This window comes from Lentzea kentuckyensis (assembly GCF_002150765.1).
GTDB classification, from domain to species: domain Bacteria; phylum Actinomycetota; class Actinomycetes; order Mycobacteriales; family Pseudonocardiaceae; genus Lentzea; species Lentzea kentuckyensis.
On record NZ_MUYM01000027.1, the window covers coordinates 1 to 55,551 of the forward strand.

58 protein-coding genes (1 of these 58 only partly in view) are annotated in these 55,551 nt (G+C 69.2%); 33 read left to right on the top strand and 25 right to left on the bottom strand.

The annotated features are described in order from the left end of the window. Window positions 1-83 precede the first annotated feature (83 nt). The 3 genes from B0F77_RS14755 to B0F77_RS14765 all read right to left on the bottom strand — a co-directional run bounded on the left by B0F77_RS14755 (window position 84) and on the right by B0F77_RS14765 (window position 3,703). Window positions 84-947, bottom strand: a complete 864-nt coding sequence (locus B0F77_RS14755; protein WP_086663532.1) for an SDR family NAD(P)-dependent oxidoreductase — start codon at window positions 945-947, stop codon at window positions 84-86. A 29-nt stretch (window positions 948-976) separates the two neighbouring features. Continuing rightward, the gene (locus B0F77_RS14760; RefSeq protein ID WP_086663533.1) at window positions 977-1,720 is read right to left on the bottom strand and encodes an SDR family oxidoreductase; all 744 of its coding nucleotides are present in this window, start codon (window positions 1,718-1,720) and stop codon (window positions 977-979) included. 93 nt (window positions 1,721-1,813) lie between these two features. Beyond that, entirely contained in the window at window positions 1,814-3,703 is a 1,890-nt protein-coding gene (locus B0F77_RS14765; RefSeq protein WP_086663459.1) for a heavy metal translocating P-type ATPase, read from the bottom strand. A gap of 40 nt (window positions 3,704-3,743) precedes the next feature. Between B0F77_RS14765 and B0F77_RS14770 the strand changes: the two genes are divergently transcribed. After that, window positions 3,744-4,106 carry an ArsR/SmtB family transcription factor gene (locus B0F77_RS14770; protein WP_086663460.1) on the top strand — a complete coding sequence of 121 codons (363 nt, stop codon included), beginning with the start codon at window positions 3,744-3,746 and terminating at the stop codon, window positions 4,104-4,106. A 19-nt stretch (window positions 4,107-4,125) separates the two neighbouring features. Here B0F77_RS14770 and B0F77_RS14775 read toward each other — a convergent pair whose 3' ends face one another. Continuing rightward, window positions 4,126-5,076, bottom strand: a complete 951-nt coding sequence (locus B0F77_RS14775) for a GNAT family N-acetyltransferase (protein ID WP_211293796.1) — start codon at window positions 5,074-5,076, stop codon at window positions 4,126-4,128. Between the two features lie 129 nt (window positions 5,077-5,205). On the opposite strand from B0F77_RS14775, the gene B0F77_RS14780 reads away from it, so the two are divergent. Continuing rightward, entirely contained in the window at window positions 5,206-5,544 is a 339-nt protein-coding gene (locus B0F77_RS14780) for a PadR family transcriptional regulator (RefSeq protein WP_211293797.1), read from the top strand. Further along, complete coding sequence (locus B0F77_RS14785) at window positions 5,541-6,665, top strand: HAAS signaling domain-containing protein (protein WP_086663463.1); 1,125 nt, start codon at window positions 5,541-5,543, stop codon at window positions 6,663-6,665. The genes B0F77_RS14780 and B0F77_RS14785 overlap by 4 nt, the downstream gene beginning before the upstream one ends. Window positions 6,666-6,947: 282 nt before the next feature. On the opposite strand, the gene B0F77_RS14790 is transcribed toward B0F77_RS14785, so the two are convergent. After that, entirely contained in the window at window positions 6,948-7,421 is a 474-nt protein-coding gene (locus B0F77_RS14790) for a DUF6326 family protein (protein ID WP_086663534.1), read from the bottom strand. Window positions 7,422-7,583: 162 nt separating this feature from the next. Here B0F77_RS14790 and B0F77_RS14795 point away from each other — a divergent pair, with 162 nt between their 5' ends. From B0F77_RS14795 to B0F77_RS14805, 3 genes are all read left to right on the top strand, one after another. After that, a complete protein-coding gene (locus tag B0F77_RS14795) occupies window positions 7,584-8,723 on the top strand; it encodes a sensor histidine kinase (protein WP_086663464.1) in 1,140 nt (379 codons plus the stop codon). After that, window positions 8,720-9,376: a response regulator gene (locus tag B0F77_RS14800; protein ID WP_086663465.1), complete on the top strand. Its 657-nt coding sequence runs from the start codon at window positions 8,720-8,722 to the stop codon at window positions 9,374-9,376. Before B0F77_RS14795 ends, B0F77_RS14800 begins: the two co-directional genes overlap by 4 nt. Window positions 9,377-9,443: 67 nt before the next feature. Continuing rightward, a complete protein-coding gene (locus B0F77_RS14805) occupies window positions 9,444-10,127 on the top strand; it encodes a M15 family metallopeptidase (RefSeq protein WP_086663466.1) in 684 nt (227 codons plus the stop codon). A gap of 117 nt (window positions 10,128-10,244) precedes the next feature. Here the strand turns inward: B0F77_RS14805 and B0F77_RS14810 are convergent, their stop codons facing one another. The 3 genes from B0F77_RS14810 to B0F77_RS14820 all read right to left on the bottom strand — a co-directional run bounded on the left by B0F77_RS14810 (window position 10,245) and on the right by B0F77_RS14820 (window position 12,069). Beyond that, window positions 10,245-10,811 carry an ATP-binding protein gene (locus B0F77_RS14810; RefSeq protein ID WP_211293798.1) on the bottom strand — a complete coding sequence of 189 codons (567 nt, stop codon included), beginning with the start codon at window positions 10,809-10,811 and terminating at the stop codon, window positions 10,245-10,247. Window positions 10,812-10,958: 147 nt separating this feature from the next. After that, entirely contained in the window at window positions 10,959-11,138 is a 180-nt protein-coding gene (locus B0F77_RS14815) for a hypothetical protein (RefSeq protein ID WP_143466729.1), read from the bottom strand. 121 nt (window positions 11,139-11,259) lie between these two features. Further along, window positions 11,260-12,069, bottom strand: coding sequence for a phosphotransferase family protein (locus tag B0F77_RS14820; RefSeq protein WP_158102692.1), 810 nt, complete (start codon window positions 12,067-12,069; stop codon window positions 11,260-11,262). Window positions 12,070-12,230: 161 nt separating this feature from the next. On the opposite strand from B0F77_RS14820, the gene B0F77_RS14825 reads away from it, so the two are divergent. Continuing rightward, window positions 12,231-13,166, top strand: a complete 936-nt coding sequence (locus B0F77_RS14825) for a CPBP family intramembrane glutamic endopeptidase (protein ID WP_086663470.1) — start codon at window positions 12,231-12,233, stop codon at window positions 13,164-13,166. A gap of 67 nt (window positions 13,167-13,233) precedes the next feature. Here B0F77_RS14825 and B0F77_RS14830 read toward each other — a convergent pair whose 3' ends face one another. From B0F77_RS14830 to B0F77_RS14840, 3 genes are all read right to left on the bottom strand, one after another. Further along, window positions 13,234-14,538 (bottom strand): replication-associated recombination protein A, encoded by a 1,305-nt coding sequence (locus tag B0F77_RS14830; protein ID WP_086663471.1) that lies wholly within the window; start codon window positions 14,536-14,538, stop codon window positions 13,234-13,236. A 101-nt stretch (window positions 14,539-14,639) separates the two neighbouring features. Then, a complete protein-coding gene (locus B0F77_RS14835; RefSeq protein WP_086663472.1) occupies window positions 14,640-15,008 on the bottom strand; it encodes an MmcQ/YjbR family DNA-binding protein in 369 nt (122 codons plus the stop codon). After that, the gene (locus tag B0F77_RS14840; RefSeq protein WP_086663473.1) at window positions 15,005-15,400 is read right to left on the bottom strand and encodes an MmcQ/YjbR family DNA-binding protein; all 396 of its coding nucleotides are present in this window, start codon (window positions 15,398-15,400) and stop codon (window positions 15,005-15,007) included. The genes B0F77_RS14835 and B0F77_RS14840 overlap by 4 nt, the downstream gene beginning before the upstream one ends. 224 nt (window positions 15,401-15,624) lie before the next feature. On the opposite strand from B0F77_RS14840, the gene B0F77_RS14845 reads away from it, so the two are divergent. Beyond that, window positions 15,625-16,470: a helix-turn-helix domain-containing protein gene (locus tag B0F77_RS14845; RefSeq protein WP_143466730.1), complete on the top strand. Its 846-nt coding sequence runs from the start codon at window positions 15,625-15,627 to the stop codon at window positions 16,468-16,470. A 233-nt stretch (window positions 16,471-16,703) separates the two neighbouring features. On the opposite strand, the gene B0F77_RS14850 is transcribed toward B0F77_RS14845, so the two are convergent. Beyond that, window positions 16,704-17,696, bottom strand: a complete 993-nt coding sequence (locus B0F77_RS14850; protein ID WP_086663474.1) for an aldo/keto reductase — start codon at window positions 17,694-17,696, stop codon at window positions 16,704-16,706. 124 nt (window positions 17,697-17,820) lie between these two features. Between B0F77_RS14850 and B0F77_RS14855 the strand changes: the two genes are divergently transcribed. Then, on the top strand, window positions 17,821-18,444 hold the full coding sequence (locus B0F77_RS14855) for a TetR/AcrR family transcriptional regulator (RefSeq protein ID WP_086663475.1): 624 nt from the start codon (window positions 17,821-17,823) through the stop codon (window positions 18,442-18,444). Window positions 18,445-18,708: 264 nt separating this feature from the next. Here the strand turns inward: B0F77_RS14855 and B0F77_RS14865 are convergent, their stop codons facing one another. After that, window positions 18,709-19,761: an alcohol dehydrogenase catalytic domain-containing protein gene (locus tag B0F77_RS14865; protein WP_342746799.1), complete on the bottom strand. Its 1,053-nt coding sequence runs from the start codon at window positions 19,759-19,761 to the stop codon at window positions 18,709-18,711. Window positions 19,762-19,772: 11 nt separating this feature from the next. Next, window positions 19,773-21,209: a carboxylesterase family protein gene (locus B0F77_RS14870; protein WP_086663476.1), complete on the bottom strand. Its 1,437-nt coding sequence runs from the start codon at window positions 21,207-21,209 to the stop codon at window positions 19,773-19,775. A 237-nt stretch (window positions 21,210-21,446) separates the two neighbouring features. Between B0F77_RS14870 and B0F77_RS14875 the strand changes: the two genes are divergently transcribed. After that, window positions 21,447-22,772, top strand: a complete 1,326-nt coding sequence (locus B0F77_RS14875; RefSeq protein WP_086663477.1) for an MATE family efflux transporter — start codon at window positions 21,447-21,449, stop codon at window positions 22,770-22,772. 66 nt (window positions 22,773-22,838) lie between these two features. Here B0F77_RS14875 and B0F77_RS14880 read toward each other — a convergent pair whose 3' ends face one another. Together B0F77_RS14880 and B0F77_RS14885 are read right to left on the bottom strand one after the other, a co-directional pair. Further along, window positions 22,839-23,501 carry a Type 1 glutamine amidotransferase-like domain-containing protein gene (locus B0F77_RS14880; RefSeq protein ID WP_086663478.1) on the bottom strand — a complete coding sequence of 221 codons (663 nt, stop codon included), beginning with the start codon at window positions 23,499-23,501 and terminating at the stop codon, window positions 22,839-22,841. Window positions 23,502-23,580: 79 nt separating this feature from the next. Continuing rightward, on the bottom strand, window positions 23,581-24,444 hold the full coding sequence (locus tag B0F77_RS14885) for a helix-turn-helix transcriptional regulator (RefSeq protein WP_086663479.1): 864 nt from the start codon (window positions 24,442-24,444) through the stop codon (window positions 23,581-23,583). Between the two features lie 102 nt (window positions 24,445-24,546). On the opposite strand from B0F77_RS14885, the gene B0F77_RS14890 reads away from it, so the two are divergent. The 4 genes from B0F77_RS14890 to B0F77_RS14905 all read left to right on the top strand — a co-directional run bounded on the left by B0F77_RS14890 (window position 24,547) and on the right by B0F77_RS14905 (window position 28,001). After that, a complete protein-coding gene (locus tag B0F77_RS14890; protein ID WP_086663480.1) occupies window positions 24,547-25,242 on the top strand; it encodes an SDR family NAD(P)-dependent oxidoreductase in 696 nt (231 codons plus the stop codon). A gap of 127 nt (window positions 25,243-25,369) precedes the next feature. After that, on the top strand, window positions 25,370-26,392 hold the full coding sequence (locus B0F77_RS14895; RefSeq protein WP_086663537.1) for a zinc-dependent alcohol dehydrogenase: 1,023 nt from the start codon (window positions 25,370-25,372) through the stop codon (window positions 26,390-26,392). Between the two features lie 2 nt (window positions 26,393-26,394). Next, complete coding sequence (locus B0F77_RS14900) at window positions 26,395-27,528, top strand: alcohol dehydrogenase catalytic domain-containing protein (protein ID WP_211293799.1); 1,134 nt, start codon at window positions 26,395-26,397, stop codon at window positions 27,526-27,528. Further along, the gene (locus B0F77_RS14905; protein WP_086663481.1) at window positions 27,525-28,001 is read left to right on the top strand and encodes a tautomerase family protein; all 477 of its coding nucleotides are present in this window, start codon (window positions 27,525-27,527) and stop codon (window positions 27,999-28,001) included. Before B0F77_RS14900 ends, B0F77_RS14905 begins: the two co-directional genes overlap by 4 nt. Before the next feature lie 10 nt (window positions 28,002-28,011). On the opposite strand, the gene B0F77_RS47095 is transcribed toward B0F77_RS14905, so the two are convergent. Together B0F77_RS47095 and B0F77_RS14915 are read right to left on the bottom strand one after the other, a co-directional pair. Continuing rightward, entirely contained in the window at window positions 28,012-28,476 is a 465-nt protein-coding gene (locus B0F77_RS47095) for a YdeI/OmpD-associated family protein (protein WP_143466731.1), read from the bottom strand. Window positions 28,477-28,513: 37 nt separating this feature from the next. Beyond that, complete coding sequence (locus tag B0F77_RS14915) at window positions 28,514-29,725, bottom strand: ROK family transcriptional regulator (protein ID WP_086663482.1); 1,212 nt, start codon at window positions 29,723-29,725, stop codon at window positions 28,514-28,516. A gap of 171 nt (window positions 29,726-29,896) precedes the next feature. Between B0F77_RS14915 and B0F77_RS14920 the strand changes: the two genes are divergently transcribed. Then, complete coding sequence (locus B0F77_RS14920; RefSeq protein ID WP_086663540.1) at window positions 29,897-33,538, top strand: glycoside hydrolase family 3 C-terminal domain-containing protein; 3,642 nt, start codon at window positions 29,897-29,899, stop codon at window positions 33,536-33,538. Between the two features lie 18 nt (window positions 33,539-33,556). Further along, a complete protein-coding gene (locus tag B0F77_RS14925) occupies window positions 33,557-34,708 on the top strand; it encodes a cellulose-binding domain-containing protein (RefSeq protein WP_086663483.1) in 1,152 nt (383 codons plus the stop codon). Between the two features lie 60 nt (window positions 34,709-34,768). Here B0F77_RS14925 and B0F77_RS14930 read toward each other — a convergent pair whose 3' ends face one another. Next, window positions 34,769-35,515 (bottom strand): GH12 family glycosyl hydrolase domain-containing protein, encoded by a 747-nt coding sequence (locus B0F77_RS14930; RefSeq protein WP_086663484.1) that lies wholly within the window; start codon window positions 35,513-35,515, stop codon window positions 34,769-34,771. A gap of 181 nt (window positions 35,516-35,696) precedes the next feature. On the opposite strand from B0F77_RS14930, the gene B0F77_RS14935 reads away from it, so the two are divergent. Genes B0F77_RS14935 through B0F77_RS14965 form a run of 7 tightly spaced genes read left to right on the top strand, consistent with a single transcriptional unit; the run spans window position 35,697 to window position 39,403 of the window. Then, complete coding sequence (locus B0F77_RS14935) at window positions 35,697-36,533, top strand: hypothetical protein (RefSeq protein WP_086663485.1); 837 nt, start codon at window positions 35,697-35,699, stop codon at window positions 36,531-36,533. Between the two features lie 47 nt (window positions 36,534-36,580). Continuing rightward, a complete protein-coding gene (locus B0F77_RS14940) occupies window positions 36,581-36,874 on the top strand; it encodes a hypothetical protein (RefSeq protein WP_086663486.1) in 294 nt (97 codons plus the stop codon). Then, complete coding sequence (locus B0F77_RS14945; RefSeq protein ID WP_086663487.1) at window positions 36,871-37,371, top strand: WXG100-like domain-containing protein; 501 nt, start codon at window positions 36,871-36,873, stop codon at window positions 37,369-37,371. Before B0F77_RS14940 ends, B0F77_RS14945 begins: the two co-directional genes overlap by 4 nt. Then, window positions 37,364-37,924, top strand: coding sequence for a hypothetical protein (locus tag B0F77_RS14950; protein ID WP_086663488.1), 561 nt, complete (start codon window positions 37,364-37,366; stop codon window positions 37,922-37,924). Before B0F77_RS14945 ends, B0F77_RS14950 begins: the two co-directional genes overlap by 8 nt. An 18-nt stretch (window positions 37,925-37,942) precedes the next feature. Next, window positions 37,943-38,596: a hypothetical protein gene (locus B0F77_RS14955; RefSeq protein ID WP_143466732.1), complete on the top strand. Its 654-nt coding sequence runs from the start codon at window positions 37,943-37,945 to the stop codon at window positions 38,594-38,596. Window positions 38,597-38,648: 52 nt separating this feature from the next. Beyond that, complete coding sequence (locus B0F77_RS14960) at window positions 38,649-39,083, top strand: hypothetical protein (protein ID WP_086663490.1); 435 nt, start codon at window positions 38,649-38,651, stop codon at window positions 39,081-39,083. Then, the gene (locus B0F77_RS14965; RefSeq protein WP_086663491.1) at window positions 39,080-39,403 is read left to right on the top strand and encodes a hypothetical protein; all 324 of its coding nucleotides are present in this window, start codon (window positions 39,080-39,082) and stop codon (window positions 39,401-39,403) included. The genes B0F77_RS14960 and B0F77_RS14965 overlap by 4 nt, the downstream gene beginning before the upstream one ends. A 15-nt stretch (window positions 39,404-39,418) precedes the next feature. Here B0F77_RS14965 and B0F77_RS14970 read toward each other — a convergent pair whose 3' ends face one another. After that, window positions 39,419-40,021, bottom strand: coding sequence for an O-methyltransferase (locus B0F77_RS14970; RefSeq protein ID WP_086663492.1), 603 nt, complete (start codon window positions 40,019-40,021; stop codon window positions 39,419-39,421). A 143-nt stretch (window positions 40,022-40,164) separates the two neighbouring features. On the opposite strand from B0F77_RS14970, the gene B0F77_RS14975 reads away from it, so the two are divergent. Together B0F77_RS14975 and B0F77_RS14980 are read left to right on the top strand one after the other, a co-directional pair. Continuing rightward, entirely contained in the window at window positions 40,165-42,651 is a 2,487-nt protein-coding gene (locus tag B0F77_RS14975; RefSeq protein WP_158102693.1) for an ATP-binding protein, read from the top strand. A 180-nt stretch (window positions 42,652-42,831) separates the two neighbouring features. Continuing rightward, window positions 42,832-43,263, top strand: a complete 432-nt coding sequence (locus B0F77_RS14980; protein WP_143466733.1) for a hypothetical protein — start codon at window positions 42,832-42,834, stop codon at window positions 43,261-43,263. A gap of 51 nt (window positions 43,264-43,314) precedes the next feature. Here the strand turns inward: B0F77_RS14980 and B0F77_RS14985 are convergent, their stop codons facing one another. Next, window positions 43,315-44,631 (bottom strand): ferredoxin reductase family protein, encoded by a 1,317-nt coding sequence (locus tag B0F77_RS14985; protein WP_086663541.1) that lies wholly within the window; start codon window positions 44,629-44,631, stop codon window positions 43,315-43,317. Between the two features lie 144 nt (window positions 44,632-44,775). Here B0F77_RS14985 and B0F77_RS14990 point away from each other — a divergent pair, with 144 nt between their 5' ends. From B0F77_RS14990 to B0F77_RS15010, 5 genes are all read left to right on the top strand, one after another. Then, window positions 44,776-45,804 (top strand): LacI family DNA-binding transcriptional regulator, encoded by a 1,029-nt coding sequence (locus B0F77_RS14990; RefSeq protein ID WP_086663542.1) that lies wholly within the window; start codon window positions 44,776-44,778, stop codon window positions 45,802-45,804. Window positions 45,805-46,040: 236 nt separating this feature from the next. Then, complete coding sequence (locus tag B0F77_RS14995; protein WP_086663495.1) at window positions 46,041-47,519, top strand: non-reducing end alpha-L-arabinofuranosidase family hydrolase; 1,479 nt, start codon at window positions 46,041-46,043, stop codon at window positions 47,517-47,519. Window positions 47,520-47,876: 357 nt separating this feature from the next. Further along, on the top strand, window positions 47,877-48,446 hold the full coding sequence (locus B0F77_RS15000) for a hypothetical protein (RefSeq protein WP_086663496.1): 570 nt from the start codon (window positions 47,877-47,879) through the stop codon (window positions 48,444-48,446). A 35-nt stretch (window positions 48,447-48,481) separates the two neighbouring features. Further along, entirely contained in the window at window positions 48,482-48,850 is a 369-nt protein-coding gene (locus B0F77_RS15005) for a roadblock/LC7 domain-containing protein (RefSeq protein ID WP_086663543.1), read from the top strand. A 159-nt stretch (window positions 48,851-49,009) separates the two neighbouring features. After that, entirely contained in the window at window positions 49,010-49,381 is a 372-nt protein-coding gene (locus B0F77_RS15010) for a hypothetical protein (protein ID WP_086663497.1), read from the top strand. Window positions 49,382-49,413: 32 nt separating this feature from the next. On the opposite strand, the gene B0F77_RS15015 is transcribed toward B0F77_RS15010, so the two are convergent. Then, window positions 49,414-49,815, bottom strand: a complete 402-nt coding sequence (locus B0F77_RS15015) for a winged helix-turn-helix transcriptional regulator (RefSeq protein ID WP_245848172.1) — start codon at window positions 49,813-49,815, stop codon at window positions 49,414-49,416. Between the two features lie 28 nt (window positions 49,816-49,843). Here B0F77_RS15015 and B0F77_RS15020 point away from each other — a divergent pair, with 28 nt between their 5' ends. Further along, entirely contained in the window at window positions 49,844-50,404 is a 561-nt protein-coding gene (locus B0F77_RS15020) for a hypothetical protein (protein WP_245848174.1), read from the top strand. 10 nt (window positions 50,405-50,414) lie between these two features. On the opposite strand, the gene B0F77_RS15025 is transcribed toward B0F77_RS15020, so the two are convergent. Together B0F77_RS15025 and B0F77_RS15030 are read right to left on the bottom strand one after the other, a co-directional pair. Then, complete coding sequence (locus B0F77_RS15025) at window positions 50,415-50,894, bottom strand: DUF488 domain-containing protein (RefSeq protein ID WP_086663499.1); 480 nt, start codon at window positions 50,892-50,894, stop codon at window positions 50,415-50,417. 29 nt (window positions 50,895-50,923) lie between these two features. Continuing rightward, a complete protein-coding gene (locus tag B0F77_RS15030) occupies window positions 50,924-51,319 on the bottom strand; it encodes a RidA family protein (RefSeq protein WP_086663545.1) in 396 nt (131 codons plus the stop codon). A gap of 97 nt (window positions 51,320-51,416) precedes the next feature. Between B0F77_RS15030 and B0F77_RS15035 the strand changes: the two genes are divergently transcribed. Beyond that, window positions 51,417-52,373, top strand: a complete 957-nt coding sequence (locus tag B0F77_RS15035) for a helix-turn-helix transcriptional regulator (protein WP_086663500.1) — start codon at window positions 51,417-51,419, stop codon at window positions 52,371-52,373. A 14-nt stretch (window positions 52,374-52,387) separates the two neighbouring features. Further along, window positions 52,388-52,840 (top strand): hypothetical protein, encoded by a 453-nt coding sequence (locus B0F77_RS15040; RefSeq protein WP_086663501.1) that lies wholly within the window; start codon window positions 52,388-52,390, stop codon window positions 52,838-52,840. Here the strand turns inward: B0F77_RS15040 and B0F77_RS15045 are convergent, their stop codons facing one another. Continuing rightward, window positions 52,841-55,551: the 3' portion of a hypothetical protein gene (locus B0F77_RS15045; RefSeq protein WP_143466734.1), read on the bottom strand. 124 nt of this gene lie beyond the right edge of the window; only the last 2,711 of its 2,835 coding nucleotides appear in the window; its start codon lies off the right edge, out of view — the gene reads right to left on this strand; the stop codon is at window positions 52,841-52,843.

Here is a 55,551-nt window from a genome sequence, read left to right on the forward strand (position 1 = left end):
CATCGGCTCGTAACTACAACCAACTTGCAGGTGCAGCATCGTGAGAGCGCGACCACCTCACGCAACGGTGCTTGACAGCTTGTTCACCGAGACATGTCACGGGTTGCCGCGGTGGCCTCGCCCTGTGCCTGCGCCGAGAGGTCCTGCCAGTCGTCCCAGAGCTTGAGGCGGTCGGCGTAGGCCTGCTGGACCATGGGGTAGAAGCCCTGGCCGAAGAGGATTCGCAGGGGTGGGTTGTCGAGGTCGACGATCTTGAGAAGTGCCTGGGCCGCGGCTGCGGGGTCGCCGGCGGGCTGCTTGCCCGCCATCGCGCCGAGCTGGTGGCGGAGACCGTCGTAGGCCGGGCTGGTCTTGGCCATGTGGCCGTTGTCGAGCGGGTTCGGGTTCTTGCCCTTCCTGGTGGCGAAGCCGCCGGGCTCGATCACGGTCACCTTGATGCCGAAGCCGGCGACCTCGCCGGCGAGGGCTTCGTTCAGGCCTTCCAGGGCCCACTTGGAGGCGTGGTACGCGCCGCCGAGCGGCATCGCGATGAGCCCGGCCGCCGAGGACAGCTGGATGATGTGCCCCGCGCCCTGCTCACGTAGGTGGGGCAGCACTGCCTGGATGACCCAGACCGCACCGAACAGGTTGGTCTCCAGCTGGTCACGCAGCTCCTGCTCGGTCAACTCCTCGATCGCACCGACCTGTGCGTAACCGGCGTTGTTCACGACGACGTCCAGACGACCGAAGTGCTGCCTGGCCCGCTCCACGCTCTCGGTGACGGCGGCCTTGTCGGTGACGTCCATCGCCAACGGCAGTACCGCGTCGCCGTAGGTGGCGACCAGATCGTCCAGGCCCGCGGTGTTCCTGGCGGTCGCGGCCACCTTGTCGCCACGGGACAGCGCGGCCTCGACGAACTCGCGGCCGAGACCGCGGGACGAACCGGTGACGAACCAGACCTTGCTCATGATGTTGTTCCTTTCCAGGGGGTTGGTGGTCACCAGGCGACAGGGCCGAGGCGGTCGATGAAGGTTCCGGTCGGTCCGTCGGCGTCGAGCGTCGCGAGCTCGATGATCGGGTCGGTGCCCTCGGTGACCGTCAGCTGGCCGGTGTGGTTGTTCATGTCGGTGGCGGTGAACTTGTGGTTCACGACTTCGCCTGGAGTGAGGGCGTTGAACTTGATGTCCGGGAGTGCTTGCGCGTACCGGACGGTGATCATGTTCAGCGCCGCCTTCGACGAGGTGTAGGCGAGTTCGTGCATCGTCGAGACGGCCTGGTCCGGGGCGGTCACCACCGCGAAGGAACCCGCGGCGCTGGACACCATCACCACTCGCGGGTGGTCTGCCTTGCGCAGCAGGGGGAGGAACGCGTGCGTGACCCTGACCGGTCCGTACACGTTGGTGTTGTAGACGGAATGAATCTCGTCGGCCGTCGCGTCCGCGGGCGGGACGATCCTTCCTGCCGCGCCGGCGTTGTTGATCAGCACGTCCAGCCGGTCGGTGTGCTTTCGGACCAGTCGTACGGCGTCGGTCACCGACTCGTCGGAGGTCACGTCCAGCGGGACCACGACCACGTTCACGCCACCGGCGGCCAGCTTGTCGGCGGCTGCCTGTCCTCGCTCTTCGTCGCGCGAGCCGAGGAAGACCGTCCAGCCCTGCTCGCCGAGCCTGCGGGCCGTCTCGAGGCCGAGCCCCTTGTTGCCTCCGGTGATCAACACCGTGCTCTGTTCCATGTTCGTCATGCCCACCAGACGCCTCGACCCACTCGGCTGTGACGTCATGTGAACGGCATCACAGTCAGCTGGTCGAGCGAGTTCGGTGAGGCCCGCGTCCGCTCAGGACCTCCACGTCCGCTTGCTCAGCAGCCGCATGCCGTTGAGCGCGACCAGCACAGTCGATCCCTCGTGCCCGGCGACGCCGAGCGGGAGCGGCAACGTGCCGAAGAGGTCCCACGCGGACAGCACCACGATGAACGTGCCGGCGATCGTCAGGTTGGCGATCACGACCTTCCTCGCCCGGCGGGCCAGCGCCACCAGCGCCAGGACCACGGTCAGGTCGTCGCCCACCACCACGGCGTCGGCGGTGTCCACGGTGAGGGCGGACCCCTTGCGGCCCATGGCGATTCCGCTGTGGGCCGCGGCAAGTGCGGGAGCGTCGTTCACGCCGTCTCCGACGAACAGCACCCTGCCGTCCATCTCCTCGACGGCTCGTACTTTGTCCTGCGGCAGCAGTTCCGCGCGCACGTTGATGATGCCGACCGCGTCCGCGACGCGGTGTGCGGCGAAGTGGTTGTCTCCGGTCAGCAGCACCGGGCTCCGTCCAGTGAGGACGGTGAGACCGCGGACCGCGGGCTCGCTGGACGGGCGCAGCCGGTCAGCCAGTTCGATGACACCGATCTGACGCTGGTCCGCAGTGACCACAACCGCTGTGTTGTCGTTCGGCGCGGAGTCGGCTCGGTGCACCGACACGACCTCGTGAGCAACGCGTGCTGTCACTCCGGTACCGGGGATGGCGCGGAAGTCGGTGGTGCGTCGCAGGACCAGGTTTCGTTGCCGCGCGGCTTCGACGATCGCGCGACCGATCGGGTGTTCGCTGAACTGTTCGGCCGCGGCGGCCAGTGCGAGCACGTGGTCCGGGTCGCCGTCGGTGATGATGCCGATGACCTGCGGCGTGCCTTCGGTGAGCGTGCCGGTCTTGTCGAACGCCACCGCGTCCGCGGTGCCCAGCTGTTCCATGGCCACGGCGGATTTCACCAGTACGCCGCGCTTTCCCGCGTTGGCGATGGCGGCGAGCAACGGCGGCATGGTGGCCAGCACGAGCGCACACGGCGAAGCGACGATCATGAAGGTCATCGCGCGCAGCAGCGTTGGTTCCAGCGCCGCGCCGAACGCCAGCGGCACCGTGAACAACGCGAGCGTCACGGCCACCACACCCACCGAGTAGCGCTGCTCGACCTTCTCGATGAACAGTTGCGTCTTCGCCTTGGTGGCGGATGCCTGCTCGACCATCACCACGATTCGGGCGATCACCGTGTCGTGAGCAGCGCGGGTGATCCGGACGCGGAGTGCGCCGGTGCCGTTGAGCGATCCCGCGAACACCTCCGAGCCGGGTTCCTTCGGCACGGGCAGCGACTCGCCGGTGATCGACGCCTGGTCGGCCTCGCTGCGCCCGTCGACGACCACGCCGTCTCCGCCGATCCGTTCGCCCGGCCGCACGAGGATCTCGTCACCGACCCGCAGCGTCGCCGCGTCCACCTCCCGTTCGCGGCTGTCCCGCAACAACAGGGTGGCGCGTTGCGGCGCGAGGTCGAGCAGCCCGCGCACCGAGTCGGCCGTCCGCTGGGTGAGCACCGCCTCCAGCGCACCCGACGTCGCGAAGATGACGATCAGCAGGCCGCCGTCGACGACCTGACCGATCGCGGCCGCGCCGATCGCGGCGACGATCATCAGCAGGTCGACGTCGAGCGTCCGCTCCCGGAGCGCCTTGAGCCCGGCGAGCGCGGGTTCCCAGCCGCCGGCGAGATAGCAGGCCAGCAGCAACGTCCACCAGCTCCACGGCGGGCCGCCGGTGAACTTGGCCGCGAGTCCGAGCAGGAACAGGGCGGTGGCTGCGACCGCCCAGCGAACTTCGGTGATCGTGAAGACGGAGCGGTGCCGGAGAGAAGGTGTGCGGTGTGGCGCATCCACGGAGAGCGTCGAAGTCACGGCCGCACCATACAGGAACATCTGAAGACCTCTTCATGTGTTCACTGAGTAGGATGCTGTCATGGGTCACGGAGTCGAGGGCAGAGCCACACCGCCTGCGCAGCTGGACGCGGAGTCGGCGGCGACGGTGGCGGCCACCCTTCAGGCGCTCGCGACGCCGAGTCGCCTGCGCATCCTGACTCGCCTGCGCCACGGCGCCTGCCCCGTCGGCGAACTCGCGGAAGCCGTCGAGATGGAGCAGTCCGCGGTCTCACACCAGTTGCGATTGCTGCGCGCACTCGGACTGGTGACAGGTACGCGCCAAGGCCGCAGTGTGGTCTACAGCCTGTACGACAACCACGTCGCGATGCTGCTCGACGAGGCCGTCTATCACATCGAGCACCTCGGGCTCGGCGCCACCGACGACGACATCGGTACCGCCTGAGCCCAAAATGACCGGTTGATCAAGCAAGCGGCTTGCGGTAGCGGACGTACTCGTTCTGCCGCCGGAACCCCACACTCTCGTAAAGATCGTAGGACCGGTGCGGATTTGCCGTGCCCGTGAACAGCCGTGCAGTCGTCGCACCCTGCTCGCGAAGGCTTCGCAGCCCATCCAGCAGCAGGGCCCGGCCGATTCCCAGGCGTCGGTGGTCCGTCCGGACGCTCAACTCTTCGACCTCGCCCACGGTGTGGTGGTGACGGCGGATGGAGCAGAGGGCGACGCCGACCATGTCCTGCTCGTTCCACGCCGCTCTCCAGCATGCCGGGTCAGCGGTGTCGACGAAGTCCTGGAAAGTCCATTTTCGAGTGGGACTGGTATCCGTGTACGAATCGACGACCGTCCTCCAGGCGGCACGGTAGTGGCTTGTCCCGATCGGTCCCGTCCGCATCCCGGCCGGCAGGTCGCTGCCCGGCTCGGGCAACTGCTGGAGATCGCCCAGCTTCAGCTCGACCAGGCTGAAGAGGCGTCGGTAGCCGGCTGCGAGCAGTAGCGCCGTGGCGTCCTGTTCGGAGGCCATGGCGTTCGCGCCGATCACTGCCGTGCGGGCCGTTCCATGCTGTTCGGCGAGCTGGCGGATCCGTGCTTCGGCCCAGCTCAGCATGGCTGAGCCGATGCCCTGATCGCGATGTTCGGGCAAGAGGTGGCCACGGTGCAGGTACAGCCACGTGTCGTCCCGCTCCTGCCACCACCGGATCGTCGAGTAGCCGACCACGCTCCCGTCGTGCACCACCAGGATCTGGTTCTTGGACGGCTCCTCCAGCCTGGCGGAGGCTTCGGCGATCTCGGCCGCTGCCGGGAGCCCTTCCACGACCGAATGGGCGTCGATCCGGTCCCGTTCGGCACACCCCAGCCGCACTGCCGCCATGGGGCCGTGGTCTTCGCCGCCGCGATACGGCCGGAACCCGAAGCCCACCGGAAGGATTTGTCCTGGCGCACCATCCGACATGGTCGGATGCTCTCGAACTTTGCGGAAGGTCCGCCACCGACGCTGGGTGATACCCGGGACTGACTGCTACCTTGCGCCGCAAGGTACCTTGTGTCCGTGACGACAGATGCCCAGTTGCTCGCCCAGCTTCGACGCGGGGTGATCGAGCACTGCGTGCTGGCCTTGCTGGAACGTGGTCCCCGTTACGGCTTCGACCTGGTCCGCGCGCTCGCCGCGGTCGAAGGTCTGGGCACCAGCGAGGGCACGATCTATCCGCTGCTGTCGCGGCTGCGCAAAGACGGGTTGCTGGAGACCAGCTGGCAGCCATCGGACCAGGGCCCGCCGCGCCGCTACTACGAGCTGACCGCGCAGGGCCGAACCGCACTGGAAGTGTTCCACCGCCACTGGCGCAGCTTCCGCACCGCGGTGGACGAGGTTCTTGAGGGAGAGAAATGAACGCCGTGAAGCATTCCGCTGCGGCGGACTGGCTGGCGCGCTTCGACCGCGCCGCTTCCGCCCTGCCGCAGCCCCGCCGGGGAGAACTGCGGCAGGAGCTCGTCGAACACCTGGACGCACTGATCGCCGAAGGCATGTCCGAGGAGGAACTCGCCGCGGCGGTGGCCCGGCTGGGTGACCCGGCCGACACCGTGGCGGCAGAGGGTCTCCCGCTGGTGTCCCCGGCCCGCGCCCGTGCCGCGCTGGGCCTGCTGTTGTTGCCGCTGACCGGTTTGCTCTACCTGACCCCGGCGCTGCCGCCCGGTCTGCCCAGCATGGCCCTGATCGTGCTGGCGTCCCTGGTCGTGCTGGTCTTGGTGCTGCGTGCGGAGGCCGCTGCGGGCACCCGGACGCTGGGCGTGCTGGGCGCGCTCGCCCCGCCGCTGGCCGGGCTGGGCGGCATCCTGGACAAGGTGTTCCAAGCCGGGCACCTGTGGACGAACGAACCCGCCGGGCCTGGCCGCGCACTCCAGTACGTCTGGGCAAGCGACTCCTGGGTGGTGGTGCTCGGCCAGTTGGCGATGCTGCTGCTGGGCCTCGGCCTGCCCGTGCTCGCCGGACTGCGCCTGCGTCGCCCGGAAACGCCGGGGGACACCCGCCTGTTCCTCGGCACGCTCGCCCTGCTGCTCGCGCCTGCCGTGGGCCTGGCCACCGCGCTGCTGCTGTCCGGCGCCCGCCTGGGCACCTCGGTCGGGACCCTGCTCGACGGCCCGCTGCTGGTCACCGCCCTGGTGTGCGTCGCGGCGCTGCTGACCGCCGGCGGACTGCTGCTCCTGCGGCCGGGACTGGTCCTGTTCACCAAGGTTCTCGTCGCGGCCGCGATACTGGCCGCGCCGGTCGGTGTGGTGCTGCTCGCCCAGCACGAGACCCGGCTCGCTGGGGTGGTGTGGGACGCGGGAGCCGAGCCGCCGCGGAACGCCGCAGACGACATGACGCGCGCTCAGGCTGTGCCTGACTCCGTGCTCGCCCCCGCCCCGGCGTGGGTCCCCGCCGATCAGAGCGCCCGCCTGGGGCTGGGCTTGCTGTTCGTGGTCGCGCTGCCGCTGGCAGCGGCCTGGAGGGCCGGCCGCCACGTGCGGTGACCGGGCAGCCGCTCCCAGGACCCCCTCGGCTCCACAATTTGATACAGCACACGAATCGCCCGCTGAACTGTGTGAACAGGTTCGGCGGGCGATCTTGTTTTCTGTCCCGAGTGGACGGTGGTATCGCTGACTGGCACCGCGCGTCTGCGGGCCAGCACGTGTGGCCCTGCCTGTCCTCCCGGTAGTAGATAGGGTCTGCTGCACGGGTTGGTGACATCTTGAGTTGGCTTGCCGTGATGGTGCTCGCAGTTCCGATCAAGAAGATTCGTCCGCGCGCTCGCTCTACACCGGCTGGCCGGTTCCATGGGCCGTGCTGGTCGCCAACGGTGCGGTGCGGGGCCAGGTCCAGGCGTACCGCAGGATGAGGGCGAGAAGGATCAGTTCCAATGCGATGCCAAGGCCGTAGAAGTACAGCCAGGACGCGCCGACCGCGTTGAACGCCGTGACGGGGACGTAGAGCGCGGCCACGGTGAGGTTGGTGATGCGGTTCGCCTTGGCGGGCAGCGTCATCGACAGCACGACCATGAGGATCGGGATGGCCACGAGGGTCAGCGCCGCGGTCGAAAAGGTCTGGGAGAGGTCGAACTCGAAGACCTTGCCGGCAAGGATGTCTTCGACGACGCCGGGCGTGAAGAAGTTGAGAATGTCCACGTAGGCGTACAGGAACATGAAGCTTGTCCACGTAGCGGCGAGCTTGGCTCTCACCGGGATCCGCTCGTCCTCCAGTGTGGCGGTGGCGGGGCGACGTGTTCTCATCATGGGCTCCGTTGTCGTGGTGAAGATCGGTGGGTTCACGATCGTTGAGCCCGGCGGCGGGCGCCCCGGCCCGGAGGCCGGGGTTCTCCTGGCCGATGGCATGGTCTTTCTCCTGTTCTTTCGGCTGGTACGCCGAGGCACGCCGATCCCTAGGCTGGAGCCGTGGTCACCGTCTGGCGCTCCATCTGGCGTGAGCCGCGGCCTGCTGACTCCCCATCCATCGGTCGGCTCGACTGGTTGCTGGTGGGCGTGGTCGCGGCCGCCACCTTGGTCGAGGGCATCGCTCGGCCGGGCTTGGCCTGGCAACCCCTGGTGACGGTGTTCGCCCTGGCGCTGACGCCTGCCCTGCTCTGGCGGCGGGCCCGCCCCCTGATGGCCGCCCTGGTCGGGTGGAGCGTCGCCGGGCTGCTCTCGGTCCTCCAGCTGACTGCGCACGCCGGAGACCTCGGCCTCTACTCCATGATGGCCGTCCTGATCCTGCTGTACTCCCTGGTGCGGTGGGGCTCGGGACGGGAGATGGCCGTGGGGACGGCGTTCGTGACAGTCGTTGTCGCGCTGGGGATGTACGCCTCCTCCGCGGGCTGGGCCGACGTTTTCGGCGGAAGCGTCCTCTTGCTGTTGTTCGTCGCCCTCGCGGCGGTGTTCCGCTACCGCGCGGACCTCTGGCATCGCCAACAGCGGGAGATCCGCAATCAGGAGCGGGTGGCGCTGGCGCGAGAGCTGCACGACACGGTGGCCCACCACGTGTCGGCCATCGCGGTGCAGGCGCAGGCCGGTGGCGTGGTCGTCGGCATCCAGCCCGAGAAGGCTGCCGAGTTCCTGGCCGCGATCGAGTCCGAAGCGTCACGAACCCTGGCGGAGATGAGATCCATGGTGCGGTTGCTGCGGGAGGAGGAAGCCGTCGTCTACTCACCGCAGCTGGGTGTGACGGACCTGCCTGCTCTGGCGCGCGCCGACGCGACGCCCACCGTCGAGGTCTCGCTGCACGGTTCGTTGACCCGGCTGGCCCGACCCGTGGACGCCACGCTGTACCGGCTCGCGCAGGAGTCGCTGACCAACGCCGTACGGCACGCCCGGAGCGCGACCCGTGTCGGGATCGACGTACGCCGGGAGGGCGACGTCGTCAGGCTGCGTGTCAGCGACGATGGACGGACCGAGCCGGGACCGGCCCCGGAGCTCGGGTTCGGGCTGCTGGGCATGGCCGAACGCGCCCAGCTCCTCGGCGGATCGCTCTGCGCGGGACCGGGGCCCGAGGGTGGCTGGGTGGTCGAGGCCGTGCTGCCGGTGGAGGCGGTGGCATGAGCATCCGTGTTGTCGTGGCCGACGACCAGGACCTGGTCCGGACCGGGCTGGTGATGATTCTCGGCGCGCAACCCGACATCGAGGTCGTGGGGGAGGCAGCAGACGGGCTCGCAGCGCTCGATCTGGCGACCAGGCTGCGTCCCGATGTCCTCCTCGTCGACATCCGGATGCCCGGACTCGACGGCGTCGAGGTGACGCGACGCCTGGCCGGGTCAGACGTGACGGACCCGATGGCGGTCGTCGTGATCACCACCTTCGACCTCGATGAGTACGTCCTCGGCGCCCTGCGCGCCGGCGCCCGCGGCTTCCTGCTCAAAGACGCCGGTCCGGCGCTCCTCGTGCAGGCCATCCACGCGGCGGCCAACGGGGACGCCCTGATCGCCCCCACCGTCACCCGCCGGCTGCTGGCGACCTTCGCCGACCAGGCGCCGGTGATACCGGTCCAGCCCGTCGACCCGCTCACCGCGCGCGAGGAGGAGGTGCTCGCGCTGGTGGCAAGGGGCCGGACCAACGCCGAGATCGCCACCGAGCTCTTCGTCGGCCTGAGCACGATCAAGTACCACGTCGCGTCGTTGATGACCAAGCTCGGCGCACGCAACCGCGTCGAGATCGCGATGTGGGCGTACGACACCAGACGCGTGAGAGCCAATTAGTGGTACAGATCGCACGAGTCCGACAACGAATCCCACTCTGTCGCAGCAGAGATCGAGAGGAAGTTCTTTGAAGTTGATAGCCCGAGTCTTCGCGCTCATCATGTTCACCGTGTCCGTGGTCGGTACCGCGCCGGCGTCCGCCACCGCTGCCCAGACCGTGGAACTCGCCGCGCCGGCCGGCAGCGGCCTCCCGCCCTACGTCGCCGTCATCAAGCCGGTCACCGCGAAGCGGCTCGCTTCCAGCTGGCGCGAAGGCTGCCCCGTCGGACCCGATCAGCTACGGCTGATCAGCCTGAACTTCGTCGGCTTCGACGGCGCGGTGCGCCGCGGCGAGCTGGTGGTCAACGTCGATCTCGCCGTCGAGGTCGCCCGCGTCTTCGCCGACCTGTACTTCGGCCGGTTCCCCATCGAGCGGATGGAGACCGTGGAGAAGTACAACTCCGACGACGACGCGTCGATGGCGGCGAACAACACCTCGGCGTTCAACTGCCGGGCGATCACCGGTGGCACCGCCTGGTCCAACCACTCCTACGGGCGCGCCATCGACATCAACCCCGTGCAGAACCCCTACATCTCCCGCAGCGGCACGGTGTACCCGCCCAACGGCGCGCCCTACGTCGATCGCACCCAGAACGTGCCCGGCATGATCCACGCGGGCGACGCCACCGAGCAGGCATTCACCACACGCGGCTGGACCTGGGGTGGCTTCTGGGAAACGCCGATCGACTACCAGCACTTCGAGAAGCCCTGACACCGACCCGAGAGGCTGGCCGACCGGCGTCGTTGAGCGTTACCTCGAACGCATCCACCAGGCCGGCCTGGAGCGACGCCTCGGCACCATCGAGCGGTGGCTTCAGCGCAGGTCGCCTCAGCGCAGGTCGTTGACCTCGACGGACAAATGTGGCGACGACACCGTCCAGTGCAGCAACTCGTCGACCTTCACGGCGCCCATCACTCGAACAACCCCGACCGGACGGAAGTGGACAACCGTTCCGGTAGATCCGTCCGCGACGATCGGGACGAGATCGGTCACCGGCAGCGCGTGCTCATAGCGCTGGGTCCAGGAACCGTTGTCACGTTTGTTGGTGTGCACCAACCACTCGCTCAGCGCGGCCACCACCGACATGCCTCGGCGCGGGTGGCCGTCCGGCAGGCACGGCGCGTCGGGCGCGTCGAAGAACCGAAGATCCTTCGACACCATGACGGGCTTCTTGGCGACCCGTCCCTGCCGGTCGACCACCGTGGCGGTCCCCCTCCCGCCGTCCGACACCGTTACCGACCCGTCGGCGTGCAGCGTGATCGAACAACGTCCGCCGTTGTTGGCCTCGGCCTCCTCCTCGGCGTAAGCGACAAGCTCGAGGATCAGATGTCCCACCCCGCCTGGGGCGAACAGCGCTGGGGCTTCGCGGATGCGAGCCAGGTGGTCGACGTCCACCTGGCTCGCCCAGTCATGTGTCGTCTGTGGTCCCGGAGTCCCTGTCTGGCCCATCAGCCAAGCATTCCAGGCTGGTCCACAGATATGAGCGCACATCCGCCAACTGCCGAAGCCAACACCACTTCTGCGCATTCGCCTGGACCGACATCACCTCGTGCCGCCAGCCGAGATCGCCACCGAGCAGTCGGACTGCTGGGTCAGCTGGCACGATCTGCGGCCGCATCCGGACGCGGTCATCGCGGTCGAGGCGCGTCGTCCTCGGCGGTGATAGCGCCGGATCGGGTTGGCCGGGATGAGATGTTCGCCGGCGGCGTCGGTGAGGATCATCGACAGGACCATCGGTCTCAAGGACAGGCATCACTACGCCCGACTCGCGGCACGAGCGGATGTCGTCGAGTCGTCCCGTTGCCGATCGGGACGCGACGGCGACGCGAGCGGCGCCGACCTGTCAAAGAGGAATCCGTGTCCTGGCGACTTGTTCCACCAGGCCGGAGGTGCGGGCGGGGTCGCCGTGCTCGTGTTCCCATTTGGCTGCCGCGAGCCGTCGCAGCAAGACGTAGAACGGAATCAGCTCGTCGAAAGCGGCCGCTTCCGCCCTGTTCGGCGCGTATCCGTCCAGCGCCGCGGGCAACAGGTCCTCGTCGGTGACCACGAGCACCGCCAGATCCATCGCGGGGTCGCCGGGGCTGACGTCCTCCAGGTCGATCAGACCGGCGATCCGGCCATCACGCACCACGAAGTGGTCGGGGCGGCCGTCCAGCAGCGTCAGAGTGCCGTGTCCGGTCATCAGTGGCTGGAGGCGTCGGCACCAGGCCCGGATCTCGTCGCACCGCTGCGCCGGTACACCCGTGAAGTCCTTGAGCCAGGCCAGGATCCAGGCGGTCCAGTTCGTCATCCACTCGCCGATCGTGTCCGGTCTGCTCTCGGGCTCGGCGTGCACCCGGCGCAGCAGCCGGCCCGCCTCGCGTTGTGCCGACAACGGGCTGGCCGCCGACAGCGGCTCGCCCTCGATCCACCGCCGTACCAGATGGGACGGGGCGTCATCACGACTGGCGTGGACCTCCGGCACCGGCAGGCCGGCCGCGCCGAGGCGGGCGATCGCCGCTCGTTCCCGTGCGAACGCGTCCGGCCGCTCGTCCGCCTTCACCGCGAAGTCGCCGACCCTGGCGACCAGCCGACTGGGACGATCGACATGGATCGTGACCGGCCCGGTCGGCAGACCATGGCTGGCTACAACGGTTTCCGGGGCTACAAGCACACGACCGATTCTGGCGTGAGCGATCGGGTTGGCTCGAACGAATTTCGCTGTTGGTGGGCTGGCCGTGCACAGCGACATCCATGGCGGTAGAGCAGACTCCACCATGAGAACGCCCCTTTGCTGCACTGACTCCCGCAAGATCGATTCCTAGTCTTCCGACCATGACTTCGATCCCTGTCGCGGGCTCCGGCCGCGTCGCTTCCAACCGCTGGCAGGCGCTGGTCCAGCGCTTCCCGCTGATCACGTTCTTCACCCTGGCCAACGGCATCAGCTGGCTGGCCTGGATGCCCTACATCCTGTCGTTGGACGGGTTCGGCGTCCTGCACTTCCGGTACCCGGACCTGTTGATGGGCAACCAGCTCACCGCGATCCTGCCCGGCGCGTACCTCGGCCCGCTGACCGCCGCGTTCACCGTCACCGCCGTCACCGAGGGCCGCGAAGGTCTCCGGCGGTGGCGCAAGCGGCTCTTCCAGTTCCGCGCCGGCGTCATGTGGTACGCGTTCGCTCTGTTCGCCGTCCCCGTGGCGGTCCTGCTCGGCACGCTGGCGGCGACCGACGCCGAAGGCTTCCGGGTGCCCTCGCTGATGGTGCTGGCCGTGTACGTGCCGATGCTGGTGCTCCAGTTCTTCACGACCGGCCTCGCCGAGGAACCCGGCTGGCGCGACTTCGCCCTCAACCGCCTCCAGCAGCGTCACCAGCCGATGATCGCCACGTTCGTCCTCGGCATCCTGTGGATCATCTGGCACCTGCCGCTGTTCCTCACCCCGTGGGCAGGTCCCGATGTCACTCCTGAAACGCTCGTCCGCTTCGCCATCATGGCCATGGAGATGAGCTTCCTGATCACCCTGGTCTACAACAAGGGACGCCAGAGTCTGCCCCTGGTGATGCTGCTGCACTGCTCTATCAACAACTTCCAGTCCGTCGCCTTCTCCGAGTTCTTTCCCGATGCCAGCGAAGAACTGCTCTGGGGGCCTGCGCTCGGCCTCGGCGTGCTGAGCCTCGTCGTCATCGTCGTCACCAAGGGACGGCTCGGCTACACCGGTGGCGTCGACACGAAGATTCAGCCGGCCGCAGCGATTCGCGCTTCAGCAGCTTGAGCATTTCCGTCCGAAGAGGTGCACTTCATGGATGTCCGGGATGGCGACTCGACGACCCTTGCGGTGTTCATCCGCGTTGTCGGCGGGCACGTGAGGCAGCCCAGTGGCGCAGGCGTTCGGTGATCTGGGCCTCGTAGCCGTTCTGGGTGGGCTGGTAGTACGTCTCGCGGTCCATGCCGCCGGGGAAGTAGTCGGCACCGGAGAAGCCGTCGGCGGTGTCGGGGTCGTACTGGTAGTCCTTGCCGTAGCCGAGGTCTTTCATCAGCCGGGTCGGGGCGTTGAGGATGTGGGCGGGCGGCATGAGCGAGCCGGTGCGTCGGGCGGCGCCATGTGCCGCGTTGAAGCCGCGGTAGACGGCGATGGATTTCGGGGCGGTGGCGAGGTAGACGACTGCCTGGGCGATCGCCAGCTCGCCCTCGGGGGAGCCGAGTCGCTCGTACACGTCCCAGGCGGCGAGCGTCTGCTGAACCGCGTGCGGGTCGGCCATGCCGATGTCCTCGCTGGCGAAGCGGACCAGTCGGCGGGCCACGTAGAGCGGGTCCTCGCCACCGTCGAGCATGCGGGCGAGCCAGTACAGCGCCGCGTCCGGGTCGGAGCCGCGCATCGACTTGTGCAGTGCGGAGATCAGGTTGTAGTGGCTCTCCTGCGCCTTGTCGTACAGCGGGGCGCGCTGCTGGATGTGGTGGGCGAGCGCGGTGGTGTCGAGGGGTGTCTCGATGTCCGGGATGGCCTGGAGCTGTTCGGCCATGTTGAGGAGGTAGCGGCCGTCGCCGTCGGCCATGGCGATCAGGGCGCGGCGGGCGTCGTCGTCCAGGGGCAGCCGGTGGCCGGTGAGCTGTTCGACGCGGTTGAGCAGCGTGGACAGCGCGGCTTCGTCGAGGCGTTTGAGGACGAGGACCTGGGTGCGGGAGAGGAGGGCGCCGTTGAGTTCGAAGCTCGGGTTCTCCGTGGTGGCGCCGATCAGGACGATCGTGCCGTCCTCGACGTAGGGAAGGAAGCTGTCCTGCTGGGCGCGGTTGAAGCGGTGGATCTCGTCGACGAACAGCAGGGTGCCCTGGCCGATGTCCCGCCGGTTTCGTGCGGTGGCGAAGACCTTCCGCAGCTCGGCCACGCCGGAGAAGGTGGCCGACACCGATTCGAAGGTCAGGTTGCTGCCGTCCGCGAGGAGCCGGGCGATGGTCGTTTTCCCGACGCCGGGTGGCCCCCACAGGATCGCGGAGCCGAGGCGTTGCTGGGCGACCATGCGGCCCAGCGGGGCGTCCGGGGCCAGGAGGTGGTCCTGCCCGACGACATCGTCCAGCCGCGTGGGGCGCAAGCGGTCGGCGAGTGGCCGGGCGGGCTCCTCGTCGAAGAGCGGCAAAGTCGGTTCCATCGGACTCTCGGGTCGGAGGCGGGACGTGTGCGGGCGTAGTGAGCGTCGCACGGGACACTGACAAGCGAGGGCTCAGCCGCTCGCGGGGACGCTGGCGGCGCTCATCGAGCAGCGGGGCGGTCGCGTCGCGGCAGCCGCTCGACGACCAGGTCGTAGGAATCCACGACCGCGTCAGTGACCAGTCGCCTGGTAATGCCGGTGCCCGGCCCCAACGAGATCCAATGCCGCTTGTCGAGATAGCGTCCCGGTGTGATCGAGGCGTAGCCACGTTCTCGCGCGCGGGCGTAGTCGGGTTCGCACTTGACCGTGATGATCTGGTCATCCGGGTCCTCGGTGACGATCAAGAACACCTTGCCCGCCACCTTGTACACGTCCAGGTGCTCGGTGAACGGGTAACCGTGGTCCGTTCCGGGCAGCGCGAGGGCCGTGGCGCGCGCGGTGTCCTGGAGCCGGTCGCCGGCCGCGCTCACTTGGCCGCCCGCGTGTCGCTGGCGTAGGTGTGCGGGTCGACGGGCTGCTCGGCCTTGGACAGGTGGGAGACCACGAGCAAGTAGGAGTCGGTGACGAGTTCCTCGACCAGTTCGTCGTCGACGCTTTCCCCTTCCTCCAGCGTGATCCAGTGCTTCTTGTTCATGTGGTAGCCGGGGGTGATGTGGCTGTTGTGCTCCCGCAGGGCGAGGGCGTCGCCGGGGTCCGCCTTGAGGATCACGACGGGGCGCCCCGGAACCTCGGTCATCAACATGAACACCTTGCCGCGGACCTTGAAAACCTCCCAGTCAGGGCCGAAGGGATGCTCCAGCTGAGCTCCGGGAAGTTCCTCCGCGCAGTCGGCGGCGGTCTTCTGCAGGGTCGATCCGTTCATGGGTGGTGGACCTCCTCAGGTGGTGACGGGCTGTGGCAGCGAAGGACGCGGAGGTGCGACGCGCGGTCGCGGCGGCACGTCCCATCCTTCCCTCGAAGTCGGCAAACAGAGCAGTAGACTGCGGACACGTGATGGTCGATAAGCGACGTTCCAGGCCGAGTGAACCAGTCGCGGTTCCGTTGTACGGTTTCCAGCCCCGGGTCGGCACTCCGTACGGCCTCGAGGTGAGCACCATCGAGGACTTCTTCGCCCAGCACGACGGCTGGCCGTGGAATCCACCTCGTCCGGTCCGCGTCACCTTCCACTACCTGATCTTGGTCACCGAGGGTGAGTTGCGGCACGACGTCGACCACGTCACGCGGACCGTCGCGCCCGGCCAGTGGCTGTGGGTGCGTCCCGGGCACGCGCTGTGCTTCCATCCGCCCGGCACGGCACGCGGCCCGTTCATCCTGTTCGAACCGGACGTGCTGACGCCCGGCACCGCCCGTCTCCTGGCCTCGCTCACCGCGCACGAGGCCCCTGCCGTGCTCAGCCCGCACCCCGACGACACCGTCTGGCTCCAGCAGACGGCACTCCAGCTCCTGGACGAACACCGGGCACTGGGGCGCCGGCCCCTCGACATCCACCACGCCCTGCGGCGCAGCCTGCTCGAATCGCTGCTGCTGCGCCTGGCCAACTCCCCAGGCATCGCCCACATCGGCACGGCCACGGCCGGCACCGGCCGCGCCGACAGGTACGGGCGCTTCCTGAACGCCTTGGAACTGCACTTTCGGGAACTGCACCAAGCCGCGGACTACGCCGAGTTGCTCGGCTGCTCGGTCCGCACCCTCAGCCGCGCCGCCCAGGACGCCACCGGCAAGGGAGTACGTGAACTCATCGACGAGCGGCGCCTCCTGGAAGCCCGGCGCCTGCTGGGAGATGCCCGGTGGGACGCCAGGGTTGTGGCCGTCCACCTCGGCTTCACCGATCCCGCGAACTTCGGCCGCTTCTTCCGCGACCGCACCGGCCTCACCCCGGCCGCCTTCGCCGCAGACGGGGCCACAACCGTCCCCCCTCCTCCCCCGGGTTGACGATCCCGGTGGTTTCCGGCCGGGTCTCGGCCGATGGCCTCGATGGTGACGTCGACCGTGCCGTCGTACAGCGTCAGCGGAAGCAGCGACGCGAAGTCGCAACGGCTGACAACGCATCTCCTTGAACTCGGCCTACCGACTCTCGCCGCACAGAACACGGCGGTGATCGCCATAGCCCCGCGTGCCGCCTTTGACCGACAGGCCCAGCCTCGCACGCGCGGGTGCCGGCGCGGTCAGTCCGTGGTGAAGCTGGACAGGACCGCAGCCGGGAGGCGGCTGCCTGCCGAGCCGTCGGGAAGGATCTCCGTGATGCGGGCCAGATCGGTGGCGGACAGCTGGACGTCGGTGGCGCCGGCGTTCTCCTCGATACGCTTGGTGCTGCGGGTGCCGGGAATGGGCGCGATGTCCTCGCCCTGGGCGAGCAGCCAGGCCAGCGCGAGTTGGGCGGTGGTGATGCCTTTGGTGTCGGCCAGATTCTTGAGCTGTTCGGTGGCGTGCAGGTTGTAGGTGTAGTTCTCGCCCTGCCAACGTTCGTCCCAGCTGCGCATGTCGTCCGCGGCGTACTCGCCGGCGGGCTTGACCTGGCCGGTGAGGAAGCCGCGGCCGAGCGGAGAGTAGGGCACCAGGCCGATGCCGAGTTCCCGCAGGACGGGAAGGATCTTCTCCTCGACCTCCCGCTCGAAGAGCGAGTACTCGTACTGGAGCACGGAGACCGGGGTGACGGCGTGGGCGCGGCGGATGTACTGGGGGCCGACGTTGCTCAGGCCGAAGTACTTCACCTTGCCTTGGGTGATCAGGTCGCCGACCACGCCGGCGACCTCCTCGACCGGAATGTCGGGGTCGGAGATGTGCTGGTAGAAGAGGTCGATGTGGTCGCTCTGCAGGTAGCGCAGGCTGTTCTCGGCGACCTTGCGAATGTTTTCCGGGCGACTGTCGAAGGCGGGGCTGATCGCCGGGGCGGTCATGTCGAAGCCGAACTTGGTGGCGAGGACCACCTCGTCGCGGAAGTCTTTGACTGCCTTGCCCAGGAGGATCTCGTTGCTGCCGGTACCGGCGCCGTACAGCTCGGCGGTGTCGAAGAAGTCGATCCCGAGTTCGTGGGCGCGGCGGATGGTCGCGATGCCCTCGTCGTCGTTCGAGGCGCCGTAAGCCATGGACATGCCCATGGTCCCCAGACCGAGCGCCGAGACGCGCAGACCCTGAGAACCCAGATTGCGGTGCTGCATGAGTTCACTCCCTGAGTGGTTCGCCGGCTTCACCCGCAGAGGCCAAACCGAACTGTTCAGTTTGACTCTATGCGACAATCGCCCAGCTGCCAAACCAAACGGTTCGGCGCTCTATCCTGGGGCCATGCACCAGTCCCGCGACTCCGGCCAGACCGCAGCGCCCACAGCCGCCGCCGGCGACACCACGCGCGAGCGCATTCTTACCGCTGCCATGGAGGAGTTCGCCCGCCACGGCATCGCCGGCGCCCGTGTGGACCGCATCGCCAAACTCGCCAAGACCAGCAAAGAACGCGTCTACGCCTACTTCCGCAGCAAAGATGCGCTCTATGCCGACGTCGCCGCACGGGAGTACGTCGTCATCGCCGAGGCCACCCAGATGGACCCGTCCGACCTCCCTGGCTACGCGGGCCGTCTGTTCGACTACTTCGTCGCCCGTCCAGACCACCACCGCCTGATCACCTGGGGCCGCCTCGAACTGCCGGGCACCACAGCCGTTGCCGACGATCCCGCCCAGGCAGTGATCGCCCGCAAAATCGACCAGCTCCGCCAAGTGCAACAGGCTGGACAACTCGACCCCGCCTGGGACCCGGCCGACGTCCTCGCCCTGGTGAACCAGATCGCCATGACCTGGGCGTCACAACCCGAACTCAGCGAGGCCGCCGCCGCACACGCCGTGGACCCCACCACCGCCGCCCGCCGTGCCGCAGTGGTGACCGCTGTCGAGCGGCTTTTCCCTCGATCGCGCTGAGGTCCCCCGACCTGCGGCAGCCCTGCCCGAACATCCCCCGTACGGCGCCGACCGCCCTTGCCGCTCGCCAATGGGCCCATCCTGCATTTGACGTCGTACTCGGCGCCGTCCGGTGCCAGCGGGTTGTGCTGGATGTAGTCGGGCGCACCGCGGGCTGAGGTGCTCACTGCGCACGATGTGTGCGATGACCTTGTCACGTCCCACGACCAGTTCCTTGAGGACCGGGTCGAAGTAGCTGACCTCCTCGGCGTAGTTGCCCCGGTCTCAGTCGTCCAGGACGACGACGTGCTTGCCCGGTGTGGTGCCGGACTCGACGTCGGCCTGGGCGTCACGGACCTGCTCCAGGCCTCGGTAGACCTTCGCGACCGGGACGTTGAGACGCCCCGCGGAGATGGCCTGGAGCTGGTGGGCGAAGACGTCGGCCGGCAGGTCCGCGGCCTGACCGCCGTAGGACGTCAGCCGCACCCCGAAGGGGATCATGAACGGGGAGAAATCGCGGATCGTCCACTGTCCCGCCAGGGCTCCGGTGAAGCAGACCGTGCCGTGCCGGCGGACGGTGCGAAGGGTGTCGGCGAGGACCGAGCAGCCCACCAGCTCCAGTACGGCGTCGACACCGTCCGGCACCAACTCCCTCACCTGGTCGGCGATGGTGCCGTTGTCGACGAGGGGATGGTCGACGCCCGCGGCCCGCAGGTCCCCGGCCCTCTCCTGGCTGCGGGTGGTGGACAGCACGGTGGCTCCGAGGTCCTTCGCGATCGTGGCCGCGCTCAGCCCGACCGTGGAAGTGCCGCCGCGGATCAGCAGCGTCTGCCCGGCCTTGAGGTCCAGGCCGGTGGTCAGCGATCCACAGGCGGTCTGGAACATCTCCGGCAGCGCACCGACGACGTCCCACGGCAGGGTGGTCTCGAACGGGATGACCTGCTCCGCGGGGACGGTCACGTACTGGGCGTAGGCGCCGTCGTACGAGCGGCCCATGCCGCCCATCATCGTGGCCACCTGCTGTCCCGGCCGCAGCCCGCTGTCCTCGTCGGCCTCGTCGACCACACCGACGCCCTCGATACCGGGCACGCGCGGGTAGGTGACCTCCGCATCCGACTCACCCTTGCGAGTGGTGACCTCGGACTCGTTGACGCCGAACGCCTTCACCTTGATCCGCACCCAGCCGGGCTTGCGCACCGGCACCGGCACGTCCTGGATCTCCAGTGCGTCCAGGCCGCCGGGCCGGGTGACGACGACGGCCCGCATCGTCGCCCGTGCGGTTGTCGAGTGGCTCATGCCGAACTCCTCGCTCTGTTCGTTCTCTGCGATGTTCCGCATCTCGGCAACCGTCAGGGGCGGTCGATGTTCGCCCAGAGGTCGAGGGCCGCCTGGTAGTGGGCGTCGGCCTCGAAGGGCGGGTTGCCGACGCTTCCCGAGGTGGGCCGGTCGGTGACGGCGGGCCACAGACGGGTCTGCTCGCCGGTGACGAAGTCGAGCACGATGTCGCGGACACTCGTGTCCCGCTCGGCCTGTTCCGGGCTGCGGCCCGGCTGTTCCTGGCCGACCAGGGCGTACATCTCGGTGCCGTGCACGGCGGGCGCTCCCTCGGCGGGCCCGATCATCAGGAGGTGAGCGTTGCCGCCCGCGGCGGCGTGGGCCAGGGCACCGCGGGCCGCCGGGAGCGCGAAGAGGTAGTCCGCCATGACCGCGGCGCGGACCTCGGCCGGGGTGCGGCCGTCCTGGTCGTAGGTGTCGACGATCTTCTTCGCGCGGGAGCGGGGAATGCGCCATCCCGTGACCTCGTCGGTGACGCGGTCGAGCGTGTGCGGGTCGAAGCGGTCGAGGTCGTTCGCCACCCACCAGCCCATGTCGTCGCTGGCCATGCTCAGCAGCACGTCGACATCACTGCGTGCGCCCGAGGCGAGGACGTCCATGGGGTGGGCGTGCACCACTGCGCCGGGCTGTCCGGTGTCCAGGACGACACCGGTGGCCTGGTTGTCGACCCCGCCGCGGACTCCGAGGTCCGTCGGACAGACCTTGCGCAGGGCGGCCACCAGGGAGGCGGTGTCGAGGTCGATCAGCTTGTCGGGGTTGTCCGCGACGCCGAGTTCGGTGACGAACCGGTGCGCGAGCTCCTCCGCCCACCAGGCCGGGACGATACGAGCGGGCCCGCCGGAGAACCCGGCCAGGCGCCGGTACAGGCCGTCGGCGGAGGAGGCGCCGAGCAACCCGAAAGTGGTGTAGGCGCCGCCGCTGTGGCCATAGACCGTGACGTTGCCGGGGTCGCCACCGAAGTGGGCGATGTTGTGCTTGACCCAGGTGAGCGCGGCGATGACGTCCTGCAGGAAGAGGTTGCTGGCCTCGGCGAGCCGCCCGCCGTACTGCGAGAGCGAGACCGCACCCAGTGCGCCGAGCCGGTAGTTGACCGACACGCCCACGACGCGGCCCGTCGCGGCGAGACCGGCGGCGTTCGAGGTGATCTGCGTGTTCGCGCCGAACTCGAATCCGCCGCCGTGGACGTACACGGCCACCGGAAGCGCCTTCCCCGCCGGCTGCTCGGGAGCCCACACGTTCAGGTTCAGGCAGTCCTCGCCCATCCCGCTGTCCGCCTCGAGCCAGTCGCCGGTGTCGGGCTGGATGGAGACGACGCCCTTGCGGTCGTAGCGACGGTACGGATCGAAGCCCGCGACCACGGGACGGCGGTACCGCTCGGCGGTGGCATACGGAATGCCCCACCAGGACCGCACCCCTGGGGTGGTCGGGGCCGTGGGTGCGGTGGCGGTCATGACGTGTCCTTCCGGTGCGGTTCAGGTGTTCGCGCAGCGTGTCGGCGACTGGTTGCTCACGATGACGCTTTCCCATCATTTCCCGGGATTCGACGAATCGCTCTGCGGGAACCGGTCATCTGGTGGTCGCCAGGTGACACTTCTCTGCTCGCCAAGCGATAGCTTGACCAACCGCGGGTGCAGCCGGACAAGAGTCGGGTCGTCGAGCAGGCCTTTGTGCCGGCCGGAAAGGGTCTTATGACGAGTGACGCGGGAGCCGGTCGTTGGCCGGACGTCAAAGAGATCGTTCAGGTCGCCTTGCCGTTGTATCTCTCGATGATCGCGGTGTCGTTGAGCGCACTCGTCAACACGGCGGCGCTGGGACGGTTCGGCACCGCCTCGCTGGCCGGGTTCGCGGTCACCGTGGCGGTCTACTTCCCAGCGATGGCAGCGGTGTCCGGGGCCGTTCGCGGAGTGATGCCGTTCGTCGCCGCACAGAAGGACAACCCGTCCGGGTTGCTGCGCGTCGTGCGCGACGGCACCTGGCTCGCGGTGTTGGTGGGTGTGCTCGGCGCGGCTGCTGTGGCTTGCGTGCCGCTGCTCGCGAACGCCACCGGGGTGCCGGAGACGACCGTCGCGCAGCTCGGCCCGTTCCCCCTGTTGATGGCAGGATGCGTGCTGCTCAACGGGTTCGGGTCGATGGCGACGTCCAGCCTGGTCAGTCTCGGGCGCAGCGAGGTCGTGCTGCACGCCGGGCTGCTCGGTGCCGTGTGCACCGCGGTGTTGTCCCCCTTGCTGGTGACCGTGGCGGGCATGGGCCTCAACGGTGCGGGAATCGCCTTGCTCACCTCGAATCTCGTCAGCAGCGCCCTGACGCTGTACGGGCTGCGCCGCCAGCTCGGTGTCAAGATCGCCGAGATGATCGACACCCGAGTCCACTTCGGACAGGTGATGACTCTTGCCAGGGTGGGCATCCCGATGGCTGGCACGGTCCTGGTCAAGTTCGGCGTTCTCGGTGTGCTCGCGTTCGCCGCGGCGCGGGTGAGCACGACCGCCGCCGCCGTCCACAACATCGCGACGGCACTGGTGAGCCTGACGTTCACCGCCGCGGTGGCGATCGGGCAGGCGGCCGTGCCGATCGTCAGCGTGCGGGCGAGCCGGAACGATCCGCGCGGCGTGCGGCGAGGGGTTTTCGCCGGCCTGCTGACCGCGATGACGACGCTGTCGGTCATCTGTGCGGTCATCGTGGTGCTTCGGACCTTGGTGGTGCCGTTGTTCACGTCAGATCAGGCGGTGGCGAGCGCGGTCACCGCCTTGCTCGCACTGGTGGTGCTGGTGATCCTCGGCGACGGGCTGCAGGCGATCCTGGGCTTCGGCCTCACCGGCCTGAAGCGCTCGACGCCGAGCTTCGTGGTGTTCGCCGTGTGCTACGGCACGCTGGCCCTCGCGGCTGTACCGATCGCCGAGCACGCGGGGCTGACAGGCCTGTGGGTGGCGCTGGCGGTCGCGAACGTGCTCGTCGCGACGGGCCAGGGGCTCGCGTTCGGCAGGGAGAGCGCGCGCCTGCTCCCGGTGGGTGTGTGAACCGATGCCGATCAGGCCGCGCTGGAGTGAGAGAACACCGGCCGACCTCTTTCAGCGCCGCGGTAGCTATGCATCGAACTTCGTCCATTGCCCTTCGGAGATCACCTCGACGGAGCCGTCGACGACCTTGATGGCCGTCTGTTCGTCGATGGCGTACGCGGGGGCACCGAGGTCGGCGGCCCATCGCTCCGCGTCGGCCGGGGTGTTCGTGGGGAAGGCGTTGAGGTGCGGGAAGATCGAGAAGTCGACGACTCCCAGGGTGCGGTCGTCCGGTGCGGACGGCCACTCGACGAAGAGCTCTCCGATCCGGGGCGTCATCACCATGCTGCCGGCGCTCACTCCCACCCAGACCTTGTCGGGCAACGAAGGCAGTAGAGCCGCCAGCCCGGACTCCCGCAGCCAATGGCACAGGTACGTCGCGTCGCCGCCGTCGACCAGGAGCGCGTCCGCCTCCTGGATCCAGGGAACCCATCGCTGCGCGCCGATGGTGGGCAGCGCGGTGAGCTCGAGGACGCCGAGCGATGCCCAGCCCAGTCCGGAGAAATGCCGCCACTTGGACTCGGCGGCCACGAATCCCCGCACCGATGCCGGACCGCACATCGGGTGGCCCCACTGGGCTGTCGGTACGCAGAGGGCGTGGCACTCGGAGATCGGCTTGCCGAGAAGCTGCACGAGGGCCGAGTGGATGCTCGGGTTCGTGACGCCGCCTGAGGTGAGCAGGAGCTTCACCGGTGCCTCCCAATCTTGCGCGGAACGTGGATGTGTCCTGGGAAGACCACAGACGGCGCTGAAACTCATCGCGCGTCCGTCACGGCGTGGAGAACAGGCCGGGTGCTGGGGGTGAGGTGCCGTTGGTGACGCGGAGGAAGTCCAGTTTGTCCGCGTCCGCGGAGCCTGCGGCGACGGTGTAGACCACCAGGCGGATGTCGCACCCCGGGACGGTGAGCACGTCGCAGTCGCAGGTCACCTCGCCGACCTGGGGGTGTTTGATGATCTTGCGCGCCGACACGTGCGGGCCGACCGTGCCCTCGTCCCACAGCCGGGTGAACTCCGCGCTGGTGGAGCGCAGTTCCGCGAGGAGGCTGACCAGACCGCGGTCGTGGGGGTAGTCGACGAGAGCCGTGCGCAGGTCGGCGACCAGGGCGGGCTTCAGGACGTCGCCGTCAGCGAGCACGGGCCAGGCCGCGAGTCCTCTGTGGCCTGTGGTGAAGACCGCGCGCACCAGGTTCCGCTCGACGTGCGTGTGTGCGCTGGGGTCGCCCAGCAGCGCTGCCCAGGGAGGAGTCCAGGACAGCAACGTCCAGTCGGCGCTGAACACGCCCACCGGGAACTCGCCGAGGCGGGCCAGCATCCGCTGAACTCCCGCCGGGACGTGCGTGGAGATCGTTCCGTCCGGCGGCGGCAGGAGCCCGGCCAGCCGGTAGGCGTAGTCGCGCTCCAGGGGCTGCAGTTGCAGTGCCCTGGCCAGGCTTGCGACGACCTGCGCCGACGGGCTCGTGGCACGCCCCTGCTCCAGCCGCACCACGTAGTCGACCGAGAGCCCCGCGAGCTCGGCCAGTTCCTCACGTCGCAGTCCCGTCGCACGTCGTCCGGGGCGCGCGGTCCGGCCGATGTCGACAGGGGACAGCCGGTCACGCCAGCGGCGCAACGCCGTTCCCAGGGTTTCCTCCACCTGGACATTGTGTCCGCTGGGCAGTTGTTCTTCCTGGTACTGGCGGTCCCACCGTCGCGGAGGGCACTGGTTCTGATCCCAGCGGCGATCGAAAGTGATCGCATGACGACAACGTTCATCACCGGAGCCAACAAGTCCCTCGGGTTCGAAACCGCCCGCCGGCTGATCGAGGCCGGACACACGGTTCTCGTCGGTGCTCGCGATCCGGAGCGCGGCCAGGCAGCCGCCGCCGCACTTGGCGCCCGTTTCGTCCAGATCGATGTGACTGACGACGCGTCGGTGGCCGCGGCCGCCGCCGACGTCGCGGCGCGCGAAGGGGCCATCGACGTCCTCATCAACAACGCGGGCGTCCCCGGCCCCAATCACTCCGCCGACCAGATCACGGCCGCTGACGCCAGTGCGGTCTTCGAGGTCAACGTGGTGGGGATCGTCCGGGTGACGCACGCGTTCCTGCCGCTGCTGCGCAAGTCCGCGACCCCGGTCATCGTCAACGTGTCGAGCGGCATGGGGTCGTTCGCGGCGACCCACGACGCCGAACGCGTCGAGTCGAAGCACCTCGCGCCGCTCTACACCGCGTCGAAGGCGGCGGTGACCATGCTGACGACGCAGTACGCGAAGGCGCTGGCGGACGTGAAGGTGAACGCGGCCGACCCCGGCTACACCGCGACCGACTTCAACGGGCACAGCGGCCCGCAGACGGTGACCGAGGGAACCGACGCGATCGTCGAGCTCGCCACCATCGGGGCGGACGGCCCGACCGGGACCTTCCGCGACCGGCACGGCGTGGTGGCCTGGTGATCCACGATCGCGTAGATCCGCGAGCAGGCTTTCGAGCGAACCCCTCCCTGTTTATAACACTCGTCATAGCGTACCGTCGGCGCCGGTTATAACGACCGTTATAACCGGAGTGGACCTGGAGGTGCCGATGCGTGAGCTGACGTACGTCGCCCGGCGCGTCGTCGAATGGCGGGAGGTGCCGGACCCGGCCCTGCGGTCGGACCGTGACGCGATCGTGGCGCCGGTCGCGGCGACCTCGTGCGACGTCGACTCGGCGATCCTGGCCGGGCACGGCCCGATCGCACCGCCGTTCGCCATCGGGCACGAGTGCGTCGCCAGGGTCGTCGAGGTCGGCGATGCGATCAGCCACGTGGCGCCGGGCGATCTGGTCGTCGTGCCGTGGGCGATCTCGTGCGGGGACTGCGAACGGTGCCGCGCGGGACTGCCGACGCACTGCACGTCGGTGCCGCACATAGCGATGTTCGGCGCGCCGATCGGGGGTGGCTGGGGTGGGCTGTTCTCCGATCTGGTCCGGGTTCCGTGGGCCGACGCGATGCTGGTGCCGCTGCCGGCCGGGCTGGACCCGATCGCCATGGCCTCGGCCAGCGACAACTGGTCCCTGGCGTGGCGGCTGGTCGCGCCGCACCTCACGACCCGGCCCGGAGCACGGGTGCTCGTCATCGCCAGGGGCAGCATCGGCCTCTACGTGTGCGACATCGCCCGCGCGCTCGGCGCGGCCGACGTGCTCTACGTCGACCCGGATCCCGCCCACCGGGCGATCGCCGAGACCTACGGTGTCCGCACCGCCGAGGCGATCGAGCCGGTCCACCACGGCTTCGACCTGGCGATCGAGTCCACTGGCCGGGTCGACCAGCTCACCATCGCCCTGCGGTCACTGGTCCCGGAAGGCTTCTGCGAAAGCGCCGGCAACCATTTCCGCCCCGGCGAGCTGCCGTTGCTGGAGATGTACCTCACCGGGGTGACCATGCGCATCGCCAGGGACAACGTACGCGCGCACCTGCCCGCGGCGCTCGACCTCGCCCAGTCCGGGCGGGTGAACCCGCGGCGGGTCGTGTCGGACGTGTTCGGCTGGGAGCAACTGCCCGACGCGCTGCCGGAACGGCACCTGAAACCGGTCTTCGTCCGTGACCTGCCGGCCGGGGTCCGGTAGGCGTGTCCGTGGTGCGTGAGCTGCGGTTCGAACGAAGCGGCCGGCTGGCCTGGCACGAACGTCCCCAGCCGTCACTCGTCGATCCCGGTGATGCGATCGTGCGCCCGTTCGTCGCTGGCCGCTGTGACGGCGACACCCTGCCGATCCACCGGCCGGTGTCCCGGGCACTGCAGGCGGGGATGGCGCTGGGCCTGGTCGACCCGGTGGTCGGCGGCATCTGCGGCGACGTCCCGTTTCGCGGGCCGTTCCCGATCGGCCACGAATGCGTCGCCGAGATCGTGGAGCTCGGGCCGCAGGTGACCCGGCTGCGGGTCGGCCAGCGGGTGATCGTGCCGTGGGCGGTGTCCTGCGGCACGTGCCCCTCCTGCCGACGCGGCCTGACAGCCAAGTGCTCCACCACCGCCGGTGCCGGAGTCCTTGCCGCCTACGGGTTCGGGCCGGCGAGCGGCCCGTGGGGCGGCATGATCACCGACGCCCTCCGCGTTCCGTTCGCGGAGCACATGCTCGTGCCGGTCCCGTCCGGTGTGCCTGTCGAACGGGTCGCCGCGGCCAGCGACAACCTCGCCGACGCCTGGCGTGCGGTCGTTCTGCCACTGGCGGCCAGGGAAGGCGGGTCGGTGCTCGTCCTCGGCGGCGGTGCCAGGAGCATCGGTCTCTACGCGGCCGCACTCGCCGCCGCGCACGGTGCGTCCACTGTGGACTACCTCGACGACGACTCCGGACGGCGCTCGATCGCCGAGTCCTTCGGTGCCAGGGCACACCCGGCAGATCGCAGGCCCAGCAGCTACGACGTGGTCGTGGAAGCCACCTCGCGCCCCGCCGGGCTTCGGCGTGCGCTGCGCGCCCTCGCTCCCGGCGGAGTGTGCACCGCCGTCGGCTACTACCTGGCCACCGGCACCCGCGTGCCGCTGATGCACATGTACGCCACCGACGCGACGCTGCGCGTCGGCGTCTCCCACAGTCGCGCCGTGCTGCCCGAACTGCTGGATTTCGTCCACCGCACCGGTTTCCCCGCCGAACGCGTCACCACCCTGGACGCATCGTGGGACGACGCGCCGGCCGCCTACGCCGCCAGGACCACCAAGGTCGTCCTCCGCCGTGACCCCCTCACCCCGACACCAGGAGACAGAACATGACCGTCATCACCGTGAACACCACGACGGACCGGCTGAGCCGGGAACAGCGCCGCGTCCTCGCCGAGGCGCTGACCGACGCGGTGCTCGTGCCGGAGATCGGTCAGTTCGCGCCGGCCGCACGAGCCGGTTTCCAGGTGCACTTCGTGGAACGCGAGCCGGACATGATGGCCATCGGCGGCAGGCTGCTGGCCGACGCCGGGCCGGAACTCGACGTCATGGTCATCGACGTGGCGGTCATGGACGCGGACTGGCGCCAGGACGTCCGCGCCCAGGTCATCGAGCGCGTGCTCGCCGCGATGGCCGACGCCTGCGGGCTCGACCGGCCGGCACCGGGCTGGTGGGTCAACTTCCGGGTCATCGACGAGGGCAGCTGGGGTGCGAGCGGTGGCGTCCTGTCCGTCCTCTCCCTTCTCGGAAGTGGTGTGTTCACCGAGGAGAAGGCCGAGATGATCCGCGCGGCCATGGAGGTGTGACCGGGTCGGGTCAGGCCTTGGGGCGTTGTTTGATTCCGGCCGCGAGGAGGCCGACCACTTCGGCGATCCGGGCCGCGCGCAGTTCCGGGCGACGGCTGGTGCCGTCGATCCAGCGCAGGTAGGCGCGGCGGTAGAACTGGGCGAGGGAGTCGAAGAACGCGGCGGCCGCCGGCTCGGCGTCGAGCGCGGCCGCTATGTCGTCGGCGAGGTCGGCGCGTTGCGGGCCTTCCGGGGACAGTTCGATCTCGGCGTGGTCGCCGGGTGCCAGGTTGTTGTCGCGCAACCAGGCGTGGGTGAAGACGATCTGGCGGTCGGACGCCTCGATGACACCGCGGAAGCGCACCCCGTTGATCGTGCCGGTGACGTGGTGCCGGGACTTGACGCCCCAGACCTGGTCGGGGTCGAACGGAACGGGCACCACCACGCGGCCACGGTCCTCCGCGCGCGCCGTGCCGGTGAAACGGCGTGCCGTCATGGCAGCGATCGTAACGGCGTGGAGGTCCGGCCGGAGGTCAACCGGCGACCAGGACGGCCAGCCGTTCGGGCGCGTCGGCCAGCACGAGTGCGGCCGCACCACGCACCCCCGCGCTGTCACCCAGCGCGCCCGGCACGACGCGCAGGTCGCTGGTGTGCCAGCTCATGGCGTTGCGCTGCACCGCCCGGCGGATGGGCGTGACCAGGGCGTCGCCGGCCGCGGCCAGTTCGCCGCCGATGACGACCAGCTCGGGGTTGACGATCGTGACCGCCTGGGCCAGCGCGCGACCGACCGCGTCGCCGGCGTCCTCCATCGCGCGGATCGCGCCTCGGTCGCCTGCGCGCACCAAATGGATCAGCTCGGCGGTCGAGGCGGGTTCGGCGGTGCCCGTGGACAGCAGCTTCGCTATCGCGGCCGGGCTGGCGACGGTTTCCAGGCAGCCCCGGTTGCCGCAGCGGCAGATCGCGCCGGACGGTTCGACGATGACGTGGCCCAGTTCGCCTGCCAGGCCGCCCGCGCCGAGCAGCAGCCGGCCGTCCGAGATGACGCCCGCGCCGATGCCGGTGGACAGTCTGATGTAGACGACGTCGCCGCAGTGCTGCGCGACGCCGTGGCGGTGTTCGGCGAGCACGGCGGCGTTGGCGTCGTTGACCAGCCGCACCGCGAACCCGGTGCGCTCACGCAGTTCGTCGGTGGGGCGCACGCCGATCCAGCCGGGCATGATGCCCTCGGCCAGCAACGTGCCGTGCCGGTCGATCGGGCACGCGATGCCCATGCCGACGCCCAGGATCCGCTCCGCCGGGATGCCGGTGGCGTGGCGTGCCTCCGCGATCAGCTCCGCGGTCTCGGTGAGCACTTCGTCGGAGTCGTTGTCCACCAACCGATGCAGGTCGCGGTCCCACACCGGCTCGCCGAACAGGTCGCACAGCACGACCCGGACGTGATCACGGCCGATGTCCACGCCCAGCGCGTAGGCGGCGTGCCGGTTGAGCGACAGCGTGCGTGCCGGTCGGCCGGTGCGCAGGCCGTCCGCGCGGTTCGCGTCCTCGTCGGTCACGACGCCGGCCCGGATCAGGTCGGCGATCACCGAGCCGACGGTCGCGCGGGCGAGGCCGGTCCGGCGCATGAGATCGGGCCGCGACAGCCGCCGGGTCTCCGCCAGCGCTTCGAGGACTCGCACCCTGCCCAGGTTGCGCAGGTTGACCGGGGGATCGGGCGTCGGCCGGACAGCGGGCACGGGGCGCGGCATCCGGCCACGGTAGCAGGACAGTTTGGCCGACTTTGACGTTAAGTGACCGCCGCGAGACCCGGATGGACCTTGTTTTAGCGCTCAAGAGAGGCGAACTCTGTGGTCCGCGCTAGCTGTCTGCGCCCAATAGCGTCGAAACGACGAGAGCCACCTGCGATGTCGGAGGTACTCATGTCCGCAGTCCCCAACGGTCGTCGGTGCGGATGGGCAGCCACAGCCGCGGCGCTGGTCGCGGCACTCGTGGTCCCCGCGGTGCCCACTCAGGCAGCGAGTGAGCGACCCGTCTACCTGGACACCCGGCACTCCTTCGCCGAGCGGGCCGCCGACCTGGTGTCGCGGATGACGTTGAGCGAGAAGGTGTTGCAGCTGCGCACCAACAGCGCGCCCGCCATCCCGCGGCTGGGCGTGCAGCAGTACACGTACTGGAGCGAAGGACAGCACGGGCTCAACCTGCTCGGCGCGAACACGAACGACGGCGGCGTCGGCGGTGGCGTGCGCGGCACCAGCTTCCCGACGAACTTCGCGAGCTCCATGTCGTGGGACCCCGAGCTGATGTACCAGGCGACGACGGCGATCTCCGACGAGGCGCGCGGTGTGCTGGACAAGTCGCTGTGGGGCGTGGCGCAGAACAACATCGGCCCGGACAAGGCGAACTACGGTTCGCTGACCTACTGGGCGCCGACCGTGAACATGGACCGCGATCCCCGATGGGGCCGCAACGACGAGGCGTTCGGCGAGGACCCGCTCCTGGTGGCCAGGATGGCAGGGGCGTTCGTCAACGGCTACCAGGGCCAGACCCGCACCGGATCGCCCTTGTCGCGATACCTGAAGGTCGCGGCCACGGCGAAACACTTCGCGCTCAACGACGTGGAGAACGACCGGCACGCGGACAGCTCGGACACGACCGACGCGAACATCCGCGACTACTACACCGCGCAGTTCCGCAGCCTGATCGAGGACGCACGCGTCTCCGGGCTCATGACGTCGTACAACGCGGTCAACGGCACCCCGGCGCCCGCCGACACCTACCTGACGAACGCGCTGGCGCAACGGACCTACGGCTTCAACGGCTACAGCACGTCCGACTGCGGCGCCGTCGGCGACGTCTACGCGCCGGGCAGCCACAACTGGGCGCCGCCCGGCTGGACCACCGCCACCGTCAACGGCACGGCGGTCTGGACGAACACCGCGACCGGGGCGAAGGTCTCCGGTGCCGCGGGCGGGCAGGCGTACGCGTTGCGCGCGGGCACCCAGCTCAACTGCACCGGCGCGGAAGCCACGGTCGCCAACATCCAGGAGGCGATCAACGCCGGCGTGCTCAGCGAGGCCGTCATCGACAACGCGCTGGTGCACGTGTTCACCACGCGCATGCGGACCGGCGAGTTCGACCCGCCGGGAAGCGTGCCGTACACCAAGATCACCAAGGACGAGGTCGAGCACCCGGAGCACCAGGCACTGGCCGCCAAGATCGCGGCGAACTCGTTGGTGTTGCTGAAGAACGACACCGTCCCCGGCACGAGCGGCAAGCTGCTGCCCGCCGACCCGGCGAAGCTGAACAACGTCGTGATCGTCGGCGACCTGGCCGGCGTCGTCACCCTCGGCGGCTACTCCGGTGACCCGTCGGTGAAGGTGAGCCCGGTGCAGGGCATCACCTCGGCGGTCAAGGCCGCGAACCCCGGCGCCACCGTCACTTTCGACGCCTGCGGCACGTCCACGACGGCGACGACCCCGGCGAACTGCTCGGCGCAGACCCTGGCCGCCATCTCCTCCGCCGACCTGGTGATCGTGTTCGTCGGCACCGACCAGAACCTCGCGACCGAGGGCAAGGACCGCACCACCATCGCCATGCCGAGCGCCTACCGCTCGTTGATCGACCAGGTCAACGCTGTCGGCAACCGCCGGACGGCACTGGCGATCCAGGCGAACGGCCCGGTCACCATCGACGACGTGCGGGGGAACTTCCCGGCCATCGTGTTCAGCGGCTACAACGGCCAAAGCCAGGGCACCGCGCTCGCCGACGTGTTGCTGGGCAGGCAGAACCCGAGCGGGCACCTGAACTTCACCTGGTACAAGGACGACACGCAGCTGCCGAACATGAAGAACTACGGGCTGACGCCGGCTCAGACCGGTGGTCTCGGCCGCACGTACCAGTACTTCACCGGCACGCCCACGTACCCGTTCGGTTTCGGTGGCAGCTACACCACGTTCGCTTACTCGCACGTGACGACGAACGCGCGGACGGCCACCGCGGACGGCCGCGTGACCGTGCACGCCGACGTCACCAACACCGGCTCGGTGCCGGGCGCCACCGTGGCCCAGCTCTACGCGGCCACGCCGTTCACCGTGCCCGGCGTGGAACTGCCGCGCAAACGACTGGCCGGATTCCAGAAGACCGCCGTGCTGAAGCCCGGTCAGACGCAGCACGTCGCGATTCAGGTGCGGCTCAGCGATCTGGCGTTCTGGGACCAGCAGAAGCAGAAGCAGACCGTCTACAACGGACAGTACGTGTTCGGGGTGGGCGCGGACGCCGAGCACGTCGTCACCTCGCGTCCGGTGGCGGTGCACGGGACGATCAAGCCGCGCGTCCAATACGTCACCGTGCAGCCCACGCAGACGGTGTTCGCGCCTGGCCAGACCCTCGACCTGACCGGCAAGAACCCGTGGATCGCCGACACCACCGGGCGTCCCGGTGAGCACGTGATCGCGGACCGGGTTGTGGAGGCGGTCAACAACGACGAGTCGTTCGTCGACTTGACGAAGGCGCACGTCACCTACCGCAGCAGCGACCAGAAGGTGGCCACGGTCAGCCGGACCGGCAAGGTCACCACGGTGGCGGCCGGTGTGGCGACCATCAGCGTCACCGTCGACGGCGTCACCGGCACGACGCCGGTCGTGGTCAAACAGCCGTTCTCGCTCAGCGCGCCCACTCGGGTGTCACCGGGCACGGCCTTCACCGCCACCACCACGTTGCCCAACCCGGCGAACGCCCGGCCGTTGCGCGACGTCGTCATGACGTTGACCGTGCCGAGCGGGTGGACCGTCGAGGCCACCACACCGTCCAGGTTCGCCACCGTCGAGCCCGGTCAGACCGTGCGGACGACCTGGCAGGTGACCGCGCCCGCCACGACCCAGCCCGGCAAGTTCGCCGTCTCGGCCCAGGCGGCGTTCACCTCCGCCAACGGCCGTGGCAACTCGAGCGACTCGGCGACGCTGATCCTGCCGCACGCCCCGTATCCGTCGCTGGAAGCAGCCTTCGACAACGTGGGCATCACCGACGACACCAACACCGCGCCCGGCAACCTCGACGGCGGTGGCGCCAGCTTCTCCGCCCAGGCACTGGCCGGCGCCACGCCCAGTCTCACCTCCGGTGCCACGTTCGTCCACAACGGACTGACGTTCACCTGGCCGAGCTCGGCCCCCGGCACCAAGGACAACGTGGTGGCCGGTGGCGTGGCCGGCGGCCAGATCATCGAGATCTCCGGCTCCGGCAGGACACTCGGCCTGATCGGCACCGGTGACTACGGCAGCCCGTCGGGCACCGCGACGGTGACCTACACCGACGGCACCACCGAGTCCCACACCGTCTCCTTCGCGGACTGGTGGGCCAACGCGGCCATCGGCGGCGACATCGTCGCCACGGTGCCGTACCTCAACAACAGCAACGGCCAGCTGAACCAGCGGGTGAGCCTCTACTACGCCCCGATTCCGCTGCAGGCGGGCAAGACGGTCCGGTACCTGACTCTGCCGGACATCAGCAACGGGGCGAACAAGGGCGAGGCGGCGATGCACATCTTCAGCGTCGCCATCGGCTGACCACGACAGGAGAGGCACATGCGCCGGAGCACGAGCGGTGTCCTGATCATGGCCGCGGTGGCGGCCGCGGTGACGGGGGTGATCATCGCGAGCCCCGTCACCGGGCGCGCGGTCGACGCGCCCGCGTGCGTGGTCGGCTACCAGGTCGACCAGTGGAGCAACGGTTTCGTCGCACAGGTGAAGGTGACCAACAACGGCGCCCCTGTGGACGGCTGGACGCTGACCTGGACCTTCGCCGGCGACCAGCGCGTCACCTCCGGGTGGAGCGCCGACGTCACGCAGTCCGGCAAGGTCGTGACCGCGCGGAACCAGACGTTCAACCGCGCCATCGCGACCGGCGCGTCCGTCCAGTTCGGATTCCAGGCGACCTTCCAGGGCACCAACGACACACCAACGGACTTCACCCTCAACGGTGTGCGGTGCAACGACACCAACCCACCGACGACAACAACCACACCACCGACAACGACAACGACGACACCACAACTGCCGCCACCTGGCTGTCCGAGTGGCGCGTTCTGCGACGGCTTCGAGAACCAGACCGGGACGACGCCGGCCGGGGACTGGTCGCTGATGTTCCCGAACTGCCAGGGAACCGGCACCGCGACCGTCGACAGCGCGACGGCGCGCAGCGGCACCAGGTCGATCCGGGTCGACGGCAGGGCCGGATACTGCAACCACGTGTTCCTCGCGACGTCCAGGCCGACAGGTCAGTACACGCGGTTCTACGTCCGCCACACCACCGCGCTGCCGGAGGCGCACGTGACCTTCCTGGCCATGAAGGACACCGCTGACGGCGGCAAGGACCTGCGGATGGGCGGCCAGAACCGCGCCCTGCAGTGGAACCGCGAGTCCGACGACGCCACGCTGCCGGAGCAGAGCCCGGCCGGGGTCGCCCAGAGCACCCCGCTGGCGGTGAACCAGTGGACCTGTGTGGAGTTCGGGATCACCGGTTCGGAACTGCGGACCTGGGTCAACGGCACCGAGGTCGCGGGGCTGCGCGCGGACGGAGTGTCCACACCGGACGTGGACGCGCAGTGGCTCCGCCGCGCCGGATGGCGGCCGGCGCTGACCAATTTCCGGCTCGGCTGGGAAAGTTACGGCAGCGGCGACGACACGCTGTGGTTCGACGACGTCGTGCTGGCGTCGTCGCGGATCGGGTGTTCCTGAGACACGGCACGGCCGGCACGATCAGGTTCCTGATCGTGCCGGCCGGCGTTGTGCACTCGGTCAGTTCACCGTGGCCGAGAAGTTGTCCACGGCCAGGCCGACACCGCCGTTCCACGGCTCGAATCCGGCCTGGATGCTGGTGAGGTACCAGGAGTTGGTGATCGCCCCGCGGGCGCGCACGTCGTTGACGAAGTCGAGCACGTTGAACGACCAGGAGTTGATCGGCGACGGCGCGACGTAGGAGATGACGTTGTTGGATCCGTTGCTGCCGCGCCACACCTGCCAGGAACGGCCGCCGATCGTGGTGTTGCCGACGGCGCTGCCGATGGGCTGGATCGGCCCCTGGCGGTTGAACCAGATCATGATCTCCATCTGGTTCACGCCGTTGGTCTTCGGCGTGGGGTCGAGCCAGATGTCGTACGAGGCGTTGAAGGTGCCGCCCGCGTACCGGTAGGAGATCGAGGAACTGGCGTTGCGAATCCGGCTGACCTGCATCGGCAGGGTCGAGCCGGGGGAGCAGTTGGTGTAGTGGCAACCGAGGAAGACCGACGGGTACGACACCGGGGCGCCGTTGGTCGGGCTGGAACCCTGTTGGGTGGCAATGCGGAAGCCGGTCGACGTGACGTTGATGCACTGCTGGGCCGACGTGCCCCACCGGTTGTTCTGGACCACGTAGCGGCCCTGGATGGTGGTCGACCCGTACTGGTCGCAGATCGTCGTGTCGGCCTGGGCCGAGCCCGAGGTCGCGACGAAGATGCTCGCGACCAGCGCGCCCACGGCACTGAGGGCACGGATGTTCCTTCGCATGAGACTCCTCTCGCAGGTTCTGGGAGCGCTCCCAGAGTACCCTCCGAGGGCGATTCTTCGTTGGCGTGGAATGTTTTCGTTCCAGTTACCCCGAGCTCCGCTGGCCTCTAGGCTCGGATTCCGCCTTGTGCGCAACCTCGTTCTTCCGGGGCTGCGGATGCTTCTCGACTCGAGGGGGAATGTGAAACCGGACGAGGACTACGAGGTCGTTCTCGCCGAGCGCCAGGCGCTCCTGGCCCAGGTCAGGGCCGGCGGCACCGCGATACCGGCGGACGACACCAGCGGCCAGGAGGTGACAGGGGCTTCCGGTGACGGCGCGGTGCGCGTGGTGATGCGGGATCGCCGAGTCGTCTCGGTCGTCGTCAGCCAGGCGGTGTCGGCGAAGTCCCGCCGCGAGGTCGTGGACCTGTTGCTGGAGGCGATCAATCCCGTGGTGAGGCAGTCGCTGGCACTGTCTCCGAAGGCTGGTGACCCAGGGCCGGACCTCGAGGCCGTCGGCAGCGGGTTGACGGAGGCCGCCCAGGAGGGCGGGCAGGCGCTGCGGCGGATCCAGGACGCGGTGGAGCAGTCGATGGCCAAACTGGCCGGCAAGGTCGGGGTCCGCGGGGACGCGTCACCTCAGTACGTCGACTTCCTGTTCGACGAGGCGCTGGAGGTGGTGCGGTCCATGCGGGCCGCGCTCGACAGTGATGCCTCGGCACCGATCACCGGTGAGGGGCGGGACGAGGCGAACGAGGTCGTCGTCGCCGTGTGCCAGGGCGAGCTCAGCCAGGTGACGCTGAGCAGTTCCGCGTTGCAGATGTCGCCGGGCGAGTTCGGACGGGCCGTCCAGCGGGCGGTCAACGACGCGCTGACGGACTGGGAGCGGCGCAGTGCGGAGGCGAACCGGCAACCGCACGACCCGGAGGCGTTGCGGCAGCTGGCAGAGCGGGCCGGTGCCGTGCGGCGGCAGAGCATGGAGCACTTACACACCTACACGAACAGCATGACCGCGATCATGCGCAACGTGGACCAGTAACAGGGGGTTGCACGGTGGCAGGGGGATTCACGGTAAATCCGGAGGAAGTGGGCGGAGCGGCCAAGAACCTCCAGGGGGCGGGGCAGTCGCTCGCCAACACGATCGCCCAGTTCCAGTCGCAGGTCTCGGCTCTTGGTGACGCGTTCGGCGACGACGACCTCGGCTCGGTCCTCGGGATGATCTACGAGGTCGCCTCCGAGGTGGCGTTCGAGAGCTTCCAGGACAACGCGGAGGGCCTGCAGGAGATCGGTCAGACGCTGCAGGAGATGGCCGCCCACTACGCCGAGGTCGACTCGGCGGGCCGGGACTCGTTCCAGCAGGTGCTGGGAGGTCTGTCATGACGAGCGGGGTCATGTTGCCGCCCGAGCTGGCCGGACTGCTCAACACGCTCGGATTCAACTGGCCGCTCAGCGACGAGGGCAAGCTCTTCGACCTCGCCGGGCAGTGGTCGGGGTTCGCCGATCGGCTGGGACCCGCCGCCGCCGAGGCGGACGGTCACGCCCAGCAGGTGCTCGGCAACAACTCCGGTGCCGCGATGGAGAAGTTCGGGGCGTTCTGGTCCGACGGCGAGTCGCCGAAGCAGAACCTCGACGACGGCGCGACGGCGTCCACGCTGATCGGGACCGGCCTCTACGTGTGCGCCGGTGTGGTCGTGGCGTTGAAGATCGCCGTGGTGGTGCAACTGGCGATGCTCGCCGTCGAGATCGCGCAGGCCATCGCCACGGCCGTGCCGACGCTGGGTGCCTCCCTGCTGGAGATCCCGATCTTCAAGAAGATCACCGACCTGCTGCTGGACCAGGCGCTGGACCTGGCGATCAACTCGGTGCTCAATGGCTAGGCGCGGCGGCGGCAAGGCGGCCAAAGCCGGCGCCGGCATCCTGAAGCCCGCCCTCAAGGGGCTGCGCAAGGCGAAGCGGCCGGCCGGCAAGGCCGCCAAGTCGGCGGCGAGGGTCCCGAAGCCGAAGCCGGTACCGGGAGCGTGGCTCAACAAGCTCAGCGCCAAGGACAAGGCGAGCTACGCCCGTCTCAAGGACGCCGTGAGCGCGTCCCGCAACCGCACGCCGGCCCAGATGCGCGCCAGCCTCTCTCGCCGCCAGCTCCGCAAGGGCAAGCAGAAGCCCTGGCTGCGCTCGATGTTCGTGGGCTCGGACATCGAGAAGGACGCCGCGCGCCGCGTGCGCAGGGACACGAACATCGCCCACCTCGGGACGAGTCAACCCGGCAGGGCGGTTCCGGACTTCCGGATCGGCGGACAGCACAACGTGGATGTCACCGGTGGCAGCCCGTCTTCGCTGCGCACGCACATGAACCGGCCGTACTACAGTCACCCGGACCAGATATTGACGTACCCGTCGTTGCCCAAATCGACGCTCGACGCCATCTTCCGGTAGGGATCCATGCACAACCACGTGAAGGAAGAATTCGAGTACCGCAAGATCATCGAGTCCGCGGCGACGATCGCCGACCTCGACTTCGAGCGATGCTCGTTCGTCGGCGGGGTGATCATGCAGGCGGCCGACGACCCCGCCTACGAACTGGTGGTCCGCAACGTCGCCCTGCGCAACTGCAAGGCGGGCAACGTCGAGCTGTACGGCGTTCGGTTCGAGGACGTCACGGTCGACACCCTGAGCCACCCCAAGCCCCTCGAGATCGAAGCCTGCGTCTGCACGCACGTGGTTCTCCGCGGCAAGGTCGGCGCCGTCCGCTTCGCCGCGGCGATCGAGGACGACGCGCGCGCGGTGCTGGCCCCGGCGGCCGCGAAACTGTACGAGGACGTCGACTGGGCGCTGGACATCACCGAGGCCGAGTTCAGCGACGCCGAGATCTGGGACGTTCCAGGACATCTGGTGAGACGCGACCCGGAAACCCAGTTCCTCGTCCACCGCGCCGCGGCCGCGGCGGCGGAGATCGACGCACTGTCGGAGGACGCCCAGCTCATCGTCGAACGCGCCGCCGAGGCTCCGTACGAGACGAGCGTGGTGGCGGCCCCGAAGCGGTCCAAGAGCTTCCAGGAGCAGCTCGACGCACTCCACGAGCTGCGCGACCTGGGCATCGCCGAATGATCCACCTGAGTAGCCTTCTGCCCATGTCCGCCCCGCGCCACACAGGAGCACGATGATCACCGATGTGTTCAGCGCCGGACCCGACACCCTGCCCGGTTACCGCGCCGCCGGCTTCCCCGACCCGACGACCTTCGGCTACCGCACGGTGCGCGCCAGGGGACTGGACCCGGTCGCGCTCGCGTCACTGGACGTGCTGGTCTCCGGCGTTCCGTACGAGATCGCCCTGGACACCGCGGGCACGTCTCCCTCGGACAACCCGAACCTGTACGAGGCCCCGGTGATCACCACCCTCAGCGAGCGGGTCGTGCGGTTCCTGCCGTCGATCGACGACCGGAGCATCGACCAGCTGGCCGCGGACTGGCAGGACTCCCCGGAACTGACCGACCGCGACTCCGCCGCGCTGAGCTCGTGGCTGCGCCAGGTGGCCGACCTGTGCCGCAGCACCGTCCCGGCCGGAAACCTCCTGTTCGTCTGGAACTGTCTATGAACATCACCGTGCGCCAGTTCGAAGCCGCCCAGCGACACCGGTGGCTGCAGGCCGCCTACTACCACTACGACGTCGTCGAAACCACGCTCGACAACCCGGCGATCACCGACGACCCCAACATCAGCACCCCCGGCTCCGGCGACGCGGTCCCGCTGGACTACCCGGACGCGCTCGTGGGCGGCTCCAACCCGGTCTACGTGACACCGGAAACCGAGACCAGCGAACGAGCCCACCTCAGCCGGCCAGGGGTGACCGAGCCCGGTCAGCTGATCACCTACGCCCCGGCCACCGACGAGCTCCTGGCGGAAATCTTCCAGTGACCCGCCTGCCGCCGTTCAGCCCACGAAGGTCGCGACGATGGCTGCCGCGGTAGGGGTGACCCTGACCTCGGCGGCACGCAGCCGTGGATGGTTCAGCCAGTAGGTTCGGGCTTCGTCGGGTTGCCCTTCGTGCACGGGCGGCCAGCTCGTCATCGGGGCGAAGTCGTCCAGGACGACCAGACCACCCAGCCGCAGCCAGTCCGCCGGCTCGAGCGGTGGCTCCGTGCCCTTGCCCTGACCGCCACCGTCGAGCACGAGCAGATCGAACGGAGCGCTGCCGCCCAGCTCCCGCCAGTCCCCGGTGCGCACCTCCACCCGTGGGTCGTCGGCGAACACCGCGGCGGCGATCTCCGCTCGCGCCGGGTCTCGTTCCACGCTGACGATCCGGACGCCTGGGCGAGCGCCGGAGGCCAACCACGCCAGGCCGACCCCGCAGCCGGTCCCGGTCTCGCCGATCACCCCGGCACCGACGCCGCCCGCGAGCGTCCGCAGCAGCCGGCCCTGCTCAGGCAGGCAGGAATGGGCGAAGCCGGCCCGGCGAGCCGCCCGCACCGCGGTCGCGACCAACGGCGGAAGATCGACGCAGTGGTCGTAGGCGGCCGTCCCTGACGCTGTCACGAGCCAATCGTGCCCCGCCGGCCGTGCGCCGTCCGGTGATTGCCGACGAGCCACACCACTAGCCTGTCTCGGCGGTGACCGGGCGGGGAGTCGGCTACCTTGTGTTGTGGTCGGGCTGCGGTGGGTCACCGCGTGGAGGGGTCGTGGGCGCTGATCCGAGTCGCATTCGGACGCGGGCCGATCTGGTTCGTGAGCTGGAGCTGTTGCGCGGCAACGCGGCGCGGGGGAGTGGGCGGACCAGGGTGTCGCTGGCCGAGCTGGCCAAGCGGATCGACGTGCCGCGCTCGACCGTGCACACCTACCTGACCGGACAGACGCTGTTGCCCGCCGAGGTGCTGGACCGGATCGTCATCGCGTTGGACGGCGGGCCCGAGGATCACGCGCGGTGGGCCGACGCGTGGGACCGGGTCGCGGCGCACGAGCACACCTTCAAGCAGGCGCCGGCGGTGGTGGTGCCCCGGCAGTTGCCGGCGGATGTCAGGGCGTTCGTCGGGCGCGCGGGCGAACTCGAGGAGCTCGACGGGTTGCTGGAGCAGCCGAACCGGACCGTGGTGCTGTCGGCCATCGCGGGCACGCCCGGTGTCGGGAAGACCGCGCTGGCCGTGCACTGGGGGCATCGGGTCGCGGAGCGGTTTCCGGACGGGCAGCTCTACCTGAACCTGCGTGGATACGATCCCGGCGCGCCGGTGTCCGCGGCCGATGCGGCGTTGACGTTGCTGCACGCGTTGGGAATCAAGGACGTTCCGCAAGGGCTGGACGAACGCGTCGGTTCGCTGCGGTCGGCGTTGGCCGGCAAGCGGATGCTTCTGGTGTTCGACAACGCGGGCAGCGCCGAACAGGTGCGGCCGCTGCTGCCTGCCACGCCGTCCTGCTTCGCGGTCGTCACCAGCCGCGACACGCTGACCGGGCTGTCCGTCATCGAAGGCGCGCACCGGCTGGACCTCGACGTGCTGACGATGGACGAGGCACTGCTGCTGCTCAGGAACCTGCTCGGCCACCGCGTCGACTACGAGCGCGAGGCGGCGATCGAACTGGCCGAGCTGTGCGCCCGGTTGCCGCTCGCGATCAGGATCCTGGCCGAGCTGGCCCGCCTGGAGCCGCTCAAGGACGTCGTCGGGCACCTCGAGGCCGAGCGCCTCGATCTTCTCGACAGCAGTGGTGATCCGCGGAGCATGGTGCGGGCGGTGTTCTCGTGGTCCTACCGGCAACTCAGGCCGGAAGCGGCCGAGTTCTTCCGGTTGCTCGGGTGTCATCCTGGCCGCGACTTCGACGTGCCCGCCGCCGCGGCGCTGGTCGGCGGCGACCTGGCCGACGCCGCACTGCGGATCGAGCTGCTGGTGAGAGCGAACCTCGTGCAGGGCGACGGCCGGTACGAGATGCACGACCTGCTGCGCGAATACAGCCGCGAGCTCGTCACCGCGGTCCCGGAATCCGTCACCCGACCCGCGAAGGTGCGGCTGATCGACCACTACGCCGAGGCTCACACCGCGGCCTTCACCCAGGTCTATCCGCAGTTTCACCGGGGTGAGCAGGTGGACCTGGTCTGGCTGACCGACCCACGTGCGTGGTTGACCGCGGAGGCGGACAACGTGGTCGAGATCGTGCAGCTCGCCGCCGACCTGGGGCTCGGTCCGACGGCCCGCCGGCTCGCCGAGACCGCCAAGCGGCACCTGGAGACGACTTCTCGCACCGCGCAGGCAATGCGTATGCAACGCACGGCACTGAGTTCGGCCCAGGCCGACGGTGACCTGGCGGGTGAGGCGGAAGCGCTGCGGGGCCTCGGCGTGGTCGCCGAGGCGATGGGAGCCCAGCTCGACGCGCTCGACTGGTTGCAGCGCAGTGCGGACATCTGGCGGGCGATCGGTGACCCGGAGCGTCAGGCGGCGGTCCTGAACAGCATCGGGATCACGCTCGCCGAGCTGGGCCGGTTCGACGAGGCGGTCGCGGCACTGGAGGAGTCCATCGCGTTGTCCGAGGAAGCGGGCAACAAGCACAACGTCGCGATCAACCGGATGAACCTCGGTCGCACGCTGGAACAGCGCGGCCTGCTCGACAGGTCGCTCGCCAACCACCGCGAGGCGCTGCGCACGTTCCAGACGGTCGGCGACGAGCTCGGCGTGGCGCACGCGTCGACCAACGTCGCCAACGTGCTCAACCAGCTGGGCGAGCACGGCGAGGCGGTCTTGCTGCTGGAGGAGGCGCTGACCGGCTACCGCAAGCTGGACAGCCGGGTCGGCGAGACGTTCGTCGTCAAGTTCCTCGGCTCGGTGCACGCGGCAAAGGGCGAGCACCGCCTGGCGATCGACCGCTACGAGGAGGCGTTGCTCCTCGCCAGGGAGGTCGGCGACCTGAATCTGCAGGTCGAGTTGCTCAACCACCTCGGCTTCGTCCGGTGCCGGGCCGGTGACCACGTGGCCGCCAGGGAGGCGCACCACGACGCGCTCGCGCTCGCCTGCGAACACGGACACCGGCTGGAGGAGGCCAGGGCACAGGAAGGGCTCGGCGGAGTCGCGCGTGCCACCGGTGCCGTCGAGAGCGCCAAACGGCACTGGCGGAAGGCGCTCGAACGGTACGAGGCCATGGGTGTCGCGCAGGCGGAACCGCTACGCACCGCTCTCGCCGAGCTCTGACCGTCCAGCTTTGTCCAGCCCTGTCCAGGATCGCCCGTTCGGCGGGGTGACCGCTGCTGAAGTAGGCGGCACACGTTCGAACAAGTGAATGGCGAGAGGGACACACAGATGGCTCGGATTCGGCTGAGGGGAACTGCCGGGACCTTCAAGGGTCGCGTGGTGAAGGTGACGGCTGCCGCCATGACCGCCTTTGCCGCGGCAGCGCTGCTCCTGCCCGCACAGGCTCAGGCGGCCGGCACGCCGTGGGCGGTCACCGCCTACAACGGGTCCACGCCGATCGCCAAGGCCTACGGCGACTTCGCCAACAACGGCGGTGTGTACGCCACGGCGGGCATCAACATGGTCGACATGTCCAACAACGGCAACCCCATCTACGTGGAGGTGCAGTTCCAGTTCTGGACGCGCCCGTTCATCGGCGCCCCCGAGGTCTGGTTGGACGTGAGCAAGCAGCAGACCAGTCGTACCTCGCGCATGAAGTACGTGTCCACGAACCTGTCGACTCGGCTGAAGCCCAGTTCCAGCAAGGCACGCGCGTTGATCAAGGTGTGCGAGGACCGGAACAACGCCGCGGACAAGTGCTCCGCGCCGGCGTTCGCCGCCTTCGAGTACTGAGTTGAGCGGGGGGAGACGGCACCCCGGCCGGTGACGGCCGGGGTGCCACCCTCAGGCGAGACCGAACCGTTCGGAGTGGACCTGCCGGGCGGGAACCTGCAGCCCGCGCAAGGCCTTGAGCACGGCCGAGGTCATCGCGGGCGGTCCGCAGACGTACACGTCGCGTTCGGCGATGTCGGGCACCAGGGCACGGAGGTTGTCCGGCTCGAACGGCGGTGGCCTCTCCCCGGTGCGACCGGTGAGCAGGTGCAGTTGGCCGCCGCGGTCCGCGATCAGGGTGCGTACCTCGTCGGCCAGCACGGCGTCGTTCTCGCTGCGCACCCGGTAGAGCACGACGACGTCGCCGGCCGATTCCTCCTCCAGGAGCGCACGAACCGGCGTGATCCCCACTCCTCCGGCGATCAGCAGTGCGCCGGGCCGCGTCCGATGCAACGAGGTGAACGCTCCGTACGGCCCTTCGACGAACGCGCGGCTCCCGACCGGGACGTGCCGCAGCCCGGCGCTGGTGCTGCCGACGGCCTTGGCGGTCAGCCGCAACGTCCGCCCGTCGGGTGCCGCCGACAGCGAGAACGGGTTCGCGAGCCACCAGTGGTTGTGTCCGGGGAACCGCCAGATGCAGAACTGGCCGGCCCTGGCGGGCAGCTTGTCGAGGTGGCGTCCGGTGACGTGGACCGACACGACGTCGTCCGACTCCGGCACGACCGCCGCGACCTCGAACCGGTGATACGCGTTGCGCCACAGGGGCATCACGATCCGCCCGGTGATCAGGGACCCGAACGCGAACAGCCACAGGGCCCACCAGTAGAGCTTCGCGGGCACCGAGGAGTTGAAGGTCGTGGTCTCCAGCAGCTGGTGGACGAACGCCAGTCCCAGCGCCAGGTACAGGGCCAGGTGCACACCGTGCCAGGTCTCGTACCGCAGCCGGCGTCGCACGTACCGGGTGGAGACCGAGCCGACCACGACGACGATCAACGCGGCGCACATCCCGAGCAGGGAGGCCGGCACTCCGGCCAGCGCCAGGAACGTCTTGCCCATCGAGGCGTCGTCGAGCGTCGCGTAGCCCAGCACCACCAGCACGGCGTGGGTCAGGATGGTCCACAGCAGGGTGAAGCCGACCCACCGGTGCCAGACCGTCAGCCGGTCCATGCCGATGCGGCGGTCGAGCCACGGCAGCCTGGCCACCAGCAGCAGCTGGAACAGCATCACCACGGCGGCGTGCAGGCCGAAGAACTTGGCGACCGTGAGCACCTCGTTCTTGCCGGTACCCGCGGTGAGGAACAGAACTTCGACGATCACCAAGTTCACGACGACGAACGCCCACAGCGCCCAGCGCGCCGCGACGACCGGAGCTGTGGTGCGGTGCCGCACCTGTGAAATCCTCGCCTCCACCGCTTCCCCTCTTCGTCCACATGAAGCACTCGTGCGGACCCGGGATGCCCGACCGCTGTCGCCCGGTAGGTTGAGTGATTAACGTCTTAAGCACAAGCTGGCACAAAGCCTGTTGAGATGGACATGAACAGCACGCATGTCTGGCGCCGTCCCACCCTCGGGGCCGTGGCCGCGCGGGCCGGGGTCTCCACGGCGACGGTGTCGAACGCGCTCAACGGCACCGGCCGGCTGTCCGAGGCGACCAGGCAGCGCGTGATCACCGCGGCCCGCGAACTCGGTTACGCCCCTGCCAGCACGGCCAGGGCCGCGGCCTGCGGCAGCACGGGAGTGCTCGGCCTGACGATGACGACGTACGGCGATCTTCCCGTGGCGTACACGGAGATCCCGTACTACGCGCAGTTGGCGCTGAGCGCGATGGCGGTGGCGCACGAGCGCGGTTACATGCTCATGGTGATGCCGAGTTCGTTGTCACCGTGGATGTGGCTCAACACGCCGCTGGACGGCGTCATCCACGTCGGCCCGCGCGCCGACGACCCGGTGTGTTCGCTTCTGCGCGAGCGCGGCATCCCGATCGTCAGCGAAGGCCGGCCGCCGCAGCCGCGCTGGGGTGACGCGTGGGTGGACGCCGACTACGACGAGGGCCTGCGTCTGCTGCTGGACCACCTCACCCGCGCCGGTGCCCGGCGGATCGGGCTCACCCTGCCGTTGCACGACGACGCGTATCCGGACCTGATCGGACGCGCCTACGCGTCCTGGTGCGCCGAACGCGACCTGCCCGCGCTCGTCGAGGAGTACGCGACGTTGCCCGACTACTTCGCGGCGGAACGGGCCGCGACCGGCCGGCTGCTCGACCGCGATCCGCGACCGGACGCCGTCATCGGCGTGTACTCCGACTCCGGGCACAACATCCTCGCCGCCGCCCGGCACCACGGGCTCCGGGTGCCGCGGGACCTGCTGGTGGCGTGCGTCAGCGAGGATCCGGGCTACGCGACGACGACCCCGCCCGTCACCACCGTCAGCCTCCGTCCGGACCGGGTGGGCGAGGAAGCGGTCGACCTGCTGATCGCTCTCGTCAACGCCCGGACCGGGGTGGAGCGACGTCGGTCCGTGCAGCCGGTGCTGATCCCTCGCCGATCCACCCGGCTGACCTGATCGCCGACCTGGCGCCTCGCGTCTCACGTGGGACTCCCCGCGAAAACATCCCCGTTACATCTTGACGCAATGGATGTTATCGCTCACAGTCCTTGTGCTGCGCCACTCGCACCACTGATTGACGCCCTGTCCCCCAAAACCGCTTTTATTACTGCTCGGGTCGTAGCCGCAATTGTTAGCGCTAACACTTTGATCGCCTGGGTTTGTTGTGCCCAAATGATGAAAGGACGGATGCTATGCCGGTTGGGTTTGCGCACACTGCGAGGTGGCGTGGTCGATGGCGGTCAGGATTGGCCGCCGCGGCAGTCGTGACGCTCGTGGGCGGGCTGCTCACGAGCGCCCTCACGCCGGCGTCGGCGGCCACTGTGGACACCAGCGCCTGGTACGTGCTGCTGAACCGCAACAGCGGCAAGGCCCTCGACGTCAACGCCGCGTCCACCGCCGACGGCGGCAACCTCATCCAGTGGTCCCGCAGCAACGCCAACAACCAGCAGTTCCAGTTCGTGGACGCCGGTGGCGGCTACTACAAGCTGCGCGTGCGGCACTCCGGCAAGGTCGCGGACGTGCTGGGGGCCTCGACCGCCGACGGCGCGGCCATGGTGCAGTGGGCCGACAACGGCGGCAGCAACCAGCAGTTCAGACTCGCGGACTCCGACAACGGGTACGTCCGGCTGATCAACCGCAACAGCGGCAAGGTGGTCGAGGTGCAGGGCGCCTCGACCGCGGACGGTGCCGCCGTCGTGCAGTACAGCGACTGGAACGGCAGCAACCAGCAGTGGCAGCTCGTCCGGGTCGACGGAGGCGGTAGCGCGTGCTCGCTGCCGTCGACGTACCGCTGGAGCTCGACCGGCCCGCTGGCGAACCCGAAGTCGGGGTGGGTCTCGCTCAAAGACTTCACCAACGTCGTCCACAACGGCAAGCACATCGTCTACGCCACGGTGCACGACACCGGAACGGCGTGGAAGTCGATGAGCTTCAGCCCCTTCACGAACTGGTCCGACATGGGCACCGCCACCCAGAACACGCTGACCATCGGAGCCGTCGCGCCGACGCTGTTCTACTTCGCCCCGAAGAACATCTGGGTGCTCGCCTACCAGTGGGGCGGGCCGACGTTCTCCTACCGCACCTCTAGCGACCCCACCAACCCCGACGGCTGGTCGGCGCCGCAGACGTTGTTCACGGGCACGCTGTCCAACGGTGCTCCGCTCGACCAGACCATCATCGGCGACGACACGAACATGTACCTGTTCTTCGCCGACGACCTCGGCAACATCTACCGCGCCACCATGCCCATCGGGAACTTCCCCGGCAGCTTCGGTTCGAGCTTCACGAAGATCATGAGTGACACCGAGGTCAACCTGTTCGAAGGGGTCGAGGTCTACAAGGTCAAGGACCAGAACCAGTACCTCATGATCGTCGAGGCGCGCGGGGCGAACGGGCGCTTCTTCCGCTCCTTCACCGCCACGAGCCTGAACGGCACGTGGACCCCGCAGGCCGCGACCGAGAGCAATCCCTTCGCCGGCAAGGCCAACAGTGGCGCCACCTGGACCAACGACATCAGCCATGGCGACCTGGTGCGCTCCAACCCCGATCAGACCAAGACCGTGGACCCCTGCAACCTGCAGCTCCTCTACCAGGGGCGGGACCCCAGCTCCGACGGGATGGACTACGGCCTCCTGCCGTACAGGCCGGGCGTGCTGACTCTGCAGCGCTGACCGGTGGCGCCGATGCCCCGGCCGGGTTCCCGTGACCCGGCCGGGGCATCGGCGTGTCGGCAGACCGACCAGTCGTCCTTTTTGCTGAATGAACTGGAATAGTTCACTCGATCGTGTGGTGCTTGACGTGGGAGTGCGGTTTCTGCGGGTAAGAAGTAGCGGTGGCGGTCGCTCTTTCGATGAGGAGACGTGCTCGATTGGATGACCAGTTTGTCAGGTACGCCGCACTGTAGTCACCGGATTCACACGGAGTTAGCGCTGACAAGCGATTGTCGCGACTCGTTCGACGTCCTCGCGCAGGCCCTGGCGCAATGTCACGACGAACGAGTCACCGGAGCATTGTGCGTCGTCGGTGATGTGGGCGGAATTTTTCACCTGCGGGACGGCGCGGTGATCGCGGTGGAAAGCCCAGGTTCGCCAGGAGCGAAGGAACTGCGGCTGGGTCCGGATTCCGCCGAGGCTCAGGTCGTCGCCACGGCCGCCATTCAGGACGGGGCGTTCGCCATTGCCGTCGGTGACGTCGGGCGTTGTGTCGTCGGCGATTCCATCGACGTGCCGTTGCTCTTCGCGGCGGACGGAGTCGTTCCGGAGCTGCTGCTGACGGAGACGGCTCGCCGGTTGGACGCGATCGCCTCGCTCGCTTTCCCCCTGTCGCCTTATCGGGACCGCGTGGTGCCGGCTCGTGGCGTGGAATCGGGTGCCTTGACCGCGACACGGCGCGAGATCTTCGAGTGCGCCACCGGCAGGCGCAGTGCGCGGGACATCGCCTTCGCGGTCGGCCGGGGCCTCTACCCGGTCACCGTCGAGGTCTCCCGGATGCTCGGCGAGGAACTGCTGGAGATCGCCCCGCCGGAGACCTCGTTCAGCTTTTCGCACTGGGGACTCGGCTCGTTGCGGCCGCGGGTGGAGCCAGGTCGCCCTGACTGAGCTGGTCGCCCTTTCTGCAGGAGAGAGGAAGTGTGTTGGACTACGACGCCCTGGGCGCCGAGCTGCGGAAGCTCCGGGAGAACGTCACCGGAGTGACCGACACGATGGTGGCCGCGTCAGACGGGATCCCGATCATCGCCGACGTGGCGAAGAACGTCGAACCCGCCCACATCGCCGCGCTCGCCGCCGCCGATCTCGGAATCGCGCGCCAGGCGGCGGAGGTGATCGGACTCGGCACACTCAGCCAGACCGTCGTGTTCGGCAGCCAGGGCTACATGGCCGTGTACGCCGTCGGCAGGATGTCGCTGATGGTCGTACTCGGGGACAAAGGGCTGAACCTCGGACGCCTTCTCTACGAATCCCGGCCCGTGATCGCGCGGGTCGGCTCGATCCTGACCCCGTAGTAACACACCGTCCACCGGGCAGGGCGGGAAATGTTGTCACTTGGTTCATTGCTCTCGTCAATTACGTCGTCCGTGTGGAGACGTTTCCGTACACGATCGGGAAACCGGCAGGAAGCCGAGTTGTCCCGATCACCAGTTGACCCAGGGAAGTGGGATTCGATGAACATCGATGTCGCGTTGAAAGAGGCCATGTCCATCGCCGGTGCGGTCGGCGTGGCGCTGGTCGACTACGACAGCGGAATGTCGCTCGGCCACAGCGGTGGCGGCGAATGGCTGAACCTGGAGATCGCGGCGGCCGGGAACACCGAGGTCGTCCGGTCCAAACTGCGGGTGATCCAGACGCTGGGGCTCAACGACAGCATCGAGGACATTCTGATCACGTTACATCGCCAGTACCACCTGATCCGGCTGATGGGAGGCGTGAAGTCCAGAGGATCGCTCTTCCTGTACCTGGTGCTGGAAAGGGATGTCGCGAACCTCGCGCTGGCCCGGCATCAGCTCAAGCGCATCGAGTCCGACCTGCAGGTGTGAACGGCAGGTCCTGAATCCGTGAGGCGGGTGGGCTACGCGATCGCGTTCGCGCAGCCCATCGCCGCGTCGGGTGCGGGCTCACCCCTGGTGAGCCGCAGGTGGGTCTCGCCCCACACCCGGACCCCTTCGACCACCGGTAGCACCGTGGTGCCGTAAGGGGTGAGGCGGTAGATGACGGGCGCCGGGACCGGTCCGGTCTCCACGCGTTCGACCAGGCCGTCGGCTTCCAGCTCGCGCAGTTGTTCCGCGAGCACCTTGGGAGTGATCGGCGTGCTGCGGCGGCGCAGGCCCGCGAAGTGGGACTCACCGTGCGCGAGCCAGTAGAGCAGGGTCAGCTTCCACTTGCCGCCGATCGCGGCGAAGGCCGCGGCCATCGGGCAGCCCGGCAGCGGGTTGGGGCGAGAGGGGTTACCTGCAGGTGCCTTCTTGTCCATGGCCGCACTCCGCTCCGATAGTCGAGCCATGACCGTGCCATACAAGAAGATTCTCGTCGCCGGGCTTTCCGCACTCGTGCTGGTCGTGACGGCCGCGTCGGGTGGTGCTGCTGCGGCTGTCGACGGGCAGCGGGACTTCGACTGGGAGATCGGCAGCTGGCGCACGTCCGTGCGGGTGCTCGCCGAGCCGCTGTCGGAGTCGCCGGACCAGTGGTTGCAGTTCGCGGGGACGAGCGTGGTGCGTCCCCTCATGGACCGGCGGGCGAACGTCGTCGAGCTCAAGGTGTCCGGGACGACCGGGCGCATCGACGGGATGAACCTGCGACTGTACGAACCCCAGGCGACGCGGTGGAGCCTGACCTTCGTCAACATCCGCGACGGGTTGCTCACGCCGGCGGTGTACGGCGGGTTCCGCGACGGCGTCGGCACCTTCTACGGCGACGACCAGCTCGGTGGCCGTCCGATCAAGGTGCGCTTCCTCGTCTTCCGCGAGGGGGCGGACAGGGCCAGGTTCGAGCAGGCCTTCTCGGCTGACGGCGGAACGACGTGGGAGACGAACTGGGTCGCGGTGGATCGCCGGATCTCCTGATTCCCCTGCGTCACAACAGATGTTCGACGGTGACGGCGTGCTGCTCCGCCAGCCGCCGGGCGATCAGCGAACGGTGGCAGGCCCCAGGTTCGTGCTCGACGCAGAGCAGTGCGGCGGTTCCGTTGCGGGACAACGCCGACACGATCGGTGCGAGATCGGCCTGGTCGAGGATCTCGTCGGTGTAGTGACGGACGTACCCGGCGGCGAGCTCGTGGCGTGAGCGTTTGCCGACACCCTGGCGATCGTCCTCGGCGTACTGGAGCCGGCGCATCTCGGTGGTCGGAGCCAGTTCGAGGTGGTGTTCGTAGGCGATGCCGGCCTCGGCGAGCATGGCCTGCAGCCGGGCCGAGTTCGCCCAGGCGTACTCGGCGCCGCGGACACCACGGCGCTGGCGCACGTCGAGCAGCAGGTGGACGTCCGCTTGCCGCAGTCGGTGGAGGAACGAATCGGCGTCGAAACCGTAGACACCGATCGTCACCATCTTGAGCATCTCGGATCACCCACCTGCTACTCACCGGGTCATGCGACCGCTGTGCCTTCAAGTTCGACCATCAGGTCGGGGAGCGCCAGTCGAGCCACGCCCAGCATCGTGGAGGGTGGTGCCACTCCGGCGGCACCCAGGCGGGCGGCCAGGACTCCGTAGTGCTGGAACAGCAGGTCCACGTCGGTGGCGTACACGTTGAGCCGCACCAGGTTCGTCAGGGACATGCCGGCCTCGGCGAGCACGGCCTCCAGGTTGTCGAGGCTCAGAGCGAGCTGGGCCGCCATGTCACCGGCGTGCCGGGGGGTGCCGTCGGCGCCCGTCGCGGCCTGTCCTGCCAGGTACAGGGTCCGGGTGTGGCCGGTGACGACCTCGCCCTGGTGGAAGCCCAGATCCACCGACCACGGCCACGGGTTGACCGCCGTTCGATCCACTGCCACTTCGGCTCCGTTCGGGATCTTGATGTTGTCGGTGATCAGCTTCCAGGCGAAACACGACATCCTCTGTCGTGTTTTCTGGCAGAGTTCTGGAGTGCGTGCCGACCGGTTGGTGTCGCTGGTGCTGTTGCTGCGGCAGCGCGGGCAGTTGACCGCTACCGCGCTGGCCCGCGAGTTGGAGGTGTCGACTCGCACGGTGTTGCGCGACATCGAGGCGTTGTCCGCGGCCGGGGTGCCGGTCTACGCCGAACGTGGGCGGCGGGGCGGGTTCGCGTTGCTGCCAGGGTTCCGGACCGAGCTCACCGGGCTGAACCACGACGAGGCCATCGCTTTGCTGGCCGCCGGCTCGGAGCGGGTGTTCGGCTCGGCGCTGGCTTCGGCGAGGCGCAAGGTGGTGGACGCGTTGCCCGAGAGCCACCAGGTCACCGCGAACGAGGTGGCCCGGCGGTTTCTCGTCGAGCCGGAGACCGACCTGCTCTCGCGCCGGGCGGTGGCCGAGGAGGTGCCCGGCGCGGCGCTGGCCGAGGTGCGGCGTGCCGTGCTCGCGGGACACCGGCTGCGCATCCACTACGCGGCGACAGGACAGGAACCACGGTGGCGCACGGTCGACCCGATCGGCCTCGTCACGGTGCGCGACCGGGGGTACCTGCTGGCCACGAGGGCCGGGGCGGACCGCACCTATCGGCTGTCGCGGGTGTTCGCGGCCGAGGAACTGGACGAACCGGCGCAGCGGCCGGGCGAGGTCGACCTGGACCGGGTGTGGCGGGAACGCTGTGCGCGGTTCCTGTCCACCGATCACATCACCGTGCTGGTGCGGGTGAACCCGGCGCGGCGGGACGATCTGCTGGGCACCGCCCTGGCCGTTCGTGCCGAGGAACCCGACGCGGACGGGTGGTTGCGGCTGGAGGTGACCTACCAGGACTCGTGGCACGCCGAGTGGGCGCTGTGGCAGCTCGGCCTGAACGCGGAAGCGCTGGCCCCGCAGTCGTTGCGCGACGCGCTGGGGAACCGCGCGGCCGCGCTCGCCGTCCGATATGGAGCGTCGCCCTGAGGAAGGGGAGAGAAGTGCTCCGGTGGACGAGTCTGATCGCCGTGCTGGCCGTTCTGCTGGCCGGGTGCGGCGAAGCCCCGCGTCCCGCCGCGAAGTCCGGCACCGGTGCGCTGCGCACCGACGTCGAGCCGCTCACCAAGCGGTTCTCCGCGCTGGGCACCCCCGAGCGGGTTCGCTGGATGTCGGGCACGTTCGGTTCCGACCGCGCACCGGGTCCGTCGACCTACTGGATCGACGCCGTGATCACCCTGCCCCAGAGCAAGATCGACGAGTTGAAGTCCGCCCACGCTCCGCAGGCCACCGGCGCGACACCGGACGTCGTCGACGGACTGCGCGCCGAACTGCCCGCCGGGACGTTCCTCACCGGTGACCGCCTCGACCAGGCGTTCGCCCACGACACCTGGGTGGCCAAGGCCTATCTTGCCGCGGACAACGGCACGCTGGTGCTCGTCGCCACCGGAAGCTGATCAGCGGTGCGCGCGGCTCCACAGGGCCGGCCAGCCGCCCTTGCCCAGCAGGGCGGCCGGGACGCGCAGGCCGTGCTCGGCGATGCCCTCCCAGAACAACTCCACGGGCGCGCCGAGTTCGGCCGCCGCGGTCATGGCGCGCTGCCACGGACCGTCCTCGTCGGACAGGTCCGTTGCGGGAAAGCCGGGAACCGTCGTCTTCCTCGGCTCGGTCACCGGTGCGGTCTTGTCCAATGTGGACGGATTGCAGGTGGTGGCGATCGCCAGCGCGCACAGCAGGTCGGTCGAAGGACGGCGGGCCACCGCGCGAACCAGCGCGTCGTCACCCGCCAGCGCACCCATGGCCGTGCGGACGGCGCGCGCCACCACGTCCATCGCGTGTGCCGGAGCGATCTCCGGGCGGCGGACCAGAGCGCGCAACGTCCGGGGGAGCGGGGAACCGTCGGTGAGCGTGCCGAGGCGGTCGTACTCGCGAAGTTCGGGATCGAGCCTGGCCACCGCGGCGGTGAGCGGGCGGACACGGGTCGCCTGCCAGAGGGTCGACGCGCTGAGTCCGGCGTCGAGCGCCGTGCGGAGAAGCTCGACGTGATCGGTGGAGCCCACGCGTTTCAACGCGACGACCGCCGCTTCCGGATCGAAGTCGGCGGGCTGGCCGGCCCGGCCGAGACCACGTGCCAGGACGACGTAGGTCCGTTGCGCGGAAGCGGCGGAAGCCAGTTCCTGTGTCACAGCGACGGTCAGCGCGCGGATGAGCTCGGCGGGGAGACGCCCGGCCGCGGAACGGCGGCCTGAACCGCCGCGCACGCGCACCGGCGGTACGGGCAGCAGCGGTTCGGGGGCGGACACCACGGGCGTCGGGATGTCGTCGACCCAGTGCTTGACCTGCTTCTCCATCGCAGGGGTCACGTTGTCGTTGAACCGCGCACGCAGCTCGTGAACGTGCCATCCACCGGTGTGACGACGGATGTCGAGGTTGGCCGCGATCCGGCCGGTGGCGGGGTCGCGCAACGCCATCAGCACGCACCGGCCCCTGCGTGCTTCGTCGGCGTACCACGGGTAGCCGATGCAGTTGCCCATGTAGCTCGACCACTCGGCCAGCTGCCGGGGATCGCGGCCCAGTTCCACGGTCAGGCCGGCGACGACCTGTTTGTCCACAGCGGACACTTCCGGCGGGATAGGGAAGATGCCGACGCTCGCCTCCGCGATCACGGCGTCCGCCCTGACCCCGGCGGCCAGCTCCGCCCACCGGCTGCAGCGTGACGGCGGGGTGGCGCCGAACATCACCAGCTGCGCGACCTCGGCGGCCGCCAGCGGGAGGGAGTCGGCTCGTGGCCGGGTGGGGCGAGCGGGCGTGTCGTAGTCCAGATCCGGTCCTGGCCGCTCGTGCCGGACGGTGGCGTGCTCCTTGCCGTAGAAGGGCGCCAGCGCGTCGGCGAGATCGGCGAGCCAGAGCAGGTCGTGCGGTGTCTCCGCGGCGTCCGGGTCCGCGGCGAGCCGCTGCGCGAGCGGCTGTGTCGGGCCGTCGGCGTGCGCGTCGGTGAGCGGCGGCTGCTCCCAGCTGCCGGGCGGACGGGCGAAACCCACCGCGGCACGCCACTTGTGCAGGTTGTCCGCCTGCCACGGCTCGCAGGTGTCCCAGTCCTCGTGCAGCGGCTGGTCGTCGAGGTTGCGGAGCACCTCGATCACGGTGTCGAAGACGACCACGCCGTAGTTGCGCGCCATCGCCGCGCGGATCTCCACGTAGTTCTGGGTCTTCGAACCGGCCAGCCGTTCCGGTGTCAATGCCTGAACCAGTTGGTGCACATAGCATCCCGGCCGCGCGGGGTGGCTGTAGCCGCCCTCGGCACGGCGTGCCGCGCTGGTCCGCGCGTTCCCGCTCAGACAGGCGTCGGCGGCGGTCAGTTCGTCGCGGTGCTTCTCGGCGGCGGCCTGGAGGCCCTCGTCGGACAGCGTTCTGGCGAACCGGAGCAGCGCGGTGGCCGCGATGGCGTCGTGCATCAGGCGGCGGAGTTCGTCCGCGGCCCACCAGATCGGTGGCCGCCAGCGGGCCGCGGCGGCCAGCGTCGGCGTGTCGTCGAACGCGCAGCCCAGCTGATGGAGGATCTGCTCGTCGAAGTGGACGCGGTGACGTTCGCGCAGCTTGTCGATCCGGTCGACGCGGGTCTGCGAGGCGGCTCGGCGTTTCCGCAGCCGCCGCTCGACCTGTTGCGCGCAGACGTGGTCCCAGAGGCTGATGATCAACGCCAGCCGGCGCGGTCGCTGGTATCGCGACAGCGCGCGGGACAGGTGTTCGGCCAGCGTGGACGCCGCACCGCGGGGAAACGGGTCGATGCCGTCCGGCGCACGCAGGTCGAGCACTCGTTCCAGCTGTTCGGGACCGAGCAGGTCGGACGCCGCCGAGGCCAGGTACAACGCTCCCCAGCGCTGTTCTTCGACCGCCGTGTGCGCGGCCGCACCGACCCGCTTGGTCGCGGACGGCCCGAACATGGCCACCAGACCGGCGGTCCGGTCGCCCAGCCGGTGCGCGCCCTCGGCGCCGAGGTCCTTCAACGCGGCAAGCACCGCGTCGCGCCGGTCGCCGTGCGCGCCGGCCAGGCGGGCGGAGGTGAAGCCGCCGCCGAGGTCGACGCCCGCTCCGGCCGCCTCGGTGCTCAGCAGCGCGAGCCGGCTCGTCGCCTCCCGCACGGCCTCCGGGTCGGCGTCAGCCGGGC

What these genes read in the sequence shown, in the direction of transcription:
- B0F77_RS14755 (WP_086663532.1), bottom strand. Translation starts at nt 947, where the DNA reads ATGAGCAAGGTCTGGTTCGTCACCGGTTCGTCCCGCGGTCTCGGCCGC.
- B0F77_RS14760 (WP_086663533.1), bottom strand. Translation starts at nt 1,720, where the DNA reads ATGACGAACATGGAACAGAGCACGGTGTTGATCACCGGAGGCAACAAG.
- B0F77_RS14765 (WP_086663459.1), bottom strand. Translation starts at nt 3,703, where the DNA reads ATGTTCCTGTATGGTGCGGCCGTGACTTCGACGCTCTCCGTGGATGCG.
- B0F77_RS14770 (WP_086663460.1), top strand. Translation starts at nt 3,744, where the DNA reads ATGGGTCACGGAGTCGAGGGCAGAGCCACACCGCCTGCGCAGCTGGAC.
- B0F77_RS14785 (WP_086663463.1), top strand. Translation starts at nt 5,541, where the DNA reads ATGAACGCCGTGAAGCATTCCGCTGCGGCGGACTGGCTGGCGCGCTTC.
- B0F77_RS14790 (WP_086663534.1), bottom strand. Translation starts at nt 7,421, where the DNA reads ATGAGAACACGTCGCCCCGCCACCGCCACACTGGAGGACGAGCGGATC.
- B0F77_RS14800 (WP_086663465.1), top strand. Translation starts at nt 8,720, where the DNA reads ATGAGCATCCGTGTTGTCGTGGCCGACGACCAGGACCTGGTCCGGACC.
- B0F77_RS14815 (WP_143466729.1), bottom strand. Translation starts at nt 11,138, where the DNA reads ATGATCCTCACCGACGCCGCCGGCGAACATCTCATCCCGGCCAACCCG.
- B0F77_RS14825 (WP_086663470.1), top strand. Translation starts at nt 12,231, where the DNA reads ATGACTTCGATCCCTGTCGCGGGCTCCGGCCGCGTCGCTTCCAACCGC.
- B0F77_RS14830 (WP_086663471.1), bottom strand. Translation starts at nt 14,538, where the DNA reads ATGGAACCGACTTTGCCGCTCTTCGACGAGGAGCCCGCCCGGCCACTC.
- B0F77_RS14840 (WP_086663473.1), bottom strand. Translation starts at nt 15,400, where the DNA reads ATGAACGGATCGACCCTGCAGAAGACCGCCGCCGACTGCGCGGAGGAA.
- B0F77_RS14850 (WP_086663474.1), bottom strand. Translation starts at nt 17,696, where the DNA reads ATGCAGCACCGCAATCTGGGTTCTCAGGGTCTGCGCGTCTCGGCGCTC.
- B0F77_RS14855 (WP_086663475.1), top strand. Translation starts at nt 17,821, where the DNA reads ATGCACCAGTCCCGCGACTCCGGCCAGACCGCAGCGCCCACAGCCGCC.
- B0F77_RS14865 (WP_342746799.1), bottom strand. Translation starts at nt 19,761, where the DNA reads ATGCGGAACATCGCAGAGAACGAACAGAGCGAGGAGTTCGGCATGAGC.
- B0F77_RS14870 (WP_086663476.1), bottom strand. Translation starts at nt 21,209, where the DNA reads ATGACCGCCACCGCACCCACGGCCCCGACCACCCCAGGGGTGCGGTCC.
- B0F77_RS14875 (WP_086663477.1), top strand. Translation starts at nt 21,447, where the DNA reads ATGACGAGTGACGCGGGAGCCGGTCGTTGGCCGGACGTCAAAGAGATC.
- B0F77_RS14890 (WP_086663480.1), top strand. Translation starts at nt 24,547, where the DNA reads ATGACGACAACGTTCATCACCGGAGCCAACAAGTCCCTCGGGTTCGAA.
- B0F77_RS14895 (WP_086663537.1), top strand. Translation starts at nt 25,370, where the DNA reads ATGCGTGAGCTGACGTACGTCGCCCGGCGCGTCGTCGAATGGCGGGAG.
- B0F77_RS14905 (WP_086663481.1), top strand. Translation starts at nt 27,525, where the DNA reads ATGACCGTCATCACCGTGAACACCACGACGGACCGGCTGAGCCGGGAA.
- B0F77_RS47095 (WP_143466731.1), bottom strand. Translation starts at nt 28,476, where the DNA reads ATGACGGCACGCCGTTTCACCGGCACGGCGCGCGCGGAGGACCGTGGC.
- B0F77_RS14915 (WP_086663482.1), bottom strand. Translation starts at nt 29,725, where the DNA reads ATGCCGCGCCCCGTGCCCGCTGTCCGGCCGACGCCCGATCCCCCGGTC.
- B0F77_RS14920 (WP_086663540.1), top strand. Translation starts at nt 29,897, where the DNA reads ATGTCCGCAGTCCCCAACGGTCGTCGGTGCGGATGGGCAGCCACAGCC.
- B0F77_RS14925 (WP_086663483.1), top strand. Translation starts at nt 33,557, where the DNA reads ATGCGCCGGAGCACGAGCGGTGTCCTGATCATGGCCGCGGTGGCGGCC.
- B0F77_RS14930 (WP_086663484.1), bottom strand. Translation starts at nt 35,515, where the DNA reads ATGCGAAGGAACATCCGTGCCCTCAGTGCCGTGGGCGCGCTGGTCGCG.
- B0F77_RS14945 (WP_086663487.1), top strand. Translation starts at nt 36,871, where the DNA reads ATGACGAGCGGGGTCATGTTGCCGCCCGAGCTGGCCGGACTGCTCAAC.
- B0F77_RS14950 (WP_086663488.1), top strand. Translation starts at nt 37,364, where the DNA reads ATGGCTAGGCGCGGCGGCGGCAAGGCGGCCAAAGCCGGCGCCGGCATC.
- B0F77_RS14960 (WP_086663490.1), top strand. Translation starts at nt 38,649, where the DNA reads ATGATCACCGATGTGTTCAGCGCCGGACCCGACACCCTGCCCGGTTAC.
- B0F77_RS14965 (WP_086663491.1), top strand. Translation starts at nt 39,080, where the DNA reads ATGAACATCACCGTGCGCCAGTTCGAAGCCGCCCAGCGACACCGGTGG.
- B0F77_RS14980 (WP_143466733.1), top strand. Translation starts at nt 42,832, where the DNA reads ATGACCGCCTTTGCCGCGGCAGCGCTGCTCCTGCCCGCACAGGCTCAG.
- B0F77_RS14990 (WP_086663542.1), top strand. Translation starts at nt 44,776, where the DNA reads ATGAACAGCACGCATGTCTGGCGCCGTCCCACCCTCGGGGCCGTGGCC.
- B0F77_RS14995 (WP_086663495.1), top strand. Translation starts at nt 46,041, where the DNA reads ATGCCGGTTGGGTTTGCGCACACTGCGAGGTGGCGTGGTCGATGGCGG.
- B0F77_RS15010 (WP_086663497.1), top strand. Translation starts at nt 49,010, where the DNA reads ATGAACATCGATGTCGCGTTGAAAGAGGCCATGTCCATCGCCGGTGCG.
- B0F77_RS15015 (WP_245848172.1), bottom strand. Translation starts at nt 49,815, where the DNA reads ATGGACAAGAAGGCACCTGCAGGTAACCCCTCTCGCCCCAACCCGCTG.
- B0F77_RS15020 (WP_245848174.1), top strand. Translation starts at nt 49,844, where the DNA reads ATGACCGTGCCATACAAGAAGATTCTCGTCGCCGGGCTTTCCGCACTC.
- B0F77_RS15025 (WP_086663499.1), bottom strand. Translation starts at nt 50,894, where the DNA reads ATGCTCAAGATGGTGACGATCGGTGTCTACGGTTTCGACGCCGATTCG.